This window comes from Cobetia sp. UIB-001 (assembly GCF_044789135.1).
GTDB classification, from domain to species: domain Bacteria; phylum Pseudomonadota; class Gammaproteobacteria; order Pseudomonadales; family Halomonadaceae; genus Cobetia; species Cobetia amphilecti.
On record NZ_CP058244.1, the window covers coordinates 3,337,486 to 3,395,156 of the forward strand.

40 protein-coding genes and 8 tRNA genes (1 of these 48 running past the window's edge) are annotated in these 57,671 nt (G+C 64.5%); 20 read left to right on the plus strand and 28 right to left on the minus strand.

The window, feature by feature from the left end; all coding sequences use genetic code 11:
- Positions 1-234: 234 nt before the first annotated feature.
- The 8 genes from HA399_RS13870 to HA399_RS13905 form a co-directional block, all read right to left on the minus strand.
- A tRNA-Gly gene (locus HA399_RS13870) sits at positions 235-309 on the minus strand.
- 35 nt (positions 310-344) lie between these two features.
- Positions 345-420: transfer RNA gene (locus HA399_RS13875), tRNA-Glu, on the minus strand.
- A 100-nt stretch (positions 421-520) separates the two neighbouring features.
- Positions 521-595, minus strand: a tRNA-Gly gene (locus HA399_RS13880).
- Positions 596-665: 70 nt separating this feature from the next.
- A tRNA-Glu gene (locus HA399_RS13885) sits at positions 666-741 on the minus strand.
- 142 nt (positions 742-883) lie between these two features.
- Positions 884-958: transfer RNA gene (locus HA399_RS13890), tRNA-Gly, on the minus strand.
- A gap of 37 nt (positions 959-995) precedes the next feature.
- Positions 996-1,071 (minus strand) — tRNA-Glu (locus HA399_RS13895).
- Between the two features lie 89 nt (positions 1,072-1,160).
- Positions 1,161-1,235, minus strand: a tRNA-Gly gene (locus HA399_RS13900).
- Positions 1,236-1,261: 26 nt separating this feature from the next.
- Positions 1,262-1,337 (minus strand) — tRNA-Glu (locus HA399_RS13905).
- Between the two features lie 268 nt (positions 1,338-1,605).
- Here HA399_RS13905 and msrB point away from each other — a divergent pair.
- The 4 genes from msrB to htpX all read left to right on the plus strand — a co-directional run bounded on the left by msrB (position 1,606) and on the right by htpX (position 5,812).
- Complete coding sequence (gene msrB, locus HA399_RS13910; protein WP_043334292.1) at positions 1,606-2,028, plus strand: peptide-methionine (R)-S-oxide reductase MsrB; 423 nt, start codon at positions 1,606-1,608, stop codon at positions 2,026-2,028.
- Positions 2,029-2,262: 234 nt separating this feature from the next.
- Positions 2,263-3,240 (plus strand): ribosome biogenesis GTPase YlqF, encoded by a 978-nt coding sequence (gene ylqF / locus HA399_RS13915; RefSeq protein ID WP_043334293.1) that lies wholly within the window; start codon positions 2,263-2,265, stop codon positions 3,238-3,240.
- Positions 3,241-3,478: 238 nt separating this feature from the next.
- Complete coding sequence (locus HA399_RS13920) at positions 3,479-4,717, plus strand: pyridoxal phosphate-dependent aminotransferase (protein ID WP_043334294.1); 1,239 nt, start codon at positions 3,479-3,481, stop codon at positions 4,715-4,717.
- A gap of 195 nt (positions 4,718-4,912) precedes the next feature.
- Complete coding sequence (gene htpX, locus HA399_RS13925; RefSeq protein WP_107336103.1) at positions 4,913-5,812, plus strand: protease HtpX; 900 nt, start codon at positions 4,913-4,915, stop codon at positions 5,810-5,812.
- A gap of 101 nt (positions 5,813-5,913) precedes the next feature.
- Here htpX and nhaC read toward each other — a convergent pair whose 3' ends face one another.
- Positions 5,914-7,470, minus strand: coding sequence for a Na+/H+ antiporter NhaC (nhaC, locus tag HA399_RS13930; protein ID WP_064503312.1), 1,557 nt, complete (start codon positions 7,468-7,470; stop codon positions 5,914-5,916).
- A 303-nt stretch (positions 7,471-7,773) separates the two neighbouring features.
- Complete coding sequence (gene pdxB / locus HA399_RS13935) at positions 7,774-8,952, minus strand: 4-phosphoerythronate dehydrogenase PdxB (RefSeq protein ID WP_043334303.1); 1,179 nt, start codon at positions 8,950-8,952, stop codon at positions 7,774-7,776.
- A 211-nt stretch (positions 8,953-9,163) separates the two neighbouring features.
- Here pdxB and HA399_RS13940 point away from each other — a divergent pair, with 211 nt between their 5' ends.
- Positions 9,164-9,442, plus strand: a complete 279-nt coding sequence (locus HA399_RS13940) for a WGR domain-containing protein (RefSeq protein WP_043334304.1) — start codon at positions 9,164-9,166, stop codon at positions 9,440-9,442.
- A gap of 93 nt (positions 9,443-9,535) precedes the next feature.
- Here the strand turns inward: HA399_RS13940 and HA399_RS13945 are convergent, their stop codons facing one another.
- Together HA399_RS13945 and rlmKL are read right to left on the minus strand one after the other, a co-directional pair.
- Positions 9,536-9,886 carry a glutaredoxin family protein gene (locus HA399_RS13945; RefSeq protein WP_404325304.1) on the minus strand — a complete coding sequence of 117 codons (351 nt, stop codon included), beginning with the start codon at positions 9,884-9,886 and terminating at the stop codon, positions 9,536-9,538.
- Positions 9,887-9,889: 3 nt separating this feature from the next.
- Positions 9,890-12,106, minus strand: a complete 2,217-nt coding sequence (gene rlmKL, locus HA399_RS13950; protein WP_404325305.1) for a bifunctional 23S rRNA (guanine(2069)-N(7))-methyltransferase RlmK/23S rRNA (guanine(2445)-N(2))-methyltransferase RlmL — start codon at positions 12,104-12,106, stop codon at positions 9,890-9,892.
- A 487-nt stretch (positions 12,107-12,593) separates the two neighbouring features.
- On the opposite strand from rlmKL, the gene rmf reads away from it, so the two are divergent.
- Positions 12,594-12,803, plus strand: a complete 210-nt coding sequence (gene rmf / locus HA399_RS13955) for a ribosome modulation factor (protein WP_043334308.1) — start codon at positions 12,594-12,596, stop codon at positions 12,801-12,803.
- Between the two features lie 833 nt (positions 12,804-13,636).
- On the opposite strand, the gene HA399_RS13960 is transcribed toward rmf, so the two are convergent.
- The 9 genes from HA399_RS13960 to doeA form a co-directional block, all read right to left on the minus strand.
- The gene (locus HA399_RS13960; protein WP_404325306.1) at positions 13,637-14,680 is read right to left on the minus strand and encodes a quinone-dependent dihydroorotate dehydrogenase; all 1,044 of its coding nucleotides are present in this window, start codon (positions 14,678-14,680) and stop codon (positions 13,637-13,639) included.
- Between the two features lie 231 nt (positions 14,681-14,911).
- Complete coding sequence (locus tag HA399_RS13965; protein ID WP_404325307.1) at positions 14,912-16,054, minus strand: hypothetical protein; 1,143 nt, start codon at positions 16,052-16,054, stop codon at positions 14,912-14,914.
- 338 nt (positions 16,055-16,392) lie between these two features.
- Positions 16,393-21,231, minus strand: a complete 4,839-nt coding sequence (locus tag HA399_RS13970; RefSeq protein ID WP_404325308.1) for an NAD-glutamate dehydrogenase — start codon at positions 21,229-21,231, stop codon at positions 16,393-16,395.
- Between the two features lie 357 nt (positions 21,232-21,588).
- The gene (gene trmA / locus HA399_RS13975; RefSeq protein WP_347421726.1) at positions 21,589-22,719 is read right to left on the minus strand and encodes a tRNA (uridine(54)-C5)-methyltransferase TrmA; all 1,131 of its coding nucleotides are present in this window, start codon (positions 22,717-22,719) and stop codon (positions 21,589-21,591) included.
- Positions 22,720-22,926: 207 nt separating this feature from the next.
- Entirely contained in the window at positions 22,927-23,856 is a 930-nt protein-coding gene (gene murI / locus HA399_RS13980; RefSeq protein WP_404325309.1) for a glutamate racemase, read from the minus strand.
- A gap of 73 nt (positions 23,857-23,929) precedes the next feature.
- A complete protein-coding gene (locus tag HA399_RS13985; RefSeq protein ID WP_404325310.1) occupies positions 23,930-24,943 on the minus strand; it encodes a LysR family transcriptional regulator in 1,014 nt (337 codons plus the stop codon).
- Positions 24,944-25,050: 107 nt separating this feature from the next.
- Complete coding sequence (locus HA399_RS13990; RefSeq protein WP_192837421.1) at positions 25,051-25,554, minus strand: Lrp/AsnC family transcriptional regulator; 504 nt, start codon at positions 25,552-25,554, stop codon at positions 25,051-25,053.
- Positions 25,551-26,636, minus strand: a complete 1,086-nt coding sequence (doeB, locus tag HA399_RS13995) for a N(2)-acetyl-L-2,4-diaminobutanoate deacetylase DoeB (RefSeq protein ID WP_404325311.1) — start codon at positions 26,634-26,636, stop codon at positions 25,551-25,553. The genes HA399_RS13990 and doeB overlap by 4 nt, the downstream gene beginning before the upstream one ends.
- A gap of 45 nt (positions 26,637-26,681) precedes the next feature.
- The gene (gene doeA / locus HA399_RS14000) at positions 26,682-27,992 is read right to left on the minus strand and encodes an ectoine hydrolase DoeA (RefSeq protein ID WP_084589510.1); all 1,311 of its coding nucleotides are present in this window, start codon (positions 27,990-27,992) and stop codon (positions 26,682-26,684) included.
- 444 nt (positions 27,993-28,436) lie between these two features.
- On the opposite strand from doeA, the gene HA399_RS14005 reads away from it, so the two are divergent.
- The gene (locus HA399_RS14005; protein ID WP_404325312.1) at positions 28,437-29,441 is read left to right on the plus strand and encodes an NAD(P)-dependent oxidoreductase; all 1,005 of its coding nucleotides are present in this window, start codon (positions 28,437-28,439) and stop codon (positions 29,439-29,441) included.
- Between the two features lie 54 nt (positions 29,442-29,495).
- Here the strand turns inward: HA399_RS14005 and HA399_RS14010 are convergent, their stop codons facing one another.
- Positions 29,496-29,963 carry an Lrp/AsnC family transcriptional regulator gene (locus HA399_RS14010; protein ID WP_205700861.1) on the minus strand — a complete coding sequence of 156 codons (468 nt, stop codon included), beginning with the start codon at positions 29,961-29,963 and terminating at the stop codon, positions 29,496-29,498.
- Positions 29,964-30,083: 120 nt separating this feature from the next.
- Here HA399_RS14010 and HA399_RS14015 point away from each other — a divergent pair, with 120 nt between their 5' ends.
- Positions 30,084-31,265: a pyridoxal-phosphate dependent enzyme gene (locus tag HA399_RS14015; protein ID WP_404325313.1), complete on the plus strand. Its 1,182-nt coding sequence runs from the start codon at positions 30,084-30,086 to the stop codon at positions 31,263-31,265.
- A 103-nt stretch (positions 31,266-31,368) separates the two neighbouring features.
- Here HA399_RS14015 and HA399_RS14020 read toward each other — a convergent pair whose 3' ends face one another.
- Positions 31,369-31,929 carry a DJ-1/PfpI family protein gene (locus HA399_RS14020; RefSeq protein WP_043334317.1) on the minus strand — a complete coding sequence of 187 codons (561 nt, stop codon included), beginning with the start codon at positions 31,927-31,929 and terminating at the stop codon, positions 31,369-31,371.
- Between the two features lie 258 nt (positions 31,930-32,187).
- Here HA399_RS14020 and HA399_RS14025 point away from each other — a divergent pair, with 258 nt between their 5' ends.
- The 3 genes from HA399_RS14025 (at position 32,188) to HA399_RS14035 (ending at position 35,287) form a co-directional block, all read left to right on the plus strand.
- The gene (locus HA399_RS14025) at positions 32,188-33,051 is read left to right on the plus strand and encodes a hypothetical protein (RefSeq protein ID WP_404325314.1); all 864 of its coding nucleotides are present in this window, start codon (positions 32,188-32,190) and stop codon (positions 33,049-33,051) included.
- A 195-nt stretch (positions 33,052-33,246) separates the two neighbouring features.
- Positions 33,247-34,173: a lysine exporter LysO family protein gene (locus HA399_RS14030; RefSeq protein ID WP_153636470.1), complete on the plus strand. Its 927-nt coding sequence runs from the start codon at positions 33,247-33,249 to the stop codon at positions 34,171-34,173.
- Positions 34,174-34,249: 76 nt separating this feature from the next.
- On the plus strand, positions 34,250-35,287 hold the full coding sequence (locus HA399_RS14035) for a LacI family DNA-binding transcriptional regulator (protein WP_404325315.1): 1,038 nt from the start codon (positions 34,250-34,252) through the stop codon (positions 35,285-35,287).
- 42 nt (positions 35,288-35,329) lie between these two features.
- Here HA399_RS14035 and HA399_RS14040 read toward each other — a convergent pair whose 3' ends face one another.
- Positions 35,330-35,881: a gluconokinase gene (locus tag HA399_RS14040; RefSeq protein ID WP_404325316.1), complete on the minus strand. Its 552-nt coding sequence runs from the start codon at positions 35,879-35,881 to the stop codon at positions 35,330-35,332.
- A gap of 332 nt (positions 35,882-36,213) precedes the next feature.
- Here HA399_RS14040 and HA399_RS14045 point away from each other — a divergent pair, with 332 nt between their 5' ends.
- From HA399_RS14045 to betT, 8 genes are all read left to right on the plus strand, one after another.
- Positions 36,214-37,572 carry a gluconate:H+ symporter gene (locus tag HA399_RS14045; RefSeq protein ID WP_043334321.1) on the plus strand — a complete coding sequence of 453 codons (1,359 nt, stop codon included), beginning with the start codon at positions 36,214-36,216 and terminating at the stop codon, positions 37,570-37,572.
- Positions 37,573-37,939: 367 nt separating this feature from the next.
- Entirely contained in the window at positions 37,940-39,352 is a 1,413-nt protein-coding gene (locus HA399_RS14050; protein WP_404325317.1) for an efflux RND transporter periplasmic adaptor subunit, read from the plus strand.
- On the plus strand, positions 39,349-42,474 hold the full coding sequence (locus tag HA399_RS14055) for an efflux RND transporter permease subunit (RefSeq protein ID WP_225347219.1): 3,126 nt from the start codon (positions 39,349-39,351) through the stop codon (positions 42,472-42,474). The genes HA399_RS14050 and HA399_RS14055 overlap by 4 nt, the downstream gene beginning before the upstream one ends.
- Positions 42,471-43,889, plus strand: coding sequence for an ATP-binding protein (locus HA399_RS14060; protein WP_404325318.1), 1,419 nt, complete (start codon positions 42,471-42,473; stop codon positions 43,887-43,889). The genes HA399_RS14055 and HA399_RS14060 overlap by 4 nt, the downstream gene beginning before the upstream one ends.
- Positions 43,890-43,922: 33 nt before the next feature.
- A complete protein-coding gene (locus HA399_RS14065; protein WP_052384687.1) occupies positions 43,923-44,666 on the plus strand; it encodes a response regulator in 744 nt (247 codons plus the stop codon).
- Between the two features lie 199 nt (positions 44,667-44,865).
- A complete protein-coding gene (locus tag HA399_RS14070; protein WP_404325319.1) occupies positions 44,866-45,261 on the plus strand; it encodes a hypothetical protein in 396 nt (131 codons plus the stop codon).
- Positions 45,262-45,547: 286 nt separating this feature from the next.
- Complete coding sequence (locus HA399_RS14075) at positions 45,548-46,693, plus strand: Spy/CpxP family protein refolding chaperone (protein ID WP_404325320.1); 1,146 nt, start codon at positions 45,548-45,550, stop codon at positions 46,691-46,693.
- A 962-nt stretch (positions 46,694-47,655) separates the two neighbouring features.
- Positions 47,656-49,695: a choline BCCT transporter BetT gene (gene betT, locus HA399_RS14080; protein ID WP_043334330.1), complete on the plus strand. Its 2,040-nt coding sequence runs from the start codon at positions 47,656-47,658 to the stop codon at positions 49,693-49,695.
- A gap of 175 nt (positions 49,696-49,870) precedes the next feature.
- On the opposite strand, the gene HA399_RS14085 is transcribed toward betT, so the two are convergent.
- From HA399_RS14085 to ptsP, 3 genes are read right to left on the minus strand one after another with little or no spacing between them, the layout of a single operon-like run.
- Positions 49,871-51,658, minus strand: coding sequence for a PTS fructose-like transporter subunit IIB (locus tag HA399_RS14085; protein WP_404325321.1), 1,788 nt, complete (start codon positions 51,656-51,658; stop codon positions 49,871-49,873).
- Positions 51,655-52,698 (minus strand): 1-phosphofructokinase family hexose kinase, encoded by a 1,044-nt coding sequence (locus tag HA399_RS14090; RefSeq protein WP_404325322.1) that lies wholly within the window; start codon positions 52,696-52,698, stop codon positions 51,655-51,657. Before HA399_RS14090 ends, HA399_RS14085 begins: the two co-directional genes overlap by 4 nt.
- Complete coding sequence (gene ptsP / locus HA399_RS14095; protein ID WP_404325323.1) at positions 52,698-55,730, minus strand: phosphoenolpyruvate--protein phosphotransferase; 3,033 nt, start codon at positions 55,728-55,730, stop codon at positions 52,698-52,700. Before ptsP ends, HA399_RS14090 begins: the two co-directional genes overlap by 1 nt.
- A 387-nt stretch (positions 55,731-56,117) precedes the next feature.
- Here ptsP and cra point away from each other — a divergent pair, with 387 nt between their 5' ends.
- Positions 56,118-57,125 (plus strand): catabolite repressor/activator, encoded by a 1,008-nt coding sequence (gene cra / locus HA399_RS14100; protein ID WP_248380891.1) that lies wholly within the window; start codon positions 56,118-56,120, stop codon positions 57,123-57,125.
- 69 nt (positions 57,126-57,194) lie between these two features.
- Here the strand turns inward: cra and HA399_RS14105 are convergent, their stop codons facing one another.
- On the minus strand, positions 57,195-57,671 hold the end of the coding sequence (locus HA399_RS14105) for an ATP-binding protein (protein ID WP_404325324.1). It continues 2,250 nt past the right edge of the window; 477 of the gene's 2,727 nt are visible here — the last part of the coding sequence; the start codon falls outside the window, past its right edge; it ends in the stop codon at positions 57,195-57,197.

A 57,671-nucleotide genomic window follows, 5' to 3' on the forward strand; every position in this document is an offset into this window, starting at 1 on the left:
CACGCGGGGACAGCACCAGAGAGCGGCGCAGAACAGGGTGAAGAGGAATTTCAGGCACAAAAAAATCGCCAGTGACGTAACACGATGATCGTGTCTGTCAGGCGATGGCGTACTGCTATGTCATGCTTCAGCTTGCAACGTCACATTCGACTGGAGCGGGAAACGAGCTTCGATCGTACTGGCGTTCCAGCGGACTGGCGTTCCAGATCGCGACCTATCATTGCGCTTTTCGACTGGAGCGGGAAACGAGATTCGAACTCGCGACCCCAACCTTGGCAAGGTTGTGCTCTACCACTGAGCTATTCCCGCCTGTCGAAACACAAAAACTGCGGCGTAAAACAGAATGGCGTCCCATAGGGGGTTCGAACCCCTGTTACCGCCGTGAAAGGGCGGTGTCCTGGACCACTAGACGAATGGGACACACGTTAGAAAAAGCCATGCTTAATCTAAATGGAGCGGGAAACGAGATTCGATCGGACTGGCGAACCAGCTCGCGACCTTGTCGCATTGCCTTTTCCTTTGGAGCGGGAAACGAGATTCGAACTCGCGACCCCAACCTTGGCAAGGTTGTGCTCTACCACTGAGCTATTCCCGCACCGGGTGTCATGAACCTGTGCTCACGACATCTGTCTTACTGCTGGCTTGCCACACCATCATGCTCTGCATGGCGTCCCATAGGGGGTTCGAACCCCTGTTACCGCCGTGAAAGGGCGGTGTCCTGGACCACTAGACGAATGGGACGTACTGGAGCGGGAAACGAGATTCGATCGTACTGGCGGACCAGCTCGCGACCTTATCGCATTGCCTTTACCTCTGGAGCGAGAGATGAGATTCGACCGGGCTGACGTTCAGCTCGCGACCTTGTCACACCACTTGTTCCTAATGGAGCGGGAAACGAGATTCGAACTCGCGACCCCAACCTTGGCAAGGTTGTGCTCTACCACTGAGCTATTCCCGCAACACAAGCAGATCATGCGACCACACAAGACCGAAGATGGCGTCCCATAGGGGGTTCGAACCCCTGTTACCGCCGTGAAAGGGCGGTGTCCTAGACCACTAGACGAATGGGACACACTGGAGCGGGAAACGAGATTCGATCGGACTGGCGAGCCATTGGACTGGCATTCCAGCTCGCGACCTTGTCGCATTGCCTTTTCCTTTGGAGCGGGAAACGAGATTCGAACTCGCGACCCCAACCTTGGCAAGGTTGTGCTCTACCACTGAGCTATTCCCGCACTCCGGTCTCTACGCTGCAAGAAAGTGGCGTCCCATAGGGGGTTCGAACCCCTGTTACCGCCGTGAAAGGGCGGTGTCCTGGACCACTAGACGAATGGGACGTAACGTTCTTTCCTCGTCGAGGTGGCGCGTATATTACAAAGACCCTCCCCCTTCGTCAACCCCCTGCTTCAACAGGATTTTTCCGGCGTTGGCCAAGTGCATCCACCACATGCTTGTGGTCACGCCCTGACGCCCGCATTCTTGGGGTATGTACCGGGTTTCGCGTGAAGACCGGCAGCCACTCTTTTCGAATTGCCGCGCAGGAGAACTTGCTTGCAGGTTCACACGAGCGCCATTCGAGAAACGCATAGATAGAGAGAAGAGATCATGAGCGAACAAGACCCGCAGACTCAGGACAAGTTGATTCGCAGTGAAGAGGAGTGGCGCAAGCGCCTGACGCCGGAACAATATCGGGTGACGCGCGAGGCAGGGACCGAGCGCCCCTTCACCGGCGATCACGAAGTCAGCCCGACGCCGGGTACCTATCACTGCATCGCCTGTGACGCCAAGCTGTTCGACAACGACACCAAGTTCGATTCCGGCTGTGGCTGGCCGAGCTTCGACCGCCCCTATGCCGATGCCGCCGTCGAGGAGCACTTCGATACCAGCCATGGCATGCGTCGCGTGGAAGTGCGCTGTCGCCGTTGCGAGTCCCACCTGGGGCACGTCTTCCCTGATGGCCCGACTGACACCGGTCAGCGCTACTGCATCAACTCCGTCGCGCTGCGCTTCAAGCCGATACGTGCCTGACGCTCGGGACATCGATAGTCGATAGAGGCGCTGGGGCAGTGATTACCGGATAGCGCGCCTCCATGGCCAGGCCGCCTCTGATAGAATGCGTCGCCATACGCGTCCCCTCCTCTCCCGCATGCCATGTAGCGTCATCCCTGATGGATGAGCGCCTTCCCTGGCATGCGGGAAGAAGGAGGCAGGACAGAGGTGACAGAACAACCGTCATACCCCTGACGGCAGGAGAGAAGCGACATGCTGGGCTGGTATCCGGGACATATGCACAAGGCACGCCGTCAGATAAAGGACGCGCTGCCCGAGATCGACGTGGTCATCGAAGTCCTCGATGCCCGCCTCCCCTACTCCAGCACCAATCCGGTGCTGTCCGAACTGACCCGCCACAAGCCGGTACTCAAGCTGCTGTCTCGCGCCGATCTGGCGGACCCGGCACGCACCCGCGAGTGGGTCGAGTATTTCGATGCCCTGCCCAACACCCGCGCACTGGCGATCACCACGCTTGAGGCGCGTGACCTCAAGCAGATTCCGCGCCTGTGCCGTGAGATGGCCGGCCATATCCGCGTCGATCGTGATGCGCGCGTGATGGTGATGGGCATCCCCAACGTCGGCAAGTCGACGCTGATCAATGGCCTGGCGGGTCGCAAGATCGCCAAGACCGGCAACGAGCCCGCCGTCACCAAGCGCCAGCAGAAGATTCGCATCGACGGTGGCATCGCCCTGATCGATACCCCCGGGGTGATGTGGCCGAAGATCGAGGACCAGGCCAGCGCCTATCGTCTGGCCGGCAGCGGCGCGATCCGCGACACCGCCATCGATTACACCGATGTGGCGGTGATCGTCGCGGCCGAGCTGGCCAAGCGCTACCCCACGGAGCTGACCGCACGCTACAAGCTGAAGTCACTGCCGGCCTACAGCGCCAACCCTGACGCCGAGCGAGTCGAGAGTGATGGCCCGCGCAAGGTCGATCTGATGGCGCTGTCCGGCTTCAATGGGGTCGCGATTCTGGAAGAGATCGCCAGCAAGCGCGGCGGCCTGCGTGCCGGTGGCATCATCGACCTGCACCGTGGTGCCGAGGTGCTGCTGCATGAACTGCGCGACGGCAAGCTTGGGCGCCTGACACTGGAAACACCCGCCGACATTCCTGCCGAGCCGGTGCCGGAAGCCAGTGGCGAGACAGAAGATGGAGCCGAAACGCGTGAGCAAGAGAGCGAATAACGCTACCAGAACAAGGCGCTAACGCGACTCTCGCCTGGCTCCCGCCCGCGGGAGACGCTTGAATTCCAGTTGAAAATCCCGCCAAAAAACCTCTGGCGGGATTTTTTTCTGCCTGAACATCTCAAACCACAAATTTAACCACGCTATTGGCCCTTGGCCGTGGCGCGGCAGGCCAGCGGCGCGATATGCTGGACGCTCGCCCCTACACCTTACGTGACGGAGATCTACGGAAAGCATCATGGATACCGAGCAAAGAAAGCCCCGCGAAATTCGCAAGTCACACAAGCTGGACAACGTCTGCTATGACATTCGCGGGCCGGTTCTCGAACACGCCAAGCGTCTCGAGGACGAGGGCCATCGCATTCTCAAGCTCAATATCGGCAACCCGGCGCCCTTCGGCTTCGAGGCACCGGAAGAGATTCTGCAGGACGTGATGCGCAACCTGCCGACAGCGCAGGGCTATTGTGATTCCAAGGGGCTTTACTCTGCGCGCAAGGCGATCATGCAGGAGTGCCAGCGCAAGGATATCCAGGGTGTCGGGATCGAGGACATCTACGTCGGCAACGGCGTCTCGGAATTGATCGTGCTGGCCATGCAGGCATTGCTCGATGATGGCGACGAGCTGCTGGTGCCGGCGCCGGATTACCCGCTATGGACCGCTGCCGCCAACCTGGCCGGTGGTCGCGCCGTGCACTATCTGTGTGACGAAGCGCAGGACTGGGCGCCCTCCATCGAGGACATCCGCGCCAAGGTGACCAGCCACACCAAGGGCATCGTGCTGATCAACCCGAACAACCCGACCGGCGCGGTCTATCCGCCCGCGGTGGTGAAGGACATCCTGCAGGTCGCGCGCGAATTCGGTCTGGTGGTGTTCTCTGACGAGATCTACGACAAGATCCTCTACGACGGCACCGAGCACGTCTCCACCGGCGCGCTGGCCGATGACCTGCTGGTCGTGACCATGAACGGCCTGTCCAAGAGCTACCGCTGCGCCGGCTTCCGCTCCGGCTGGATGATTCTCTCCGGCGACAAGCGCCCGGCGGCCGACTTCATCTCCGGCCTCGACATGCTGGCCAGCATGCGCCTGTGCGCCAATGTGCCGGCGCAGCACGCCATCCAGACGGCGCTCGGCGGCTATCAGTCGATCAATGATCTGGTACTGCCGGGCGGACGCCTGCTGGCCCAGCGTGACGCGGCCTGGAAGAAGCTCAACGAGATTCCCGGCGTCAGCTGCGTGAAGCCCAAGGGCGCGCTCTACATGTTCCCGCGGCTCGACCCCGAGATGTACCCCTTCGAGGACGACCAGCAGATGGTGCTGGAGCTGTTGCTGGAAGAGAAGATGCTGCTGGTGCAAGGCACCGCCTTCAACTGGCCGAATCCGGATCACCTGCGCATCGTCACCCTGCCCTACGCCGACCAGCTGGAAGAAGCCATCGAACGCCTCGGCCGCTTCCTGGCGCGACGTCGCAAGGCCTGACATCGGCCCAGCCCCCGCGATCAAGGGGCTACGCAGGTCGCCTCCAGTGGTGATACCTTGCTGTCCTTGCAGACCGTCCTTGCAGACTGTCGACGCAAATTCTGCCTGCGCTGCCGCCAGTGATTCATCTCACTGTCAGTATCGCGGGCAGATAATTGCGCCCTACCGATATATTGGCATTGGAGACCTGACCCCATGATGCGGATAGCCCTTTTCCTGATCACCAACCTGGCGGTGGTGCTGCTGGCCAGTGTCACGCTGCGCCTGCTGGGCTTCGATGGCTACATGGAAGCCAACGGCATCAACTACACGGCGCTGCTGATCTTCTGCTTCATCATCGGCATGGCCGGTTCCGTGATCTCGCTGTTCCTGTCCAAGACGATGGCCAAGTCCTCGACCGGCACCGTGATCATCGAACAGCCGCAGAACGACACCGAGCGCTGGCTGCTGGACACCGTCGGAGAACTGGCGCGCGACGCTGGCATCAAGATGCCGGAAGTCGGCATCTTCCCGGCGCAGCAATCCAATGCCTTCGCCACCGGCTGGAACCGCAATGATGCGCTGGTCGCTGTCTCGGCCGGCCTGCTCAATCGCATGCGTCCCGAGGAAGTGCGCGCCGTGCTGGCGCACGAGATCGGCCACGTAGCCAACGGCGACATGGTGACGCTGACGCTGATCCAGGGCGTGGTGAACACCTTCGTGATGTTCTTCGCGCGTATCGCCGCACACGCCATCGACGCCTTCCTCAAGCGCGATGACGAGAACGGCGGCCTGGGCTTCTTCGGCTACATGGCGGTCGTGTTCGTGCTGGAAATGGTGCTGGGCCTGGTGGCCTCGATGATCGTCGCCTGGTTCTCGCGCTGGCGCGAATACCGTGCCGATGCCGCAGGCGCAGGCCTGGCGGGCAGCGGCTCGATGATCAACGCCTTGGCTCGCCTCAAGCAGGAACATGAGCTGCCGGACCAGATGCCCGACACCATGACCGCCTTCGCCATCACCACCGGCAAGAGCCGCAAGCTGATGGAGCAACTGTTCGCCAGCCACCCGCCGCTGGATGACCGTATCGCCGCGCTCAAGGCCGCTGCCTACAAGTAAGCTCCGCCAATCCTGCACGGACTGAACTCCCCCTGCAGACAGCAAAAAGCCCGCCACGTGATACACGTGGCGGGCTTTTCTCTTTATCCCTCAGGGCTGAGTCAGCGTGACTCTGAGGTCTCGTGGGGCGTATCCAGCACCAGCGACTCGGCCAGCGGCGTCGGCTCCACGCCTTCAGCCCCCTCACCCTCTTCAAGGCGCTCCAGCTTGAAGCCGACCATGGCGTAGGCCACCGCCAGCGCCAGATTGATCAGGTTGAACAGCGCAAAGGGCAGGTAGCTCAAGGTCGCGACGCCCAGGGTGGCCGCCATGTAGGCACCGCAGCTGTTCCAGGGGATCAGCGGCGAAGTGATGGTGCCGGAGTCTTCCAGCGCGCGTGACAGGTTGACCGGCGCCAGGCGGCGGCGGCGGAACTCGGCGCGATACATGCGCCCCGGCAGGATGACCGAGATGTACTGATCGCCGGTCACCACATTGGAGGCCAGGCAGGTCCCCAGCGTGGTGATGACCAGCGAACCGGCATTGCGTGTCGCGCCCAGAAGGCTCTGCACCAGACGCTCCAGCAGGCCGAGGCGTTCGATCACGCCACCGAAGGTCATCGCCGACAGGATCAGCCACACGGTGTTGAGCATGCTGCTCATGCCGCCCTTGGAGAGCAGCGAGTCGATCACCTCATCACCGCTGTGGGAGACATAGCCATCGAACATCGACATCCACACGCCCTTGAGCAGCGCCATGGCGGTGGACATGTCAGTGACGCTTGCCAGCCCCACCACCGCCTGCGGCTGGAAGATGACCGCGAAGACGGCGCCCAACGCCGCGCCGATGAAGATGGCCGGGAATGCGGGCATCTGACGCACGGCCATCACCAGCAGCACCAGGAGCGGAATCAGCAGGTGCAGGCCGATGTTGAACTGCTCGCCCAGCTGGGCACGCAGATTGGCGACCTGCTCCGGCGTCTGCAGGCTGGAGACGGAGTCATGGCCGAGCCACAGGAAGCCTGCCAGCGCGAGCAGGATGCTGGGCACGGTCGTCCACAGCATGTGACGAATATGCGCGAACAGCGTGGTGCCGGCCGCTGCCGGCGCCAGATTGGTGGTATCGGACAGCGGCGAGAGCTTGTCACCGAAGTAGGCCCCGGAAATCACCGCGCCGGCGGTGATCGCCTCGGACAGCCCCAGGCCATCGGCGATACCGATCAGGCCGATGCCGATGGTACCGGCGACCGTCCACGAGCTGCCCACCGACAGCGCCACCAGCGCGCACAGCAGACAGGCGGAGGCATAGAAGTATTGCGGCGCGATCACGTCCAGACCGTAATAGATCATCGCCGGCACGGTGCCACCGAGAATCCAGGTGCCGATCATCGCGCCGACCGCGAGCAGGATCAGGATCGCGCCCAGCGAGATCTGGATGCCCTTGTTGATCCCCTCTTCGATATCGCTCCAGCGATAGCCGTTCTTGAGACCGATCAGACCCGCGATCATCGCGCCGGACAGCAGCGCGACCTGATTGGGCCCCCAGGAGGCATCGGCACCGAACAGCACCACCGCCAGCACCAGCATGGCGATGACCAGCACGATGGGAATCAGGGCATCCAGCAGAGAAGGCGGACGATAGCCGCTGTCCTCAGCAGAGTTATCAGGGTGTTGTTGCATTCAAGACACCATCTTCAAGAAATGAGGACGCCGACACGCCGCGTGGTGACGGGCATGGCAGAAGACACGGAGAATGGGGAGCAACGCCGCAGCGTCAGGCGGGGCATGCCGTCAAGGCCAGCCCCTGCGCGTGTCGCCAGGCGATCTGGGGCGCATTATATCGACCAAGGTCGAAGACCGAAACGGTCAAGGATTCAGCCATGCGGCAAGGTCGTCGTCCATCAAGCGACCTCCACAATGCGAACGCCCCCGCCAGCAGAGCTGACAGGGGCGTTCCAGGGGGCCTTGCGAGTCACGCCGTGATCATTTGCTGACCAGCTTGACGCGGGAGAAGCCGAAGCCCTCCAGCACCTCACGCAGTTCGCGGGCATTCTTCTTGAGCTCGACGCGCAGCGTGGAGAACTCGCGACGCAGCGGATATTCCCGTCGATAACGCACGAAGCCCTCGGCATTGCCGAAACGGCGCTGATAGCGACGCAGGCCCAGCGCATCGCGGCGCACGTCATAACAGGCGCGTACGCAGAGCCCCAGCGCCTCTTCCGGCGGCGCCCAACCCGTCAGCACCAGCTTGCGCAGCCACGGGTCCGGCTTGAGCTGACCCAGCTTGCGGCGCGCCGGCAGTCCGAAGTGACGACAGGCCTGCTGATAGATGATCTCGGTGCCCTGCATCTTGCCATCCAGGCTATGCCCGGCGATGTGCGGCGTGGCGATGTCCACCAGTGCGGCCAGCTCGGCATCGATATCCGGCTCGTTTTCCCACACATCCAGCACGGTCAGCAGGTCAGCCTGCTCCTTGAGGCGCTGCTTGAGCGCCGCGGTATCGACACAGCCACCGCGGCCGGCACTCAGCAGCACGCTGCCGGGCTTCATGGCGCGGATGCGCTCGGCATTGATCAGATGATGGGTCGGATGCTCGCCACCGGTGACCATCGGGGTGTGCACGCAGATGACATCACACTCGGCGACCAGCTCATCGAGGTCCACGAAGCGGGACTTCTCGGGGCGCTCATCGCTCTGGCCCTCAAGCGCGGCACGCGGCGGGTCACAGACCAGCACCTCGGCACCCAGCGACTCGAGACGCTTGACCAGCCGTGACCCGACCTGCCCGGCCCCGACCACGCCGAAGCGGCGGTCCAGCTGCAGATCCAGCCCTTCCTGCTCGGCCAGATGCCACAGCGACGACAGCACGTAATCCACCACCGAGTCGGCATTGCAGCCCGGCGCGTTGGTGAAGTGGATATCGTTGGCCGCGAGCCATTCGAGATCGGCATGGTCTGTGCCGATGATCGGCGAGCCGACGAAGCGCACCCGCGTTCCTTCCAACAGCGCCTGATCCACGCGCAAGGTAGAGCGACAGATCAGCATGTCGACGTCCTTGAGGACGGCATTGGTGATCTCGCGAGTCGGCATGCAGGTCACCTCTCCCAGTTCGGAGAAGAATTCCTCTGCCAGAGGGACGTTATCGTCCACGATGATGTGCATCTGTTGCCTTTCCTTGCTGTGGCAATGAGTGTCGCTGCGGGTTCACGGGCCAGCATGAGCGCCTGAGTGACTTCACACCTTGCCGCAAGGCACGTGAAGATTACAATGGTATGCTTGCTTGCCCGCCGCCGTGCCATCTTAGGCGCACGCAACGGGCGTCACAAGCTCATGATTGAGTCCAGCCACCATCGTTTCGCCTCGGGAGTCACGCGTGATCATCCGCTGGGAAAGCCACCACGATTACGTTCTGGTCCATGTGCATCAGGACATGTTCGGCGACTGGATCGTCAGCCGCTCATGGGGCCAGATCGGCACCCAGTTCGGCGGATTGAAGCACGATCTCGCCGAAAGCCACGAGCAGGCCATGACCTGGGTCAGCGACCTCGCCCACATCCAGGCCTCACGCGGCTACACCAAGGTGCTGGAGGCCACGGCCGATAGCCCGGAAGCCGAAGACGCCATGCGCCAGATGTCGCTGCTGGAGAGTTAGTGCGCAGCACGGTGCCGGACACGAAAAGACCGCCGCTACCCTGAGGTAGCGGCGGTCTTTTTGCACCAGCTTATAGCGACACATCTGCGCCTCTCAGCGCAGAAAGCGACGCCCGTTGCGCAGGGTGGGCCCCTGCGGCTCAGTGGCTGAGTCGTGCTCGGCTGGGGGCGTGATTTCGACACCCTGCTCGAGGCGCTGCTCGACGCCCTGCGCACGCAACCACTCCGGCAACACCTCTTCGCCATCGGCCAGCGAATACTCCGCACCCGAGGCGCTCGCCAGCACAGGAATGCGTGTCGCGTAACGCTCGCTCAACTGCGCGTCGAAGGCGATCTCGACACACGTGAGCGTGACATCCGCCCCCAGCGCCTGCAGCGTGGCTTCCAGCCGAGCACACAGATGACAGCCCGCCGTGGTGTAGAGCCACAGCGGGACGCTGGCCATCGCTCAGCCCTTCACATCGCTGGCGCGACGGATGCGGAAGACGTGGTGGATATCCGGACGACGCTTGAAGTCCGGGTCCAGCAGCTTGCGCGACAGGTCTTCCACCACATGGTGCTGGCTGACGCTGTCATCCATCACGAAGCGACGATGGTTGTTGGAGAAGATCAGCGTGCCGCCCGGCGCCAGACTGGCCATCGCCAGGTCGATCAGGCGCGCGTGATCACGCTGGATATCCAGGGTGCCTTCCATCTTCTTGGAGTTGGAGAAGGTCGGCGGGTCGAGGAAGATCAGGTCGAACTCCTCGCGGGAGCGCTCCAGCCACTTCAGACAGTCGGCACGCACCAGCTGATGGCGTTTCTCGCTGATGCCGTTGAGCTTGAAGTTCTCGCGCCCCCAGTCCAGATAGGTATTGGACATGTCGACGCTGACGCTCTCACTCGCGCCGCCCAGCACCGCATGCACAGTGGCCGTCGCGGTATAGCAGAACAGATTGAGCACCCGCTTGCCGTCCGCTTCATTGCCAAACAGCTTGCGCACCGGACGGTGATCCAGGAACAGGCCGGTATCCAGGTAGTCCTTGAGATTCACCCACAGCCTGGCATCGCCTTCCTGCACCTCGATACGCTGACCGGAGCTGTCCTGGCGCGTGTACTGCGCCTTGCCCGCCTGACGCGTGCGTTGCTTGATATGGATATCGTTGGGCGAGCAGCCCAGCACCTGCGGGATCGCCGCCAGTGCATCCATCAGGCGGCGCTGCGCCTGACTGGCATCCACGGACTTGGGCGGCGTGTATTCCTGCACGTGCACGTGACGGCCATAGATATCGATGGCCAGCGCGTACTCCGGCATGTCGGCATCGTAGAGGCGATAACAGGTAGTACCGCTCTGCTTGAGCCAACGCGCCAGGGACTTCTGGTTCTTCTTGAGGCGATTGGCGAACATCTGGCCGCCCTCGCTCAGCGCGGGCTGACTGCGGGCATCTTCGGCCACGCTGTCCTCGTCGACCGCACGCTCACGCGCCGCCACATCGATCATCAACAGCTTGCAGTCGAGCTGGCCGTTGCGGAAGGCGTACTGACGATGCGCACGCAGGCCGAGACGATGGCCGAGGTCCGGATTGCCGGTGAACATGCCCAGCGTCCAGCCGCCGAAGTGACGCTTCATGCGCTCACCGAGGCTTGCGTAGAGCGGCACCAGTGCCGGCAGCTCGCCCAGACGCTCACCGTAGGGCGGGTTGGTCATCACCAGGCCAGTGGTGGCGCCTTCGGGACAGGTCAGCTCGGCGACGGAGGCACCTTCCAGCTCGATCAGCGCCGGAATACCGGCACGCATGGCGTTGGAGCGCGCGGCAGAAATCGCCTGCGGACTGTGATCGCGACCGAACAGACGCGCGGTGACCTTGCGGCGCCCGGCAATGGCACGCTGCTCCATCTCTTCCCACAGGCCCTTCCAGATGCGCTCGTCATGGCGCCCCCAGTGGCGGCAGGCGAACTCCTGGTTCAGCGACTGCGGCGCGATATCCGCCGCCATCAAGGCTGCTTCGATCAGCAACGTGCCGGAGCCGCACATCGGGTCGACCAGACTCTCGCCACGCGCCGCACGCGCCGGCCAGTCGGCCCGCATCAGCAGGGCCGCCGCCAGGTTTTCCTTCAGCGGCGCATGCGCGAGATCAGGACGGTAGCCACGCTGGTGCAGACTGCGACCCACGAGGTCGATGCCCAGGGTGATGTAGCCATTGTGCAGGTGCGCGTAGATGCGCAGATCTGCATTCTTACCATCGACGGTCGGCTTGTTGCGGCCTTCCTCGAACATCGCCTCGACGATGCCGTCCTTGACGGTCTGGGCACCGAAGAAGGTATGACGAATGTCTTTCCATGTTCCGTGGAAATCGACGGCGATGGACGCACGATCCGGCAATTCCATCGCCCAATCGACACCTGCACTCGCCTTGCGCAGTTGCTCACCGGTGTCGACGCCACCCACGCGAGTGAGCAGACGAATGATGCGGTTGGCCAGTCGCGACCACAGAATGGTGCGGTAGGCGGTTTCCTGGCTACCGTTGAAGTGTACGCCAGCGACGGTCGTGCCAGTCACCTCGGCACCCAGAGCCGTCAGCTCATCGGCCAGCAGCGTTTCGATGCCACGCGGGCAGGTCGCAAACCAGGTAGAGAGCGAGTTGCTGGGCGCGCGGGGGGTAGTCGCAGAGGTCGTATCAGTCATGAATCTCTCACCGGCAGGTGCCGGACTTATTCCTGTGAGTTGGCTTCTGGCACTAGCGATATTCCTATACGGCTGTCGACAAGCCAGAGGCAGTGTTCTAAAAACTATAGGTGTAGCTGCAATTCGGAAAGGTGACACGCCATGCGAAATAGAGGATCAAGGGACACGAGCCTCATTCGGGCAGCCTACCTGTGCCGCTCAGGAGATCGGACTTCCGGCACGGCAAGGCAGTCGCTTTTTCACCATCACGCTCGAGCATATACAGGCAAGACCTTCCATCATCTCACACTCGTGACCTTTTCCGACAAGAATGGCCAACGACGCGAGGTGATGATGCACGAGGCCGGCAGTGCCCGACAGGGCATCGGCCAACTCTCTCACTCGGCATGTCCGATGGCAGGACAACCGCGGCCAGACAAGGTCTCGCCGGGTACGTCTCGCCATCACTGACACACAGTGCCGATGGGTTCTCACTTAGAGGTCATCCATGAAGAGACAGAAACGTGATCGCTTTCAGCGTGCCTATGTTCACGGCTACAAGGCTGGTGTCACCGGCCGTTCCCGTGATGATTGTCCCAGTATCGATGTCAATCTACGTGAATTCTGGATGAGCGGCTGGCGTGAAGGCCGCGGGGACCAATGGTCGGGAATGACCGGCGTCTCCGGCATCCACAAGAACCCCATGGTGCTCAGCTGAGCACTGCATGACGCCAAGGTTCATCATCCGCGACCAGGAGGTCATCCCATTTCAGGAAAGCGGCACGTCACGGAATGACACTGGCAATACGGCGCCTGGCGCCTTTCACCCCGCCGACGCAGCCTGATGCGCTGCCCAAGCGGATTCTCCGGCATCACGCCACCGGCTCCTGACATGTTACAGGGTCGACTGGCACGTACAGAGAGGACTCGAGGTGTTCACGGTGAGTCGGTTTAGCGACATCACCCGGAAAATCCCACGGAAGTCGCCCAGCGACACGTCACATCACCAGGGAGGTAACGCCTTATTTCTATCTTGATGACGCGCGGCACTGACAGGCAAGAGACGCAGTAGGCAATGGGGCCGACTCGCTTCACTTCCTGAAAGGCCGAGATGTTGGCGCTCGTGTCGTTTCAATCGTGGTATGGCTCCAGAAGAGGAGGCGCAGCAGGCGACGGCCTGCGAGGACGACGGTCCAGCGCGGAGCACGACACGGGCAAACGTTCACCTTGACTGCATCAGCAGGTTCTTTCCAGGCCTGCTTCAACCATCCACGCACCCGATGAGCTCAAGGGGCCAACCCCCAACCGCCGTTTCTGACGGCAAAAGCGCTTCGCATCGTGCACGCTGGCTGGACATGGCAGCCAACACGACAACGGCAGATCACGCATTACTTCCCTGCCATTGTCATATCATCATTCACGCCGGTACCGAGGCCGCCTTCTGATGTCAGGAGGCGGCTTTTCTGTGTCTGCCCTGCCCCACTCGGCCCTCTCTTGAAGCGCCGTGAGCGAAGGATGCCAGCATCACGCTGCGACGGAGCCCAGGCCGGATCACACCTTGATCAGGGTATCGGCCTTCTCCAGTGCGCGCGCGCACTCACCGACCAATGCCGGGCCACGGTAGATCAGCCCGGAATACAGCTGCACCAGATCCGCCCCCGCGGCGATCTTCTCGCGTGCACTCTCGCCATCGGTGATACCACCCACACCGATGATCGGCATGTTCTGCAGCGCTTCACGCAGGCCACGAATCACCCGCGTCGACGATTCACGCACCGGGGCGCCGGAAAGTCCGCCCGCCTCCTGCGCATGCGGACTACCCGCGACCGCCGTGCGCTCGATGGTGGTGTTGGTGGCGATGACGCCATCGATGCCGTTGTCCGCCAACGCCCGCGCCACGAACAGGATTTCCTCGCTGTCCATGTCAGGCGCGATCTTGATCACCAGCGGCACCTTCCTGCCGCGCTCGGCATCGAGCTGATCGCAACGTTGGCGAAGCCCGGCCAGCAGCTGGCTGAGATGATCACCGAACTGAAGATTGCGCAGCCCCGGGGTATTGGGCGACGAGATATTGGCGGTGATGTAGTCGGCATGCGCATGCACGGCATCGAGGCAGACCAGATAGTCGCTCAGTGCATCATCCACCGCCGTGGTCAGGTTCTTGCCGATGTTGATCCCCAGCACGACACCAAAGGCAGCACGCGCCTGACTGGCCTTGACCTTCGCGACCAGATGCTCGACCCCGGCATTGTTGAAGCCCATGCGGTTGATGATCGCCTGATGCTCCGGCAGCCGGAACAGACGTGGCTTGGGATTGCCGTCCTGCCCTTTCGGCGTCACCGTGCCGACCTCCACGAAGCCGAAGCCCAGAGCCGCAAGCGCATCGAGGTGATCGGCATTCTTGTCGAGACCTGCCGCCAGGCCAACGCGATTGGGGAACTCGAGCCCCATCAGCGAGACCGGATCACGCGGCGCTTCACCGCCCAGACCGCGCGCCATGCCGAGGCGATGTGCCATGTCCAGCGCACTCAGCGTCACACCATGAGCTGTTTCCGGGTCGAGCTTGAAGAGAAGCGAGCGAGCAAACGAGTACATGATGATCTCCAGACAGCGGGCGGCAGGGTCGTGACGACAGCATAGCTGGGCGCGAAGTATACCCGAAGCCCGCGGGGACAGACACTGCGCGCCGGCACGCTCGCGCTGCTGTCGATAAAATCGCTCACGCCAAGACCGGCAGCATTGCTCATGCTCAGGGCAACAAAAAAGGGCGACCCGCTGGGCCGCCCTTGTGTCACACCCGACGGTGTCGGGGTCATGCCATGCAGATCATTTCACGTCGAGCTGCTGCACGCGCACGGTGTAGTTGTTGACGCCCTGCATGGAGGAGCCGAACTTCTGACCGCTGACCCAGACGGTGTAACGCCCCGGTTCCAGCACGGTCTTGAGGTGGAAGTCGCCCTGGAAGCCTTCGCCCTTGTCGCTGGCGACGGTGTTGCCACTCTCGTCCAGCAGGCGCATCTGCAGCTTGTAGGTGCCTTCGCTGCCAGGGAAGGTCTCGCTGTCGATGGTCACGGTGCCGCGGTCCGCGACATCGAAGGTCATGACCTCGCCCTTCTCGAGAATGCGCACATCGGTGACGATCTCGTCGAAACGACGATCCGGCTCCGCTTCGGCCTCGGTTTCCGTCACGGCTGCACTGCCCGTGGCAGCAGCGATCGTGGCAGCAGCGGCAGACGTCTCGGCTGCAGCAGTCGCGGCTGCCGAAGTCGTAGCGGCGGCGCCTGTGGCAGAAGCGCCTTCAGCTGCCGCATTGCCCGTCTCGGCGGCCTTCTTCTCGCGGGCGGCCTGTTCGGCGGCGGCAACGGTGGCCGGCTTGATGGTCGCGACTTCATCGTTGGCATCGACGAAGGCGGTACGACGGCCATCGCCATCGGTGTCGAGGAAGACCAGGCCGTTGCCGGTCTCGATGCCGCTTTCCTCGGCAGACAGCTTCTCGCCACTCTCGCTCAGGCCTGCGACGTTGATTTCATAGGTGTTGCCGCCCGACTTGCCAGCCCCCAGCTTGTCGGCGCGCACACGCAGCTTGTAGACGCCCGGCTCAAGCTCGGTATTCATGTTCAAGCCATCGGAGGCCCTGTCACCTTCTGCGGTGGCCACGACCTCGCCCTGCTCACTCTCGAGCGTGGCTTTCATGGTGTAGGGGTCGGTCACATCGAAACTGGCGACGCCATCGATTTCGTAGCGTCCGGCTTCCTTGATGGTGAACTGGTGCACGCTGGTGCCGCCGAACAGGAAGTTCTGGCTGTGGGCATCACTGCGCGGCTTGAGGAACTTGGAGATGTCCAGCTTGCCTGCCGCTTCTTCTGCACGCTGCTGAGCGGGGCTGCCATCGGCCAGCACGGCCTGGGAGGCCAGAGTGGACAGGCCGAGCGCGAGGGCGCAGGCGAGGGGTAATGCACGATGTGACATGGTGTCTCTGCCTTGTTGTACTGATGCTTTGAAAACAGAAGCCTCCAGCGAGCGCCGCAGCGACTCCGAGACTTGAAATGAGGGTCTGAAAATCAAGGACTGAAAACAGGATCTGCAGAAAAGGATGCAACCATCAGGGCCTGTATCAGTCTCTGCACTGGTCGCCATTCAGCATACCAGACAGCTGACGACAGTTACCTTACCGCAGGCTTCAGCTATCACTTTTTTATTCATTCCCGACATGAAAAAGCCCTCACCAATGGTGAGGGCTTCTATCAGCGGGTCATCAGATGCTCGCCACTTGCGTCAGCCTCTTGCTGCCTCCGAGGCCGAAAGCATCAGGCTTCGCGCTTGGACTCGGCCAGATCGACCAGCTCGCGCAGGGCGACCGCGAACAGCGGGAAGCTCAGCTGAGCACCGCCCTTCATCTCGCCAAGCAGTGAGCACCAGCGGCTGACCAGACTCTCGTGGCTGGCCATCCAGCTGTCGACACGCTCATCGATCTCGCGCGGTGCATTGTCCTGCTTGAGCACGCTGACGGTCAGTGCCAGCTGCTGACGATCGAGATCATCACGGAAGCTTTCACGTGCCTGCGCCTGCCAGCTGTCCTGCACCTCAAGGCCGTTGATCTTGTCACCGACCCACGGCAGCTCCAGACGATGGCCAATGCCGTAGAAGGCTTCTGCCACGCGATTGATCTTCTCGCCGGTCGCCTTGGCCGCCTCGATGATGCCAAGCCCTGCATAGAGGCTTGAGGTCGCGGCGATGGTGCTGGCCAGGGCCTCCGGCACGCCTGCCTCGACATAGCTGTCGCGACGCGCTTCCCAGTTCTCGCGGGCTTCGCCCTTGAGACGCTCACCGATGCTCTCGGAGAGCTGGGCCAGACGCGGTGCGAAGTGGCCGATGCATTCCTTGACGCCCATGGAGCTGCGCTGACGCAGGAACCAGCGAGTGGCACGACGCATAAGACGCATCAGATCGCTCATCATGCGGTACTGCAGTTCTGCCGGCACCTGGTGATCAAGGGCCTCGATCTGGGTCCACAGCGCTTCCAGATTGAAGCTGTCTCGCGCCACGATGTAGGCACGCGCGATTTCCGCCTTGTCGGCACCAGTGGTGTCTTCCAGGCGGCGCACGAAGGCGATGCCCATGTGGTCGACCAGGTCATTGGCGATCTGGGTCGCGGCGATTTCACGCTTCAGACGGTGCTGGTACATCTCTTCCGGGAAGCGCTCCATCAGCACGCGTGGGAAGGCGCGCTCGAGGTGCTGCTGCACGTAGCTGTCGTCCGGCACGTCAGAGGCGATCAAGCTGGTCTTGAGGTCACTCTTGGCGTAGGAGACCAGCACGGACAGTTCCGGCAGGGTCAGGGCTTCACCGGCGTTGGAACGCTCGATCAGCGCTTCATCGGACGGCAGGAACTCGAGTTCACGGTCCAGGGTGCCGGCCGCTTCCAGCTCATTGATGAAGCGACGGAAGACGCCCATGCCTTCCTTGGACTGCTGCTCGGAGAGCGACAGCGCCTGAGTCTGGCGATAGTTGTCCTTGATCACCAGCTCGCCGACTTCGTCGGTCATCTCGGCCAGCTGCTGGTTGCGCTGCTTGTCGGTCAGGTCACCGCGGGCGACGATGTCGTCCAGCAGGATCTTGATGTTGACCTCGTGATCCGAGCAGTTCACGCCACCGGCATTGTCGATGAAGTCGGTGTTGACGCGCACGCCCTGCTGGGCCGCGGCTTCCATGCGGCCACGCTGGGTCAGACCCAGGTTGCCGCCTTCGCCCACCACCTTGCAGCGCAGCTCACGGCCGTCGATACGCAGGCCATCGTTGGCCTTGTCGCCGACATCGGCGTGGGACTCGCTGGACGCCTTGACGTAGGTTCCGATACCGCCGTTCCAGATCAGGTCGACCTGCGCCTTGAGCATCGCGTTGATCAGCTCGTTGGGCGCCAGATGGTCGGCACTGATGTCGAAGACTTCCTTCATCTGCGGGCTGATGGCGATGGTCTTGGCATCACGCGAGAACAGACCGCCGCCTTCGCTGATCAGGCTCTTGTCGTAGTCGTCCCAGCTGGAACGCGGCAGACGGAACAGACGCTCGCGCTCGGCGAAGCTCTTCGCGGTGTCCGGGTTCGGATCGACGAAGATGTTGCGGTGGTTGAAGGCACCGACCAGGCGGATCTTCTCGGACAGCAGCATGCCGTTGCCGAAGACGTCACCGGCCATGTCACCGATACCGACCACGCTGAACTCGTCTTCCTGGATGTTGATGCCCATCTCGCGGAAGTGACGTTGCACGCTGACCCAGGCGCCCTTGGCGGTGATGCCCATGCCCTTGTGGTCGTAACCGTTGGCACCACCGGAGGCGAAGGCATCGCCCAGCCAGAAGCCGTACTCGTTGGAGATGGCGTTGGCGATGTCGGAGAAGGTCGCGGTGCCCTTGTCGGCCGCGACGACCATGTAGGGGTCGTCTTCGTCGTAACGCACGACGGCCGTCGGGGCCACCACGTCACCACCGGACAGGTTGTCGGTGATGTCGAGCAGTGCGCGGATGAAGATCTGGTAGCAGGCGATACCTTCCTTCTGGATCACGTCGCGGTCGGTGGTTTCCGGCATGCGCTTGCAGACGAAACCGCCCTTGGCGCCGACCGGCACGATGACCGCGTTCTTGACCTGCTGTGCCTTGACCAGACCCAGCACCTCGGTGCGGAAATCTTCATGACGGTCGGACCAGCGCAGACCACCACGTGCGACCTTGCCGCCACGCAGGTGAACACCTTCGACGCGCGGCGAGTAGACGAAGATCTCGAACATCGGGCGCGGCTTCGGCACGTCAGGAATGCTGCGCGTGTCGAGCTTGAAGCTGATGTAGTCCTTGGCCTGACCATCTTCTGCCGGCTGGAAGAAGTTGGTACGCAGGGTGGCCATCATCAGGTCGACGTAGCGACGCAGCAGGCGGTCGTCGTTCAGGCTGGAGACCTGGTCGAGCAGGCCATTGATGCGCTCGCGGCAGGCGTTGACGTCATCCTCGCCACCCTGACCCTGCGGGTCGAAGCGCAGGTTGAACAGCTGCACCAGCTCGCGGGTGATATCCGGATGGCTGCCCAGCGCATTGGCGATGTAGGCCTGGGAGAGACCGAAGCGGATCTGCTTCAGGTAACGCGCGTAGGCACGCAGCATCGCCACTTCACGCCAGTCCAGGCCAGAGCCGATGATCAGGCGGTTGAAGGCATCGGATTCGGCTTCGCCGGACCAGATCTTCTTGAAGGCTTCGATGAAGCTCTCGCGCACTTCGGAGAGCTCGACCGCGCCCTTGCCGTGATGCTCGAGATCGAAATCGTGTACCCAGCAGGAGGAATCGGTGCGGGTGATCTCGTAGGGACGCTCACCGATGACACGCAGACCGAGGTTTTCCAGCACCGGCAGCACGTCGGAAAGCGGGATCGGCTGATGCTTGTGGAACAGCTTCAGGTTGACGCCGGAGTTGTCGTCCTCGACCAGACGATAGGTGCTCAGGCCGACCGCCTGTCCTTCGTCCAGCGCACGCAGGTGGCCCACGTCATAGACGGCGGTGCGCGGCGAGAAGTCGTCACGATAGCTGCCCGGGAAGGCATCACGGTAGCGAGTCATCAGCTCGTTGGCCTGCTCTTCACCGAAGCCTTCGACCATGGCAGCGTGCAGCTCGTCACGCCAGCTGCGGGCCAGCTGAGCGATCTTGTTCTCCAGCGCGCGCATGTCGTACTGGCCGGGTTCATCGCCCTTGAAGCGCAGGATGAACTGGATACGCGTCAGCACGGACTCGGACAGATACGGCGTGAAGTCACCGAAGGTGGCATTCAGCTCTTCACACAGCAGATTCTGGATGCGCACACGCAGGTCGGTGGAATAGACGTCGCGCGGCACGAACACCAGTACCGAGAAGAACTTGCCGAAGCGGTCTTCACGCACGATCAGACGCACGCGACGACGCTCACGGATGTTGAGGATGCTAGTGGCGGTACGGGTCAGCTCGTCCGTGGAGATCTGGAAGAGGTCATCACGCGGATAGACTTCCAGAATCTGCAGCAGGTGCTTGCCGTTGTGGCCCTTCGGGTTGACGCCGGCGGCTTCCATGACGTCCTGCACCTTGCGACGCAGAATCGGCACGTTGCGCGGGCTCTGGTTGTACACCGTGGAGGTGTAGAGCCCCAGGAAGCGGCGCTCGCCGATCACGCGGCCTTCTTCATCGAAGCGCTCGACGGTGATGTAGTCCGGGTAGGCCGGACGGTGCACGCGGGCGTGGAAGGCACTCTTGGCGAAGGACAGCAGTTCCGGAATCAGCACGTACTGATCGCTGTTGACGCTCTGCTGGTGACGGGACTGCTCGTGATAGCGCTCGAGGTCCAGCTTGAGCACGCCCAGCTCGGAACCTTCGACCTTGTTCAGCACGCGGGTGCCGTCTTCCTGCTCATCGACGGTGTACTCGTCATAGCCCAGGAAGGTGAAGTGGTCGTTGCCCATCCACTGCATGAAGTCGCAGGCTTCCTGATGGTCAGCCTCGGAGACGGTCGGCGGACGATTGTCACGCAGCTCCTGCAGCGCCTGGGCGCCCTGGCTGCGCATGGCGTCGAAGTCAGCGACGGCAACGCGCACTTCGGCCAGCACTTCACGCAGGCTGGTCTCGAGGTCTTCCAGGGTCTCGGCGTCGTTGTGACGATCGACCTCGATGTAGATCAGCGACTCGCGGTGCTGCGGGGCGTTCTCGGCACGCGGTGCCGTCACGCGCTCCAGCTGACCGGCGTCATCACGTGCAACGGCCAGCACGGCGTTGTGGATGGCGTGAACGGTGATGCCACGACGGTTGAGCTCGATACGCACGGAATCGACCAGGAACGGCATGTCCGGGTGCAGCACTTCGATGATGGTGTGCGTCGACTGCCAGCCATGCTTCTCGAAGTCCGGGTTGTAGGCACGCACCTTGGGAGCCTCGAGGCTCTGCAGGAAGTGCCATACGGCCAGGGTGGAACCGTAGAGGTCATCCAGCTTGCGCTCGGCCATGTCCTCGAAGGAGGCCGTTGCGTGATAGTCGCGCGCAAACGCCGCGATCACGTCCACCTTGTCCTTGGGAAGTCGCTTGTCCAGCTGCTCTTCGAGCTGCGCAAGAAATTCCTGCTTGCCGTCCGTCGCCACGTGTAGCATCAATCACCTCGACTGACCTGATGGATGTATCAGGGAAAATAGTCATAGAGAGTCTGCGCCGGCCAGAAAGGCGTTGCAGCACAGACTCATGCAGTGCATCACAGACTAGCGCAGTCTGCGCCTCTGCCCCATGCCTGTTCCATATTGGTCATGCAGCATTACATCTGTGCATCGGGTATTGACTTGGCGGTCCGCGCATGAAACGAAAGTCTAATTCGAGTGACTTTCATGTGCGCAAAAAAGCCCCGTCGTCCCCTACCTCACAGGTAGATGACGACGGGGCTCTGTTTTTTCAAACGATTGGCGCGATGCCTCGCTCATGCGGGCGTGACATCGGCTGTCGGTTTGAAGACGCGTTTATTTTCGAACCAGATAGACACCGCACTCGAGGTGGTCGGTATACGGGAACTGATCGAACAGCGCGAAGCGTTCGATACGGTGCGTGCGACACAGCACTTCAAGATTGTCGATCAGCGTCTGCGGGTTGCAGGAGATATAGACGATGCGCTCGTAGCGCGCGGTCTGCTCGCAGCTGTCGGCATCGAGGCCGGCACGCGGCGGATCGACCAGCACGGTGCGGAAGTCGTGGTTGTCGAGGTCCATCTCCGCGACACGACGGCCCGCCTTCTCGCCCGCCAGCGCCAGCGAGAAGTCCTCGGCCGACATGCGCGCCACCTGGGCATTGTCGATGGCGTTGGCCGCCAGGTTAACCTGCGCCGAGGCCACGGAAGTGCGCGAGATCTCGGTGGCCAGCACGCGGCGGAAGTTCTCGGCCAGCGCGATGGTGAAGTTGCCGTTGCCGCAGTAGAGCTCGACCAGATCGCCCTGCTCACGGCCTTCCGCCTGCGCCTTGTCAGGATGGGTCACGTCACGCGCCCAGCTGAGCATCGAGCGGCAGATCTCGGCATTGGGCTGGGTGAAGCTGTTCTCGACCTGCTGATAGACGTACTCGCGGCCATCGACCTCGAGACGCTCGAAGACGTGATCGCGCGTCAGCACGATATGCTGCTTGCGCGAACGCCCGATGATCATGATGTCGAGCTCTTCTTCCAGCGCACGCGCCTCGGCTTCCCAGTCTTCGCCGAGCTTGCGATGGTAGATCAGCGTGACCAGCGCCTCACCGCTCAGGGTAGTGAGGAACTCGCACTGGAACAGACGCTCGCGCAGCACCGGGCTTGCCTTGAGGCGCTCACGCAGCAGCGGCATCAATTCATTGATGCGCTGGCTGGCGACCGGGAAGTCGTCCATGCGCACGACCGTCTTCTTCTTGTTGCCCTCGTCGTCGAACTCGACCTCGAACATCGCGTAATAGAGGTCATCATCCTCGTGCCAGATACGGAACTCGCACCGCATGCGGTAATGGCTGGGCGGCGAGGGAAATACCTCGAGTTCCGGCGCATCGAAGGCAGCGAAACGTGCGCGGGTCTGCTCGGCCTTCTCGGCGAGCTGCTGTTCATACTGACTGGGATCGACGACGGCGATGGCCACACTGACTCCTGCCTGCGGGCATACCGCAGCACTGAAACGATGAGCAAAAAGACGCGGGGACGTCATGGTGAACCATGCCGATCACGTCCATTCAAAGGTTGGGCGCGCTAGCCTACCATCGGCAGCGCGAAGCTCAAGCGCCAAATGGCGGGTCAAGGCGGGAGCAGGCAGGTGCAAGGGGGCCGCGAGAGTCAACGCCCCTGCCCCTCAGTCGTCGAACGACAGCGCCTGCGGCGCGGCAAAACCCTGACTGGCCAGCGCCGTGGCCAGTCCCGGCTGCCGGGCATCCGTCGCCAGCGCCAGGTGCTCATGCGGTGCTGACTGAACCGCTTGAGCGACTTGCTGATCAGCCTGAGCGACTTGCTGTTCAGCCGCTTGCGCCGCAGCACCAAGCGCCAGCACTTCCGCCACGCGGCGGGCGATTGCCGCGCCGGAATCCACCAGCGCCACCCGAGACTCGCCCAGCACCTGCGAGATGTCGGCGCCGAGCAGCGGGAAATGCGTGCAGCCGAGAATCACCACTTCCAGCGCCTCGACCGCCGCCAGATCAGCCAGACTGGCCGCCACCACCTCGGGGCGCGCCGGCTCACCGCGCAGACGCCGCTCGGCCTCCGCGACCAGCGGATCGGCCGCGACGCGAATCACGCGACAGTCGGCGGCGAAGTCACGGATCAGCTGCTCGGTGTAGGCGCGACGCACCGTGGCGGACGTCGCCAGCAACGCGAAGACCGGCGGCTCGCACTTCTCACGACGTGCTGCGCTCTGACGCGCACGTGCCGACGCCGCCGCCGGCTTGATGGCGGGCACGGTGCCGATCACCGGAATCGACAGCGCTTCGCGCAGCGCCGTCAGCGCCAGAGTGCTGGCGGTATTGCAGGCGACCACCAACGCCCGTGCCCCGCTTGCCTCGACGGCCGCCACGCACACCTGAACGATGCGCGGTATCAACCAGTCATCCGGCTTGGTGCCATAGGGTAGCGCGGCGTTGTCACAGACATAGGCCAGCGACAGCTGCGGCCACTGACGGCGGATCTCGGCGGCGACGGACAACCCGCCGACACCGGAATCGAAGACCAGCACCGGGGCGGAAGAACAGGAATCAGAGGCAGGCGTGTCGCCTGGGCAGGCAGGACTCATCGGCAGATACCGCTGGCGACAATCATCATGGAGACGGGCGACTCGAACAGACGGGACAAGGGCGCGGAGTCTATCACGGCCGCAGACCCGGCTTCACAGCCTCGAGCGGTGACAGATCGCGCTGCCCGGCATCATTCACGGCCGTGGTGTCGCGGACGGCTGTCGGTGACGTGGCGAGCACGTCGGGCATCATCGTGTGGCCAATCCGTGCGAAGTGCTCACACAGCACCTCGATCAATGCCCGCAGGCGTGCCGGCTGCATGTCGCGCTCGGCATAGACCAGATGGATATCCACCGGCGCGCACCAGTAGTCGACAAGCAGCGGCACCAGGCGGCCATTGGTGACGTCATTGGCCACCAGGAAATCCGGCTTGTAGGTAATGCCGATGCCCTGGGCAGCGGCCTCGACCAGCCCGCGCCCGCTGTCGCAGCTGAAGGTCGGCGACAGGCGGATCTTGCGTGGCCGTCCGTCGACCATGAAGCTCCACACCGGCCCTTCGCGCTGCTGGGTATAATTCAGGCAGCGGTGATGGGCGAGGTCTTCCGGCACCTCGGGCGCGCCATTCTCGGCCAGGTAACCCGGGCTGGCATAGACCCCGACCTGGGTACCCGCCAACCGGCGCGCGATCAGACTGGAATCAGACAGCGCACCGGCGCGAATCACCAGATCATAATCCTCGGCCATAAGATCGACATGGCGATCCTCCAGGCGCAGGTCAAGCTCGACATAGGGGTAGGTCTGGCGAAAATGCGCCAGAGCCGGCATCAGACACTGGATGCTGAAATCCATCGGTGCCGACATCTTCAAGCGCCCCCGAACCTCGCCCTGACGCTCGCCAAGACTGTCTTCCAGCGCCTGAAGGTCATTGAGCACACGACAGGCCCCCGCCAGGTAATGCTCGCCCTCGGCGGTCAGCTGCAGACTGCGCGTGGTGCGCATCAGCAGGCGAACGCCCAGCTCGGCTTCCAGGCGCGAGATCTGCTTGCTGACCATGCCGTTGGATAGCCCCAGCTGACGAGCACCGCCCGCAAAACTGCCCTCCTCTACCACGGCGCGAAACACCTGCATGGCAGTGAGTCTATCCATCGTGCGATCCCCTTTGCGATCAAGGAAAATGAGCCAGGAAAGTGAGTCAAGAAAGTGAGCCTGAAAAGCGGGACGGCAAGATGACGACGAGTCCGCGCCCGGCGCGCCTATTTTACCTGCTTGGTGACGATGTAGGTGAAATAGCGATCGATGCCCAGCTCTGACACCAGCCAGTGATCGACCAGGCGCTGATAGGCATCAATGCTGGCGGTCTCCAGCCGCAACAGGTAGTCCACCCCGCCGCCGACGGCGACGCACTCGATCACCTCATCCGCCTCTCGCATGGCACGCTCGAAGCGCTGGAAACTGCCGGCATCATGATGCTTGAGGTGGATCTCGACCCACACCGGCGTGCGCGGGGCAGCCCCCGAAGCAGCGCCACCCTGCTGATCACTCAGGCGCTGCTGATTGATGATGGCGGCATAGCCCTCGATGATGCCCGCCTGCTCGAGGCGCTTGACGCGCTCCCAGCACGGGCTGACCGACAGATTGATCTCCTCGGCCAGCCGCGACTTGGTGATGCGGCCATCGCGCTCAAGTATCGCCAGAATCTTGAGATCGAAGGCATCCAGCTTCGGCGCTGGCTGCGAGCGGGAGGGACTCGCGCTCATGAGGCCTCTCGCGCCAGGTCGTCCACGACTTCCGCGATCACCGCCAGGGTGTCGCCCAGACTAATCTGGGCCGGGAAGCGCCGCGCCACCAGCACGCCATCACGGGCGGCGCGATATTCCACCGCCGCCTGACCGGCACGCCCCAGCGGATAGACCCGCGCCACGCATTGCCCCGCCGTGACCTGCTCGCCGAGTGCCATGCACAGCTCCAGCAGCCCTTCATGCTCACTCTGCACGTAACAGCTGGCATCCGGCATGTCGATCAACAGCGGCGCGTTCGCCTGGCTGGCACTCTGGCGCTCGATGTCCTGCTCCAGATCCGCGCGACTGCGCTCGCGCAGCACACCACTGAAGGCGAGGAAGTTGTCGACGCCACGGTCGGCGATCGCCTGACGCTCCGGCGTGGTGGAACCGCCACCGCCCAGCTCCGTGGTGACGAAGACCTTGCCCTGGCGTTCCACCGCCGTGTCGTAGAGTGCCTCGGCGTCCAGCTCGAACATCATCATCGCCGAGGGTGCCCCGAAGGCCAGCGCCCCGGCCAGACTCTCGGCTTCCTGCAGGCGACACTGCTCGACGCCCAGCGACTCCTCGAGATAGTCGAGACGGTGCGCGGCCGCGAACGGCAGGATATCCAGGGTGCGGCCACCGGAATGCAGGTCCAGCGCATAGTCGCACTGCGGCACCAGTACCCGGGTGAAGTAGTCGGCGATCTGCTCGGTCGGGCCGCCGGTGGGGCTGCCGGGGAAGCTGCGATTGAGGTTGCCGCCATCGAGAGGCGAACAACGCCGCCCAGCCTTGGCCGCCAGCGCATTCATGGTCGGCACGATGATGACGCGGCCCTGCACGTCCTCGGCAGTCAGACGCGCCGCCAGCTTGTAGAGCGCGGTGATGCCTTCGTACTCGTCGCCATGATTGCCGCCGGTCAGCAATACCGTCGGCCCCTCACCATTGGCGATCACGCTGATCGGGGTCATCACCGCGCCCCACGCCGACTCGTCAGTCGAGATCGGCAGCTTGAAGAAACCGTGCTGAACGCCATCGGCGAACAGATCGATGGTCAGACTGACGGGGGACTCTCGCATGACACCACTCCTTGTTATGGCGGGCTGCTGACACTTGTCGGCAGGCTATTTGACGAACAGCTGGCGCGGCACATCACACAGCGGCTCGGCACCGTTTTCCGTGATCAGGATCGACTCGGTGATCTCGAGCCCCCAGTCGTCCATCCACATGCCGGGCATGAAGTGGAAGGTCATACCCGGTTCCAGCACGGTCTCGTCACTGGGGCGCAGACTCATGGTGCGCTCGCCCCAGTCCGGCGGATAGCTGATGCCGATGGGATAGCCGCAGCGCGCGCCGCCACGGTCGAAGCCGTACTTGTCCATCGCCGCGCCCAGCGCCAGCGCGATGTCACAGCAGCGATTGCCCGGTTTGGCGATGGCCAGTCCACTCTCGATGCCTTCCAGCAAGGCGGACTCACCGCGCACGAAATCGCGCGGCGGGCGGCCGAGAAACACGGTACGCGACAGCGGCGCGTGATAGCGCTTGTAGCAGCCGGCCAGCTCGAAGAAAGTGCCCTCGCCCTGACGAAATGGCGTGTCATCCCAGGTCAGGTGCGGCGCGGCGGCATCACTGCCGGTGGGCAGCAGCGGCACGATGGCCGGATAATCGCCACCGAGAATCTCACCCTCGGGGCCGATCACGCCCTCGACGCCGACCCGGTAGATCTCCGCGACCAGCGCACTCTTGGGCAGGCCCGGCTCGATCATCTCCAGAATGCGTGAATGCATGCGCTCGACGATGCGTCCGGCCACGCGCATGTAGGCGATTTCCTGCTCGGACTTGATCGCGCGACACCAGTTGACCAGCGAGTTGGCATCCACCAGCCGCGCGTGAGGCAGCTCCTTGACCAGCGACAGATGCGCCCGCGCCGAATAGTAATAGTTGTCGAGCTCGACCCCGACGACCCCATCGTGCCAGCCACGCTGCGGCAGGATGGACTGGGCGAGAAACTCCATCGGATGCATGTCCGGATTCTGCACGTAGTAATCCGGATACCACAGGATGTTGTCCTCGCCCATCCAGCAGGTACGCAGCGCGCCGTTGCCGTCCTGACGGCGCCCATACCAGACCGGCTCGCCGGAGAGCCCCAGCAGCACGCACTGGTGCACATAGAAGGACCAGCCGTCGTAGCCGGTCAGCCACGCCATGTTGGAGGGGTCGGAAATCACCATCACATCGATGCCGGCGCGCGCCATGGCCTCACGCACCCGCTGGATACGCGCGCGATACTCGCCGATGGTGAAGGCCTGACGGCCAGCGGACAGCGCGCGTGGCGTCCAGTCACTCTCGGTGGCCGGTGCCTCGCTGCTGGGCAAGGTGGCCAGGCCAGCGAAGGCTGGCTGGGGCGCACCAGTATGGGGCGGGAATTGACTCATGCAGCGCTCCTTTTCGATCAGGCCTTGAGGCAAGCAGCACGTTGGGGCGGAGCCAGTGGCCATACGCAGGGCCAGGCGGCGGGTGACCGACCTGTCAGCCACTCCGGGCTGACACTGCCTGCCTGCGCCGCGAGCGAACGATGCGCCCTGCGGGTCGGCAGGGTCGGCGTACATGCGTACATCCGAATTCCCCTCTGGATTCGAGTCTGTCACTCTGCCAACAACGGGTCAAAGGACGACTCTGGCACTGTCGCCCTTCGCTTGAGCCCTTGCAAGGCCTGCGCCATTGCCGCCCGCGAGCAGGCCATGCCCGCAAGGCAATGGCGCATAACAAGGCGACAACTCTAGACCCTTTGCACAGAGCCACGAGCAGAGCCTACGAACAGGCCGGGACAGTTCAAAAATCCCGACCCGCCACCCAGCGTCCCTGAAGAGGAGAACAGCATGCGAATACTGGTACATCATGAACGCGCCGAACGTTGGTGCGATGCTCTGCGTCAGCGCTTGTGCGATGCCGCCGGCGCCAGGGGGTCGCGGCAAGGCGAGTCGTCGGAACCGTCATCAAAACAAGCGCCGCTGGAAATCGTTGCCGATGACGGCGAGATGCTGGGCGATGTGCTGGTGGTATGGGCACCGCCCGCGGCGCTGTTCGAGCGCCACCGCGATCACGACGTCAAGGCGATCCTCAATCTGGGTGCGGGCGTCGACAGCCTGCTCGACAACCCGGCATTGCCTGACGATGTGCCGGTGCTCAAACTGAGCGATGCCGGCATGGCCAGCCACATGCTGGATTATGTGCGCTACGGCCTGCTGCACTTTCGACGTGACTTCGACCGCTACGCCAGACAGCAGGCGGACACCCAGTGGGCCCCGCACCGCGTGGTGCGCGCCCACCAGTACCCGGTGGCAGTGCTCGGACTCGGCGCCATCGGCAGCCAGATCGCTGAATCACTGGCGGCAGACGGCTATCCGGTACATGGCTTCAGCCGCAGCGCCCACACGTTGCAGGGCGTGACCTGCCACCATGAGACCGGCGCAGGCGGCCGTTCCCTCCAGCAAGTACTGGGTGACGAGTCGCTCGGCCTCAAGGCGGTGATCAACCTGTTGCCCAATACGCCGGCCACGAGAGACGTGCTGAACGCCGAGGTCTTCCAGGCCCTGCCCGACGACACCGTGCTGATCAACCCGGGGCGTGGCAGCAGCGTGGTCGAGGAGGATCTGGTCGCGGCGCTCGAGGAAAGCAAGCTCAGGGGCGCCCTGCTCGATGTCTTCCAGCACGAGCCACTGGCCGAGGACTGCCCGCTGTGGCACCAGCCGCGCGTGATCATCACGCCGCATGCCGCCGCGCCGACCCCGGTGGCCGAGGCCGCCGATCAGCTGGCCGACAACATTCGCCGCATTCAGCAGGGTGAAGTGCTGACCGGCATCAGCCGCGAGCACGGTTATTGAGCGCGCTGGCGCGCGGTGCTCAACCGGCGATCAGACGTCACCGCCTGACAGCCATTACAGCGGCAGCGCGGTGGTCGTCTTGATGCGCTCCATCGCGAAGCGGGCCGACACGTCGCTCAGCTCGTCGATGGTGTTGACCAGCCGCTTGTAGACGCGGTCGTAGGCGTTCATGTCCTCGACCTGCACCTTGAGGAGATAGTCGTAGTCACCGGCCATGCGATAGAACTCGGTGACTTCCTCGATCTCCTCGACGATGGCCACGAAACGCTCGAACCAGGCCCGCGAGTGATCGCGGGTCTTGAGCTGCACGAAGGCCGTCAGCCCCATCCCGATCAGCTCGGCATTCAGCAATGCCACCCGTGCGGTGATCACGCCACACTCTTCCAGGCGCTTGAGGCGCTTCCAGCAGGGAGACGTGGTCAGATGCACGGCTTCCGCCAGCGCCGCCAACGACAGGCTGGCATCGCGCTGCAGCAGCCGCAGCAGGGCGCGGTCCGTGGCATCGAGCACTATTTTCTCCATTACCCTCACCTCGCAATGAATTCTTGCCATGAAACATGGCTCACGCCATGACAACTGGCAAGTTTTGCTTGGCGGCTGGTCGTACCATGAAAGCTCCTTCCTGCGACCGGAAATGCCGCCATGCCGACCACTGCCTCGCCCTCGACTGCGCCTTTCAGCACGACCGCAGCACAGCACGCCCCGCACACGACTCAGCGCGAGTCATGGCGCCAACGCAGCCTCATGAAGCTTGCGGCATTGAAGGCCGCCACCCCGGTAACCCCGCTGCTGGAACTCAGCCTGCGCGGACTGGGCGAGGCGCGCATCCTGATCAAGGACGAGCGAGCGCATGCCAGCGGCTCGCTCAAGCATCGCCTGGCGATGTCGCTGTTCGAGCAGGCCCTGCAAAAGGATTGGCTCACGCCCGGCGGCCCGGTGATCGAAGCCTCCTCGGGCTCCACGGCGGTCTCTGAAGCGTGGCTGGCACGCCGGCTGGGGCTGGAATTCATTGCCGTGGTGCCCAGGGGCACCGCCTTTTACAAGCAGCAAGCGATTCGTGGCGAGGGCGGGCGCGTGGTGGAAATCGAGGACTCCGCTCGGCTCTGTCAGCATGCGCAGGCGCTTGCCGATGACAGCGGCGGTCACTTCATCAATCAATTCCGCCATGCCGCCACTGCCGGCGACTGGGCAAGCGATACGAGCCTGCCCGGGGAGTGCCTGGCACAGATCGCCGCGCGTGAGCTGCCCGAGCTGCAGGCGGTATTTCTCGGCGCCGGCACCGGCGGCAGTGCCGCCAGATTCGCGAGCCATTTGCGCCACAAGCGCCATCTGCATCACGGGAGTCATCTGCATCACGGGAGTCATCGTGCCCGCGTGATCGGCGTGGACCCCGAGCACTCCGTCTATCACGCCTGCTGGCAGCACCATCGTGCCCACGGCACCCGAACGACTGCCCTGCCCGCCCCGCAGGCGGCCAACCCCATCGAAGGCATCGGCCGCCCCTGCGTGCTGGAGGCATTCGACCCCGCCCATTTCGATGACTACCGGCGCATCGCGGATGCGCGCAGTCAGGCGGCCGCGCTGTGGCTGGCCGAGCATGCCGGGCTTGAGGTCGGCCCCTCCACCGGCACCGCCTTCGCGGGGCTGCTCGAGAGTCTGGCGCTCAGGCGCGCACGCGGTGAGTCACTGGCCGGCAGCTGGTTGCTGCTGGCCTGTGATCACGCCGAACGTTATGCCACCACGCTGGGCGATCCCGCATGGCGAGCCGCACAGCAATCGCGACTCGCCCCGCAGCGGGCCTGGATCGAGGCGTTTGCCGACTGAAACGACGCCTGTTTTACGCCCCCGCCTTAAACGACGACACCCCGCCGGGTGGCAGGGTGTCGTAAGGCACATGCGATGTGATGGCGTGGCTAGCGGGGGTGCATCACACCAGCAGCGCCTGGAACTGACGCAGCCATTCCGGATGCGCCGGCCAGGCCGGTGCGGTCACCAGTTTGCCGGAGGTCACGGCGTCGGTCACTTCCAGCGATACGAACTCACCGCCCGCCAGCTTCACCTCCGGCGCACAGGCCGGATAGGCGCTGACGCGATGGCCTTCCAGCGACATGGCGGCGGCCAAGAGCTGCGGACCATGACAGACGGCGGCGATGGGCTTGTCGGCCTCGACGAAGTGACGCACCATCGCCAGCACACGCTCATCCAGACGCAGATACTCGGGGGCGCGGCCACCGGGGATCAGCAGCGCGTCGTAACTCTCGACGGCGATCTCGGCGAAGCTGGCGTTGAGCGCGAAGTTGTGGCCCGGCTTCTCGGTGTAGGTCTGATCACCCTCGAAGTCATGGATGGCGGTCTTGACGATATCGCCTTCCGTCTTGTCCGGGCAGACGACATCCACGCGATGCCCCATCGCCTGCAGCGCCTGAAACGGCACCATCAGCTCATAATCTTCTACAAAATCCCCGGCAATGATGACAATGCTGGCCATGATGATCTCCTGATTGGACCCAACGTCTAGGTACGCGCCGCGCGCGGCGGGAAGGACAAGGCAGTTACAGAGTACCTATCCATTGCACATGAGCAAGCGCTGAAATATCGTCGTGGCCGCCTGACGGGCGTTGGCTTGATTGTGGGTCGCCTCAACATCATTACATCATCACGTGCAGTCGCCCTGCCCCGTCGCTGCCTGACCGCTCGACACCCCCATTCACAGGCCACGGCTCCAGTGCCGGTCTCGGGAGTCACCATGACCCTGCCATCTTCCGCCTTGTCTCACTTCTCTCAAGCCCCCATGCGGCGCGGCGCTTGCACCGCCACACGCGCCGATCGGCCCTCGGCATGGCAGCGCCTGTGGCGCGCAGGCCTGGGGGCGCTCCTGCTGTTGGCGGGCAGTGCCCAGGCGGCCAGCGATGAGGCCGCTGTCAGCCCTGACGCGCCCCTGGCGCCAGTCGCCAGCATCGCGCCGGTGCCCTTCACCGCCCACTACACCCTGGTGCTGGATGGCTGGCCGGACGTGCCCATCACCCAGCGCGTCAGCCAGAGCGGCGAGCTGTACATCGCCAGCATGGAGGCCTCCATCAAGGTCGCCAGCGGCTATGAGCAGGGCCGCTTCACGCTCGCGGAGGGTCGCTTGCTGCCCGAGGGCTATCGCTCCGGCTATCGGCTGGCCGGCATCGGCAAGGACTACAACCGGGAAGCGCCGGAGGCAGGCGACACCCGCCTGCCTGACCGTCAGAGCCTGCTGGTACTGCTGAGCCAGCAGGTCGACAGCCAATGGAGCGAGCAGGCCTGTCTGGCCGCGACGCCCTGCTCACTGGATTATCTCGACCACAAGGGCCGCCAGCGCACCCTGATGTACGAGATCCAGGGCCAGGAAACGCGCCAGGCGGCACAGCGCACCTTCCGCACCCTGCGTATCGAGGCGTGGCGCAAGCATCGTGAGCACAAGCACTACCGTATCTGGCTGGCGCCGCGCTGGCCGGGACTGATGGTCGGCCTCGATTACCTCGACTACGAAGACGTCATGGACAAGGACGGCAACCGCAACGGCGAGGTGCCGCCGCGCTCGGCCCATCTGACCCTGAACCAGCTGAGCAGCGCCCGCCAGTGAGGAAAGCTCCCGCCTCTAGCGCGGCTGATCATAAGCCCCGCTGATACGCCATCAGCAAGTCTCTCGCGCAATGGTGATGGCGGGGTTATCCAGACTCCACGCCAACCGATATAGTAAGGCCCTTCGGCGGTATTCACCGCCAATCAATCACTTGCGCCGCCCCTGCTGTCCGGGTGGCAACGCCAAGGAAGGGTCATGCTGTCGGGTCTCATCTTCATTCTGCTGCCGCTGATACTCGGCTATCTGGTACGTCTCACCGATCCTGGCCGCCTGGCGGTGGTCAATCGGCTGGTCAATGCCTCCATCTATCTCATCCTGTTCCTGATGGGCATGGGGCTGGCGGCGCTGGAGCAGTTGAGTGTCGGCATGGCCGCCATGAGCGGTCAGGCGCTGACGCTGTTCGCCATCATTACGCCGCTGAATCTGCTGGCGCTGTGGTGGCTGTCGCGCCGCAGCCCGCTGCGCGCCAATCCCGCCCAGGCGGTGGATGGCGCGCCGATGACCCGCTGGCAGGCGCTGTCCGGCTCGCTGACCCTTGCCGCCGTGGTCGCGCTCGGCGTCGGCGCCGGCGTGCTGCTCAAGACCTTCGGCACCCAGCTTGATACCGACACCCTCGCCGAATGGGCGCTCTATGTGCTGCTGGCGCTGATCGGCTGCCAGCTCAGAAGCTCCGGCATGAGCCTGCGCCAGATCCTGCTCAATCGGCATGGCCTGATCATCGCGCTGACGGTGATGGCCAGTTCACTGCTCGGTGGCCTGCTGGCGGCCCCCCTGCTGGCGCTGGAGTGGAATCAGGGCATGGCGATCTCGGCCGGCTTCGGCTGGTACTCGCTGTCGGGGATCCTGATCGGTGATCAGCTCGGGCCGATTCTCGGCGGCGCCGCCTTCTTCAATGATCTGGCGCGCGAGCTGCTGGCCTTCGTGTTGATCCCCCTGACCATCCAGCGCTACACGCCGCTGGCCATCGGCATCGGCGGGGCCACCTCGATGGACTTCACGCTACCGGTGATCCAGCAGACCGGCGGCGTGGCCTGCGTCCCGGTCGCCGTGGTCTCGGGCTTCCTGCTGTCACTGGCAGCGCCGCCGATGATCCTGTTCCTGCTCTCGCTGAGTCACGTCTGATCCGCCGGGCAAGGCTTGCTCCCGGGCTGCCTTAACAGGGACACTCTTGTCCTCCTTCGCAGCCGCTTGAATGTCCATGTCCTCTCAGCCTCACAAAGCTTCCCGCCTCAAGCGCGTCACCCTGGCCGATATCGCCGCCCAACTGGGCGTCACCAAGGTCACGGTGTCGCGCGCGCTCAATCAGCCCGAGAAGGTGTCCGCCGCGATGCGCGAGCGGGTAACCGAATGCGCCCGCGAGCTGGGCTACATGCCCAATCGTCAGGCCGGCAGCCTCGCCAGCGGCCACTCGCGGCTGATCGCGCTGCTGATTCCGTCGCTCTCCAACGCCGTGTTCTCGGAGCTGCATCGCGGCCTGGAAGCCCCGCTGGCCGCCGCGGGCTATCAGCTGCTGATCGGCCATACCGGCTATTCCATGCAGGAAGAGGAGCGCCTGATCGAGACCTGGCTCTCCTTCGGCATCGACGGGCTGGTGCTGTGCGGCAGTCGCCATAGCCCTCGTACCCGCGAGATGATCGCGCGCTCGGGCTGTGCGGTGGTGGAGTGCATGGAGAAGCGCGAGACGCCGCTCGACATGGCGGTGGGACTGGACCAGCACGCCGCTGGCCGCGCGATGACCGAGGCCATGATCGCGCTGGGGCATCGCCATATCGGCTTTCTCGGTGCGCGCATGGACCGCCGCGTCGAACAGCGCCTGGGCGGCTGGCGCGCGGCGATGGAGGCCGCCGGCCTGTCGCAGCAGGCGCTGTTGACCACCGATGCCCCCTCCAGCGTGCGCATGGGCGGCGAGCTGCTCGACGAGATGTTGACCCGCTGGCCCGAGACCCAGGCCGTGTTCTGCTGCAATGACGACCTGGCGGCCGGCGGTCTGTTCGAGTGTCAGCGCCGCGGTCTGTCGGTGCCCGACCAGCTGGCGCTGGCCGGCTTCAACGGCCTGGAGATGACCCGCGGCACCTGGCCGCCGCTGGCCAGCGTGGTCACGCCACGCCGCGAGATCGGCGAGCGCGCCGCCGCCCTGCTGCTGGCGCGCTTGAGCGGTGATCTCGACGCCACGCCCCACGGCCTGTGGGAAGATCTGGGCTTCAGCCTGCAGACTGGCGGTAGCCTGTCCTCGTAATAAGTGGCGGCAGCCTGGCGCCGTGAGACGTCTGGCGAGCGACTAGCGCTCCGGCGCGTCGAGGATCTGCTGACAGACACTCTCGACCAGCGCCTGCGGGGTGGCGCTGATGTCGAGGGTGTGGATGCGCCCTTCATCGTCGCCGGGTACCTCGAGCGTCGCCAGCTGGTTGTCGAGCATGTCAGCGCCCTTGAAGAAATGATCGGCTCGCGCCTCGAGGCGCTCCAGCAGCAGCTCGCGCGTGCCTTCGAGGAACACGAAGCCCAGCGCGGGGTCCCCGCCACGCAGTTGATCCCGATAGCGGCGTTTCAAGGACGAGCAGGCCAGTACCAGACTGCGCCCGTCGCGACGCGCCGCCTCGATCAGCTCGGCCAGACGGGCCAGCCAGCCGTGGCGATCGTCGTCATCCAGCGGGATGCCGCGCGCCATCTTGGCCACGTTGGCCTCACCGTGATAATCGTCGCCATCAATGAACTGCGCGCCAAGGCACGCCGCCAGCTGCTGCCCGACGTGTGACTTGCCACAGCCCGACACCCCCATGACCACCAGACGCACGCCACCGTGCGCGGCCAGAGCCTCTGACCTGGTCGGCATCGACGCGACCGCTGATGCTCCTTCTGCCTGCTGCTGCATGAAAACCCTCTCCCCCTGAATGAAAACGATGGCCCACCAGCGTACCCGATGTTGCCGATCAATCCCTTGTCCGGCGCCTCGGGACGGCAGTCGCGCACTGAGCGACTGCCCGTTGGCGGACAGTCAGCTGCCAGACGCGACAGACTTTTGTCCCTCATGCACCTTTCGGATCATTGCGTAAGCGTTAATGTTACCGGTAACTTTCATCCTGCACGACCCACGACGCCTCACACAATACGCCTTTGGGCAATGGCCGATGATCACGCCGTTGCCAGCCGCAAGAGTTCGCCATCATGTCCCCAGATAGCACCCTCGTCCTTGCCGCCCTCGGCGGCATTCTGCTGCTGCTTTACCTCGTCATGCGCCTGCGCCTGCATGCCTTCGTTGCCCTGCTGGTGGTGAGTCTGGGGGTCGGACTGGCCACCGGCATGCAGCCCGACGCCATCATCGACTCCGTCACCAACGGCATGGGCAACACCCTGGGCTTCGTTGCCACCGTGGTCGGTCTCGGCGCGATGTTCGGCAAGATGCTGGAAGTGTCCGGCGGTGTCGATCGCATGGCCAACACCCTGCTGGGGCGCTTCGGCACCTCACGCTCGCAATGGGCGCTGGCGCTGACCGGCTTTCTGGTCGCGATTCCGGTGTTCCTGGATGTCGCCTTCATCATCCTGGTGCCGCTGGTCTATGCGCTGGCACGCCGCAGCGGCCGCTCGCTGCTCTATTACGGCATCCCGCTGCTCGCCGGTCTTGCCGTGACCCACTCCTTCATTCCGCCGACCCCGGGGCCGATCGCGGTCGCCAAGCTGATCGGTGCCGATCTCGGCTACGTCATCCTGTTCGGCGCGCTGTGCGGCCTGCCGGCGATGATCGTCGCGGGGCCGATCTTCGGTCGCTTCATCGCGGCGCGCATCGACGCCAGGATTCCGGATTACATGGAAAATACCGGCAGCGTGATGAGCGATGAAGAGGTCAATCAGCGCGCCCCGGGCTTCGGTCTGATCCTGTCCATCGTGCTGCTGCCGCTGGCGCTGATCGTGCTCAACACCGTCTCGGGCTTCCTGTTCGGTGACGACAGCCCGCTGGTCGGCTGGCTGGGCTTCCTCGGTCACCCGTTCGTGGCACTGAGTCTGGCCACCCTGATGGCCTTCACCCTGCTGGGTACACGCCGTGGCATGACGCGCGAACAGGTGATGGAAGTCGCCACCAAGGCACTCGAACCCGCCGGCATCATCATCCTGGTCACCGGTGCGGGCGGCGTCTTCAAGCAGATGCTGATCGATTCCGGGGTCGGTGACGTGCTCGGCAACCTGATGGCCGACAGCAACCTGCCGCCTATCCTGCTTGCCTTCCTGATCGCCACCGCCGTGCGTGTCATCCAGGGCTCGGCTACCGTGGCGATGATCACCGCCGCTGGCCTGATGGCCCCGGTGATCGATACGCTGGCGCTGTCCGGCCCGGTGCTGGGGCTGGTGGTGATCGCCATCGCCAGTGGCGCCACCGTGCTCAGTCACGTCAATGACTCCGGCTTCTGGCTGGTCAGCCGCTACTTCGGCCTCACCGAGAAGGAAACACTGAAGAGCTGGACGGTGATGGAGACCCTGATCGGCGTGATCGGCGTCTGCATGGCGCTGCTGATCGGCCTGTTCATCTAGTTTATCCCGTTCATCCAGTTCAACTATTTCAACTATTTCAACTACTGAAATCTGGCCTGCCCGCGCGGTTCGGCCAAGCTGATAGAGCGGGTCATCCGTCAGCAGGCGCCGCTGGCCAGGCGCACGCGTGAAAAGCTGTCACTTCGTGTGGCAGCTTTTTTTGTGGGGCGCCAATCATGCAATGGCAGATTGCGTCTGTTGCACGCTATTTCCCATTTTGGCATTGCGCCTGAATGGCATCATGCGATCATCCACCCATTCGTCTGCCTTTCATGGCCATGATCCACCGCCCGCTCTGACCGACGCCAAAGCGACTGGCCAGAAGACGGCTGCGCATCAGGCCAGTCACTTTTCGTTCGGAGTCCGCATGGACCATAGCCCTGAGACGCCAGCGTCGTCTTCCGCGTCGCCCGCCCCTGCCGGCCGCCCCGCACCCTCCTCGCGGCGCCTGATCTGGATGCGCCTGCTGGCGCTGATCATTCTCGCGCTGGCGATCGCGCTGGCCGCCTGGTGGATGAATCATCGCCCCGGGGCGCCGAAGCGTGCCCCCAGCGAGGCGCCTGCGCCCATGGTCGAGGTAGTGACGGTCAGCCATGCCGCCAACGCCCCGACGCTTGAGGGCTTCGGTCGCGTGATCGCCGATCGTCAGACCACGGTCTCCACGCGCGTCAGCGGTCAGCTGGCGCCCTTCCCCGAAGGCATCGAGGCCGGCCGCGAGGTTCGCGAGAATCAGCTGCTGGCCAGTCTCGATCAACTGGATTATCAGCTGGCACTGCGTCAGGCCGAGGCGGATCTTGCCACGGCAGAGGCCAGCCTCGCCTCTGAAAAGGGCGAGCAGATCCGCGCCGCTTCGGAATACAAGACCTTCGGTCGCAACCTGCCGGCGGCCCAGAAAGCACTGGTCCTGCGCGAGCCTCAGCTCAAGTCGGCCCAGGCCGCCGTGGAAAGCGCCCGCGCCAGCCGCGATCAAGCCAAGCTCAATCTGGCCCGCACCGAGATTCGCGCCCCCTACGACGGCCTGATCAGCGAGCGGCTGGTCGGCGAAGGCAGTGATCTCAATGCCTTCACCGACCTGTTGACGCTGGTGGCCACCGACCGCTTCTGGGTACGCCTCAATCTGCCGCAGGCCGACATGGAATGGCTCTCGACCCACGCCCGTAATGGCCAGGGCACGCCGGTACTGCTCTCGAGCAAGGCCTGGCCGGATGGCCAGCATCGCCGTGGCGAAGTGTGGAGCGTGCTGCCGTCGCTGGAAGACAACGGCCTGCTGACCCAGGTGATGGTGGCGGTGGAAGACCCGCTGGCGCTCAATGTCTCCGAGGAGGCGCGCGCCAGCACCCCGGCACTGCGCATCGGCGATGTGGTCGAGGCGACCCTGACGCCCCAGCGCACCGCCTCGCTGATCGAACTGCCGATCAGTGCGCTGCGCAGCGGCCAGCAGGTCTGGGTGCTGACGGAGGACGGGCATCTCGAGAAGCGCTCGGTAGGCGTGCGCCATCTGGGCAATGACACCCTGCTGGTCGCCGACGGTCTGGTGGACGGCGAGCGCGTCATCACAAGCTCCCTGAGCAGCGTCGAAGCCGGCATGGCCCTGCGCGCACGTGGCGATGCGCCGACGCCGACGCCGACCGCCAAGGCGGCTGACGACAAGACGACGGCTGGCGACAAGAACGCGACAGTTGAGAAGGACACGGCGACTGTCGACAAGAGCGCCACGGTTGCCGATCAAAACACCGCCGCTGCCGACAAGAACGCCACGACCACCGGAAGTGACTCATGACGGCACAGTCGCGCCTCAAGGGCCCCATCCGCTGGATGCACGATCACGGCGTCGCCGCCAACCTGCTGATGCTGTGTCTGATTCTCGGCGGCCTGCTGATGTCCAGTCAGATCAAGAAGGAGGTCTTCCCCTCTTTCGAGCTCGAGATCATCAACGTCAGCGTCAGCTATTCCGGTGCCACGCCGGATGAGGTCTCCGAGAGCCTGTTGCAGGCGATGGAGTCCGCGGTGCAGGACGTGGAGGGCATCGAGGAGATCACCGCCACCGCCGAGGAAGGCCTTGGCTCGCTGTCCATCGAGCTGCAGGACGGCGTCGAGACCATGCGCGCCTATCAGGACATCCAGCAGGCCATCGACAGCATCACCACCCTGCCCGATGAATCCGACCCGCCCGTCTACTCGCTGGCGGGCCGCTCGCGCAGCGTGATGGAGCTCAAGCTGCATGGCCAGACCGATGACCAGACCCTGCGCAATGTCGCCGAGCGTCTGCGCCTGAGCCTGCTCGACAGCGACGACATCACCAAGGTGGAGCTGACCGGCATCCGTGACCGCGAGGTGCATGTCGCGCTGGAAGAAGGCGCGCTGCGTCGCTACGGCCTCTCGCATCAGGATATCGCCGGCCTGATCGGCAATCAGGCGCTCAACCTGGCCGGGGGCAGCCTCGATACCCAGCAGGGCGAATATCTGGTGCGCTATGAGGCGCGTCGCGACGGCGCCGCCGAGTTCGCGCAGCTGCCGGTGATCTCCAGCCAGGAAGGCAATGTCGTGCGTCTGGGCGATATCGCCACCGTCACCGACGGCTTCGCTGACAGCGACAAGGAAGTGCTCTACGACGGCGAACCGGCGATTGGTCTCGACATCTATCAGGTCGGCTCCCAGACACCCAACGAGCTGTCCGCCGCGACCATGGCGATGCTGCCGCAATTGACCGCCAGCCTGCCGCGCGGACTGACGCTGAGCGTCGAGGACGATGACTCGCTGGTCTATCAGGACCGTCTGGAGCTGCTGCTCAAGAATGCCTGGATGGGGCTGGTACTGGTGCTGGTGCTGCTGGGGCTGTTCCTCGAGGCGCGTCTCGCCTTCTGGGTCACGCTGGGCATTCCCACCGCCTTCCTCGGCGCGATGCTGTTCCTGCCGCTGGTCGGCGTGTCCATCAACATGATCTCGATGTTCGCCTTCATCATCGCGCTGGGCATCGTGGTCGATGACGCCATCATCGTCGGCGAGAACATCCACTCGCACCGCGAGCGCGGCGCCAGCATGCGCGAAGCCGCCATTCTCGGCGCGCGCGAGATCGCGGTGCCGCTGGCGTTCTCGATCCTGTCCAACATCGTGGCCTTCATTCCGCTGCTGTTCCTGCCCGGCTTCCTCGGGCTGGTATTCGGCATCATCCCGCTGGTGGTGATCAGCATCTTCGCGCTGAGCTGGATCGAGGCGATCTTCATCCTGCCCGCGCACCTGGGTCACACCAGCGAGAAGCCGATCCGCTGGCTGGCACCGCTGGACCGCGTGCGCCATGGCGTCCAGCACGGTCTCGAGCGCTTCACGCGTCGCCGCTTCCAGCCCTTCCTCGAAGGGTGCCTGAACTATCGTGGCCTGACCGCCATCTGCGGCCTGGCGCTGCTGGTGCTGGCAATGGCCTGGATGGCCAGCGGCCGCCTCGGCTTCTCGCTGATGCCGCGTGTCGAGTCCAACCGTGCCGGCGTCACCGCCAACCTGCCGGTGGGCAGCCCGATCAGTCAGGACCGCGAAGTGCGCACCCTGCTGCTGGACGCGCTGGAGCGGGTCCGCGAGCGCGACGACGCCCCCGCGATCTACTCCACCAGCGCCGAGATCGAAGGCAACTCGCTGAGCATCATCGCCAACCTGGACACCACGGTGGAGGACAACTGGTCGCCCTCGCAGCTGATCACGGCCTGGCGTGAGGAAGCCGGCACCATCGCCAATACCGAGTCGCTGCTGTTCGAATCCGACATCGGCGGACCGGGCCGCGGCGCGGGCCTCACCATCCGCCTCTCCTCGTCTGACAGTGGCGCGCTGATGGCCGCTGCCGAGTCGCTGGCGACGTCGCTTGAGGATTACAGCTCGCTGTCGGACATCGACAGCGGCCTGGATGACGGCAAGCGCGAGCTCTATCTGCAGCTCAATGCCTACGGACGCTCACTGGGGCTGGATGGCGCCACCCTGGCCAACCAGCTGCGTGGCCCGCTGTCCGGCGCGACCGCCCTCAAGCAGCAGCAGGGTCGCAATGAGGTCGAGGTCAAGGTGCTGCTGCCCGAAGACCAGCGCGCAAGCCTCGCCCAGCTGGAGAACTTCGGCGTGCAGACCGGCAACGGCGTCAGCGTACCTCTGGGGCTGGTGGCCGACATCGAGCAGGGACGCGCAGCGTCCAGCATCCTGCGCATCGATGGCCGCCGTGTGATCGAGGTCACCGCCAACGTCACCCCGTCCGATGCGGTCAGTCAGGTGATCACCAGCCTGGAAAGCGACGTCTACCCCCAGCTGAAGAGCCAGTATCCGAGCCTGAGCATCGGCTATGGCGGGCGTCAGGAAGAGACCGCCGACAACCTGGGGTCACTGCAGGTGTCGTTGCTGCTGACGCTGGCGGCACTCTATCTGCTGCTGGCGTTGCCGTTCAGGAGCTATCTGCAGCCGCTGCTGGTGATGACGGCGATTCCCTTCGGGCTGATCGGCGCGGTCATCGGCCATCAGCTGATGGGCTATGGCCTGTCGGTGATCAGCCTGATGGGCATGCTGGCGCTGTCGGGCATCGTCATCAACGACGCCCTGGTGCTGATCGACTACGCCAACCGCCAGCGTCTGGCCGGCGCCACCGCGCGTGAGGCGATCATCATGGCGGCCACGCGGCGTCTGCGCCCCATCCTGTTGACGACGCTGACCACCTTCTTCGGCCTGGCGCCGATGATCTTCGAGACCTCGCGCCAGGCGCGCTTCATGATCCCGATGGCGGTCTCCATCGGCTTCGGCATCCTGTTCGCGACGGTGATCCTGCTGATCCTGGTGCCCTCGCTCTACCTGTTGCTGGAAGATCTGCAGCACAACCTGCGACGCCTGCTGGGGCTGCCGCCCCGCACCCCGCGTCATGAGGAGCAGCCATCATGATGCCCGCCGTCACCGCCTGGCGCTCACGGCTGTCCGTGCGGCTGTTCGTGATCCTGCTGCTGACCAATGTCGTGATCGGCGGCAGCATCTACATGTTCATCTCCCACAGCATGGACAGAGGGTTCGCGGAGTATCTGGAGCAGACCCAGCAGGAGCGCATCGAGCTGATCTCGTCCGATCTGGTCAGCGCCTACGCCGCGGAAGGCAACTGGGACTGGATGAAGAGCCGGCGCAACTGGGGGCGCATCGTGCATTCCCAGGCACCGCCGGACAGGTTCGAGATGCCGCCGGGCGCCAACATAAATCGCCCGCAGGACTACATGCTGCGCGATACCCGCGGTCAGCGCCTCAATGGGCCGCCGCGCCCCATCCCCGGCATGCGGTTCAAGGACCTCAAGCTGGACGGCGAGAAGATCGGCGAGCTGGGCTACCTGCCGGTGAGTGAATTCCTGCGCCGCGGCAAGGACCAGTATCTGGAGCGTCAATCGCGCAATCTGGCGACCATCATCCTGTCCTCCACCTTCGCCTCGCTGCTGGCGGCGGCCGGTATCGCCTGGTGGCTGGGCCATCGGGTGCGTGACCTCGCCAGTGGCGCCAGCCGTCTGTCGAGCGGCGACTATGCCACCCGCCTGCCGGTGCGCGGGCGGGATGAGCTGTCGCGGCTGGCCGGCGACTTCAATGCGCTGGCGCAGACGCTGGAGACCAACCGCGATTCGCGCCAGCGCTGGGTGAGTGATATCTCCCATGAGCTGCGCACGCCGCTGGCGGTGCTCAAGGGCGAGATCGAGGCCATGCAGGACGGTATCCGCCCGATGAGCCAGGACAGCCTCGGCTCGCTGGAGCAGGAGGTGGATGCCCTCAACCGCCTGGTGTCGGATCTGCGCCTGCTGGCCCAGAGCGATGCCGGCACCCTGGAAGCCTGGCGCGAGCCGCTGGAGCTGGATGCCCAGCTCAGCGATAGCCTGGACGACCTGCGCGGCTGGCTGGAAGACAGCGGCATCCAGCTGGAGACCGACATCCAGCTGCCGCTGCGCGTGCAGGGCGACGTGCAGCGCCTGCATCAGCTGTGGAGCAACCTGGCCAGCAACACCCGCGCCTACACCGACTCGCCCGGCAAGTTGAAGGTCAGCCTGCTGCGTGAGGCCGCCTCACCCGGGGATGGCGCTGGCCACCCCGGCTGGGCGGTCGTGCGCTGGGAAGACTCGAGCCCCGGCGTGCCAGAGGCCGAGCTTGCCCACCTCACCGAGCGCCTCTACCGGGTCGAGAACTCGCGCAATCGCTCCAGCGGGGGGTCAGGCCTGGGCCTGTCGATCGCCAGCGCGCTGGTCAGTGCGCATGATGGCCAGCTGGTACCGGGCCAGTCATCGCTGGGCGGACTGCGATGGGACATTCGCCTGCCGCTGTTGTCTACTTGAAACAGACATTTTCATCTGCAAGGACTCTTGACCATGAGCGACGTTCACGCCGACACCACTGACGCCCGGGCCGAGACCCAGAAACCGCTGATTCTGGTGGTGGAAGACGAGCCCAAGATCGCCAGCCTGCTGTGCGATTATCTGGACGGCAGCGGGTATCGCACCCGGCATGTCGACGACGGCAACGCCGTCATCGCGGCGGTCAATGACGAGACACCCGCCCTGGTATTGCTGGACCTCATGCTGCCGGGCACCGACGGCCTGACCCTGTGCCGTCAGCTGCGGGCCGAGGACAACCTGCTGCCCATCGTGATGCTGACCGCGCGGGTCGAGGAAGTGGACCGCCTGCTGGGGCTGGAGCTGGGCGCCGATGACTACATCTGCAAACCCTTCAGCCCGCGTGAGGTGGTGGCGCGCATCAAGGCCGTGCTGCGTCGCAGCCAGGCGCTTGATCAGACCCTCTCGCAGACCTCCGACAAGGGCCAGCTGGTGCTCAATGAGGAAGGTTGGCAGGCACTGGCCGATGGCAGTGACCTGGGCCTGACCGCGGTCGAGTTCCAGCTGCTCAAGGTGATGATGCAGTCGCCGGGGCGCATCTTCTCCCGCGATCAGCTGATGGACCACATGTACCGCGACCACCGCATCGTCTCCGAGCGCACGGTGGACTCCCACGTCAAGAAGCTGCGCCGCAAGATCGCCAATGTCTGGCCGGAGCGCGACGTGATTCGCTCCATCTATGGGGTCGGCTACAAGTTCGAGCCTGACGTGCTGGACTGACATCCCGCTTCGCGCAGGTCCTGAAACCTTTCAGAAACATGACAACCGCCGTCTGTGACCACAGACGGCGGTTGCGTTTTTGTTGCACCCACGGTGCGAACTTGCTGTCCAACTGCGACGGATACTGTCATCACTGCCTAAGCAAGAGCCATTTACTGCTGCTCAAGCGCGGGTCTACGCCACAAGTGAGGTATTCGTCATGTCCCACAGTCCTGCCAATCGTGCTCTTTCCCGCACTCGCCTGATCGGTGCCGGCGTACTGAGCGTCATGCTGATGGCATCACCGCTGAGCGTGACCAGTGCCAGCGCCGCCGATGTCTCGCTGAACGTGCTGCTGGATGGCATCAGCCTGAACGTCAGCCAGCGTGCCACCCTCGACAAGCAATATCGCCACTATCGCCAGCAACGTCAGGCCGCAGAGAGCCATCACGACGCCAAGGCGCTTGCCAAGGCGCGCAAGGCCTACCTGGCCGATGTCGATCGCGTCCTGAACCGCCATCAGACCCAGCGCTTCCACCAGCAGTTCGACCGCCACTATCCGGCGAATGCCCAGGCGAACGCCAAGGCGGCGAAGAAGAGCCACCACGGTGGCTGATGGCAACCGCGGCTGAGCGCCCCGGGTTGAAACCTGGCGTCATCACCTTGATCAAGGACTCAGTCCCTACAGGATTCAGTCTCTACAGGATTCGGGCCACAAGCTCACGCTGCAGAACGACGACATAGAAAAGACGACGCAGAAAAGACACAGCAAGCCGTTGCATGTTCCGCCCAGGCGCGTTGCACGCAACCCCATGAAACGTTGCACAATGCCGGCACATTCACTGCTGATAATGCTCTTATCGCTTGATTCCGGCCCTTTATCTAGACACTCGGAGTACGCCATGAACCGCATTTCTCGCAAGCTCATCGTTTCCGGTCTGCTGACCGCCCTGGCACTGCCGATGACCGCCGTGGCCTCAAGCAACGACAAGCACCATGACGGCGCCGACCGCAAGGAAGGCCTCGACAAGATTCTCGCCAGCTGGCATCTCAGCGATGAACAGCAGCAACAGCTCGACGCACTCAAGCAACAGCAGATGGAAAGCCGCAAGCAGCTCAAGGAGCAGAAGTTCGACTCCCGCGAAGCGCGCCGCGACGCCATCCAGGCACAGCGTGAAGAACACAAGGCCGCCCTGGCAGAGATTCTCGACGAGAATCAGGTCAAGGTGCTCGAAGCCTACTGGGCTGCCGGCAAGCCGATGCACGGCAAGCACATGGGCAAGCATGACGGCAAACGTCACGGCGAAGGCAAGCATGCCGACGAACGTGGTGGCGAGCGCGGCGGCAAGCACATGGCCGAGAACGGCAAGCAGCGCATGCAGCTGATGGGCGCCCTGTTCGACAGCTGGGACCTGGATGACGACCAGCGCAGCGCCCTCAAGGACTCCTTCAAGTCCATGCGTGACGACATGGAGTCACTCAAAAAGACCGACTTCGACTCGCGTGAAGCGCGCAAGGCTGCCTTCGAGGAACTGCGCAAGACCCAGCACGATCGTCTGGCCAAGGTGCTGGATGACGACCAGATCAAGGTGCTGGACCTGATGCACCAGCGTGACAAGCGCGGTCCGAAGATGGCCGACCGTCAGCAGCAGGAAGGCATGAAGGCGCTGCTGGCCAGCTGGAACCTGAGCGATGACCAGATGCAGGCGCTCAAGGAAGTCCGCAAGGAAATGCGTGACGAGATGCATGACAGCATGAAAGAGATGCACGACGACATGCGCGATGCCATGCAGGACGCCGACACCAAGCAGGAGCGTGTCGCCGCTCGCCAGGAAATGCGCAAGGAAATGAAGGAGCAGCGCCTGGAGCTGCGTGAGGAAGGCCGCGAGAAACTCGCCGATGTGCTGTCCGCCGAGCAGCTCGATGCGCTGGAAGCCTTCATGGCCAACGGCATGCGCCATCACGCTGGAAAGCATCATGGCGGCATGAAGGGCGGCGACATGAAGCGCGGCCCGATGCATGACGCCGACCAGTCTGAAGATGCCTGAGTCAGGCCATCACCCGGGCAGCTGAAAGCCGGCTGATCGACGGCCCGGCGAGGTAAGAATCGGGCGACCCGCGCCCCGAACACAGCCATTCAACTGCCCTGCTGACGTCACTTTCGCCGCCCCGGCCACGATTCTGTGGTCGGGGCGGCGTCGTTGTGTCCTTTTACCGACAGCGATTTTCCCAGGCACGACACCGCGCCTGCGAGGCTCTGCCATCGGGCCTCGCGGCGACGTGATCGCGACACGAGGATAAGCGAAAGCGACAGTTGCACTGCCTTTTTCCCCAAAGGGGGGTTATATTTTTATTGAACAATCAATTAAAATAATTCTGCAAGGCTTTGAGCATTACACGGCGTGATGATGTGAGTCGCGTTTTCCTGACTGCTGAGCTCCCCTCCGCTGCCGATCTCGACCGGCGGCAGCAAGACGGGATGCCTGCAACCGTCACAGGAAAGCGGACCCGGCAGATGCCGACGAGACTGACGCCTGCCATCCCGGCAACTTCAAGGGAGCAAGCGACGGCGACGGCCACGGACTCGCGAGCAGACACCGGAGTGACCCGCCCCTTCGCGAGAAGGCGGGTGACGTCCAGGGACGCCGAGTAGACGTTCGAAGTGATGAGAGCAGCGCGATGAAGGCCAGGCGTTCCCCAGCGCTCGACCCGCCATCGTTCTTCTGCGGCCAATCTGGCCTGCAGGAAAGGGGCCGCACCACGGTGCGCGCCTGGCGTCTCTCATGAATTGCCCACCGGCATTTCTTGCTTGCTGCCCAGCGATGCCCCTGCAATCGCGTCGCCACGGCAGTCGACACTGCCGCTGCTGCAAGTTCCGCCCCGCGCGTGAGCTGAGCACGGCCCGTGCCGTTCGTGTCCGTCTTTTCCTGCACGCCACCCGCACTTTCTGCGGCTGACGGGCAGCTAAGCACCACGCACGAGTGAAACTTCCCCTGATAAGGAGTTGCTCATGCAGAAACCTGCTTCCGCCGAGAACGCCACGCCGTCCTCGAGTCGTATCAACCCGACGGTCTTCTACGGATCGATCATCGGTATCCTCGCCTTCCTGGCCTTCGCGATGCTGTTCACCGAACAGGCCGACGCCTGGATCGGCAGCGCCCTGGGCTGGACCATCGACACCTTCGGCTGGTTCTACATGCTGGCCATCGTCGCCTATCTGGTCTTCGGGGTGCTGATCGCCTGCTCGCGCTTCGGGCGCATTCGCCTCGGGCCGGATGATTCACGCCCGGAATTCTCGCTGCTGTCCTGGTCGGCGATGCTGTTCGCGGCCGGTATCGGCATCGACATCCTGTTCTACTGCATCGCCGAACCGCTGTCCCACTACGTGGCGCCGGTGACCGGTGACCCGCAGACCCAGGCGGCGATCCGCAACGCCATGGTGGAAACCTTCTTCCACTGGGGCCTCTCCGGCTGGGGCATCTATGTGCTTGCCGGCATGTCGCTAGCCTACTTCAGCTACCGCCACCGCCTGCCGCTGGCGATCCGCTCGGCCTTCTACCCGCTGCTCGGCAACCGCATCAATGGCCCGATCGGCAACGCCGTGGACATCTTCGCGATCATCTCCACCGTGTTCGGTATCGCCACCTCGCTGGGCATCGGCGTCATCCAGCTCAACTACGGCCTCAAGTTCATGCTCGGCGTGCCCGAGAACCTCGCCGTCCAGGCCGCGCTGATCATCGGCGTGATGGTACTGGCGACCATTTCCGTGATCACCGGTGTCGAGAAAGGCATCCGCATGCTGTCCGAGTTCAACATGCTGCTGGCCACGGCGCTGCTGATCTTCGTGCTCGCCGTCAGCGACACCTCGCAGCTGCTCAACGCCCTGGTACTCAACGTCGGTGACTACATCACCCAGTTCACCGCCAAGAGCTTCGATACCTACGCCTACACCCCGGGTACCGATGAGTGGATGAGCGGCTGGACGCTGTTCTTCTGGGGCTGGTGGATCGCCTGGACCCCGTTCGTCGGCCTGTTCCTGGCGCGTATCTCGCGTGGCCGTACCATCCGTCAGTTCGTGTTCGGCGCGCTGCTGATTCCGCTGAGCTTCATGATGGTGTGGATGAGCGTGTTCGGTAATTCCGCCATCGACATGGTCGCCAATCAGGACGTCGCGGCACTGGCCACCGAAGCCCTGAACGCACCGCAGAACACCATCTACACCTTCCTGGAGCAGCTGCCCTACTCCACCATCACCACCGCCGTGGTGGCGATTCTGGGTATCGTGTTCTTCGTGACCTCCGCCGACTCCGGCGCCCTGGTACTGGCCAACTTCACCTCCATCCTCAAGGACGTGAACCACGATGCGCCGATCTGGCTGCGCATCTTCTGGTCCGCCATCATCGGCCTGCTGACGCTGGCACTGTTGATGGTCGGGGGACTGAGCGCACTGCAGAGCGCCGTGGTGATCACCGCCGTGCCCTTCTCCATCGTGCTGATCTTCATGATGATCGGCATGTACAAGGCGCTGATGATCGAGGACCGCAAGGAGAACGTGCGTCAGGACAACAGCTGCGTCTACGAAGGCGTCGACTGGCATGAGCGTCTGGACCACGTGCTCGACTTCGCCCAGAGCGGCAGTTCCGAGGCGACCCTCAAGCGCTCCATCCGCCCGGCCCTCAACCAGCTGGCCGAGGAGCTCAATCGTCGCGGTCAGGTCTCGAGCGTCACCGAAGAGACGCTGGAAGATGAGCCGCTGCCCCGCGTGACGCTGGAAGTCGAGTTCGAGGACGCCTCCAACTTCGTCTACCAGGTGCGTGCGGTGCGCCAGCAGACGCCGAGCTTCATCGACGCCAATGATGACTTCTACCTGCGTCTGGAAGTGCACCTCTCCGAGGGTGGCAGCGGTCAGGAGCTCAACGGCCTGTCGCGGGCCCAGGTGCTCGACGAAGTCGTCACCGCCTATCAGCAGCATCTGGCCTTCGTGCGCCACGATACGGTCAACGAAGCGCCGGCGATGCCGGGCGTGATCGGCAAGTCCGAACTGGACTGATCGGTGTTGGACTGATCAAAGTTGGGCTGATCAGAACTGAACTGATCGAAGCTGGACTGAGCCGTCGCTGAGCGCCTGCGCTCGGCCTGCAATGCAAAAGCCCCCGCCGGGAAACCGGCGGGGGCTTTTTGCGTCTTGCCTTGTGCGTTTGCGTCTTTACCTGCCTGCCAGCGGCTCAGGTCGCGGCAGCGGTCTCGACCTGCTGTGCGCCCTTCTTGATCAGCGCATAGCCGATACCCGTCACCAGGGTGCCGGCGACGATGGCGCCCAGGTACATCAGTGGCACGTTGATGGCGTTGGGAATCAGCAGCACGAACAGCCCGCCGTGCGGCGCCAGAAGCTTGGCGCCTATCAGCATCGACAGTGCGCCGGTGACGGCACCGCCGACCATGCAGGCCGGAATCACGCGCAGCGGGTCCTTGGCGGCGAACGGAATCGCACCCTCGGAGATGAAGCACAGGCCGAGAATGAAGCTGGCCTTGCCCGCCTCACGCTCCGGCTCGGCGAACTTGGTGCGCGCGATGAAGCTGGCCAGCCCCATGCCCAGCGCCGGCACCATGCCAGCCGCCATGATGGCCGCCATCGGCGCATAGGTCTCGCTTGCCAGCAGGCCGACACCGAAGGCATAGGCGGCCTTGTTGACCGGGCCACCGAGGTCGAAGCACATCATCGCGCCGAGCAGAATGCCCAGCAGCACGGCATTGGCCGAGCCCATCGATTCGAGGAATTCGGTCAGCGTCGCCATCAGCCCCGCCACCGGCGTGCCGACCACGTAGATCATCACCAGACCGGTGACCATGCTCGCCACCAGCGGGATGATCAGGATCGGCTTGAGCGATTCGATCGACTGCGGCAGCTTGACGAAACGGCTCAGCCCCAGCGCGCTGTAGCCCGCCAGGAAGCCGGCGATGATGCCGCCGAGGAAGCCGGCGTCCAGGGTGGCGGCCAGCCAGCCACCGATCATGCCCGGCGTGATGCCCGGGCGGTCGGCGATGGAGTAGGCGATATAGCCCGCCAGCACCGGAATCATCAGCTTGAAGGCCGAGCCACCGCCGATCTGCATCAGCGCCGCCGCCAGGGTGCCTTCTTCCTCGAAGGCCTTGATGCCGAACACGAAGGACAGCGCGATCATCAGGCCGCCCGCCACCACCATCGGCAGCATGAAGGACACGCCGGTCAGCAGGTGCTTGTAGGGGCCGCGCTTCTCGCCCTTCTGCTGGCTGCCCTGACCGCCCGCGGCGGTGGCGGATTCCACCTCGGCGCCTTCCAGCGCCTGCTCGATGGTATCGCGCGGCTTCTTTAGCGCGGTGCCGGTGGAAGTCCGCCAGACCCGCTTGCCGGCGAAGCGCGTCGGGTCGACCTCGATATCACAGGCCAGAATCACCACCTCGGCCGCGGCGATCTCCTGCTCGGTCAGCGCATCCTGCGCGCCCACCGAGCCCTGGGTCTCGACCCGCGTCGGGTAGCCCAGCGCTCGCCCCGCCTCGCTCAAGGCCTCGGCGGCCATGAAGGTATGCGCCACGCCGGTCGGGCAGGCGGTGACCGCGACGATGGACGGCTTGTGCGCCACGTCTCCACCAGCTGCGCTTGCTGCGCCGCTGGCCGTCGTGCTGACAGTCGCAGCCACGTCGGCGATGTCCTTGGCTTCCAGCACACGGGCACGGGCCTCGGCATTGGCCAGGAAGGCGGCGGGGTCCGGCAGCGCCTCCTCGATGGGCGCGACATGCACGCGCTTGCCGACGAAACGCTCGAGTCCGGCGCTGGTCATCGGCGACGCCGCGACGATCACCAGTTCGGCGGCGGCGAGCTGGGCATCGCTCAACACGAGTTCACGCTCGAATTGCGAGCGCATGTCGATGAGGGGCTCCCAGTCGCGACGACGGGCGGCCTGCTCCAGACGGCGCGCCGCCAGGAAGCTGGTCGCCATGCCGCTCGGGCAGGCGGTAACGATGATGACATTCATGGGCGTGGCTCTCCGGCTGTCGCGACCTCGGCACTGGCCAATGTCTCGATGCTGGTGTGTTGTTGGAGGGTTTCAAGCTCCGGGGCGGCGGGATTGCCCGGCCCCGGGTGGGTCACGGCCTCGGCGGAAAGCGCCGTGGCATGACGCAGAATTTGTTCACGCATGGCCGCCGTGGGTGTCGGATGGCAGAGCACCCCATGCAGCATGGCGGCCAGCAGGGTATCACCGGCACACACGGTACTGACCACTCGCATGCGCGGCGGGCGTGCCCGCAGTGTCTCGGCGCCGGGGCTTGCCCACAGCACGCCTTCCGGGCCGGCAGAGATCAGCGCCTGCTCGATGCCGTGCTCGACCAGACTCGCCAGCGCACGCTGACGGGCGGCGTCGCTCTCCAGCGGCTCGCCCGCCCACAGCGCCAGTTCCTGTTCGTTGGGCTTCACGCCGCTGGGCGGCACCGCCAGACCGGCTTCGAGTGCCGTGCCGCTGGTATCCAGCCAGCAGGCAATGTGGCGGGCACGCACCCGCTGCACCAGGCTCGCCAGCTGCTCGCTGCTGACGCCCGGCGGCAGGCTGCCGGCGATGACGACGGCACAGCGCTCCGGGCCGCCCTCGGCCTGCTGACGATCGATCCAGTCATCGATGCGCACCTCAAGCCGCGTGAAGGCAGCCTCATCGACCTGCATGCCCGCGCCGTTGATATCGGTGACACGGCCACTGGCCTCCCCGAGCTTGACGTTGATGCGGGTCGCGCCCGCGACGCGCTCGAAGGCGTCACTCAGCCCCCACTCGGCGAAGGCGGCCTCGAAATCGGCCTGGTTGTCGGCGCCCAGAAAGCCGCTCAGCGTCACCGGATGGCCCAGTGTCGCCAGCACACGGGCGACGTTGATGCCCTTGCCCGCCGCCTCGAGATGGTGGCTGCGCGCCCGGTTGACCTTGCCCGGCACCAGACTGTCGAGGCCGATGGTCATGTCCAGCGCCGGGTTGAGCGTCACGCACAATACCGGGCAGTCGGCGGCCTGACGCGTCGTGTTGTCACTCATCACACTGACTCCCGCGGGCTGTTTCCATTACTGTCCGCATGACTGACCGCAGCGCCTGAGGTGACCTCGGCAACCGAAGGCTCGCCCTGCTCGAGCAGCGCTTCCAGAGCACTGCGCACGTCTTCCGAGGTCGGCTGGGCCAACGCGACCCGCGCCTGCTCACGCGCCGTGGCCAGGTCCAGCTCGCGCACCCGCGCCTTGACCAGCGGAATCTGGCGGCTGGACACCGACAGCTCATCCACGCCCAGCCCGACCAGCACGCCGACGGCCTGGTCATCACTGGCCAGCTCACCGCAGACGCCGACCCAGGCACCGTGGGCGTGGGCGGCACTGACGGTCATCTCGATCAGGCGCAATACCGCCGGATGCAGGCCATCGGCCTGCGCCGAGAGCGTCGCATGGCCGCGGTCGATCGCCAGGGTGTACTGGGTCAGGTCATTGGTGCCCACCGAGAAGAAGTCGACTTCCGGCGCGATGCTGGCAGCAGTCAGCGCCGCCGAGGGGATCTCGATCATCACGCCGACCTGCACGTCGCGCACCGGCGGCTGGCCATGTTCGGCCACGTAGGCGGCGTCCAGCTCGGCACGGACACGATCGACGATGGCACGCGCGCCACGCAGTTCGGCCAGGTCCTTGACCATCGGGAACATCAGGCGAATCGGCCGCGCCCCGGCGGCCGTCAGCAGCGCCCGCACCTGGGTCTCGAGCACTTCCGGGCGCGTCAGGGCGAGGCGAATGCCGCGCAGGCCGAGGAAGGGGTTGTCCTCACGCGGCAGCGGCCAGTACGGCAGCGGCTTGTCGCCGCCGACATCCAGCGTGCGTGCCACCAGCGGCCGCCCCTCGAGCGCATCCAGCGCCTCACCGTACTGGGCGGTCTGGGTGGCGAGATCCGGCGCCTGCGGGTGCGCCATGAACACGAATTCGGTACGCAGCAGGCCGACACCCTCGGCACCGCGCTCGACGGCGTCACCGGCATGGGCGGTGTTGCCCAGATTGGCGACCACCTCGACATGATGGCCATCCAGGGTCGTGGCGGGTGCCATGCGCGACTCCCAGGCGGCGGCCTGGCGCTGCTCATGCCCGGCGATCGCCTCTTCGGCACGCGCGCGGCGACTGGCCGAAGGCATCACACTGACGCGGCCTCGTTCACCATCGACGATCAGCTCGCTGCCATCGGCGATCGCCAGCACGCTCGGGCCAGCCCCGACCACCGCCGGAATGCCCAGCGAGCGCGCCAGAATCGCGCTGTGCGAGGTCGCCCCGCCCAACGCCGTGACCAGCCCCCGCACGCGAGTGGTATCCAGGCGCGCCACATCCGACGGGCCGATGTCCTCGGTCACCAGCACATGCGGTGTCTCGGGGGCGCTGGGTAGCGGCGTATCGGTCAGCACGCCGAGCACCCGCCGACCGACATCGCGCAGGTCGGCGGCGCGTTCGGCCAGCAGGCGATCGGCGAGGTTCTCCTGGGCACTGGCGGCACTGTCGATGGCCGACCACCACGCCGCTTCGGCGCTGTGGCCTTCATCGAGGCTTTCGCGCGCCGCGGCAAACAGCTCCGGATCGCCGAGCATCTCCTCGTGCATCGAGAGAATCTCGGCCATCTCGGCGCCTTCGGCGCGATTGACCAGCGCCAGCAACTGCTCGCGCGCGGTCTGGATACTGGCCACCAGGCGCTCGGCCTCACGATCGGCGCCGGCATCGCTGCGCGTCTCGTAGACGAAGCGCGGCAGGCGCATCACCCAGCACGGCGCGATGGCCATGCCCGGCGAGGCGGCCACTGCGGGTACCACGCTGTCGGCGGCGGGAGCAGCCTGCCGGGTGTCGCCGGTGGCTTGCTGCTCGCTGGCCTCCAGCGGCGTGGCGGCGTCGGCGCGCCAATCGGCCAGCGGCTCCACCGCCTCGCCGAGACCGGCCTGCACCGCGCTCACCATCATGCTCAGCGCCGCCTGATTGGCCGCCGAGTCATCGCCGGAGGCGCTGAAGATCAGCGTCTGGCCGCGGCGTGCGCCCAGCCCCAATACCTTGGTCAGGCTGGCGGCACTGACCACACCGCTGTCATCGCCTTCCAGCCGCAGCGCCGGAATGACGCCATGCTGCTCGCCGGCTTCGCGCGCCGCCTGTACCAGCTGCTTGGCCGGACGCGCATGCAGGCCGTGGGCGTTGAGCAACACGACCTGAGCCAGCTGCGCCGTGGCGGACTCCCCCGACAGCCGCGCCAGCAGGGCGCTGGCCGACAGGCCCGGCAGGCTTTCGCCCGCGCCCTCTTCCAACAGCGTCAGCAGGCGCTCCAGCAACGGCTGATGCTGGCCCTGCTGGGCATCGACTGCCAGGCAGGCCAGCGCCGTGATGCGTCCGTGGCGCGTCTCCAGTGCCTTCTCCGGCGTGACGATGGCCAGCGCCGAGCGGGTGACATCCTGCTGCGACTGCGCCAGCCACACGCCCTGCCCCAGCGCCACCGGCTGGGCGGCGAGCATGGCCGAGATGAAACCATCGCTGACACAGCCGGCCTGACGCAGGCGCGCGGCCCCCGCCAGCACCAGCTCGTCACGATCGCGCGCGGGGAAGCCGCACAGCAGCGTCTCGGCATCCAGGCGCGGCGGCACCACCTCGCGGCCCAGCTCGCTCAGCACTTCCTCGGCGGTGGTCGCCGAGGCCAGGCGCTCACTGACACCGTCGCGATCGAGCACACGCGTCAGCGCGCGCAGGATATCGAGATGCTCATCGGACTGTGCCGCGATGGTCACCAGCAGGAAGACGCGATTGCCGTCGTGCCACTCCACGCCCTGCGGAAACTGCAGGACACGCACCCCGGTGGCCAGCACGGCCTCGCGGCTGTCCGGCGTGCCGTGGGGAATCGCGATCCCCTGCCCCAGGTAGGTGGAAGACTGGGCTTCGCGCGCCAGCAGGCCCTCACGGTAGTCGGGCGTGGCGCGTCCACCGGCGACCAGGGCATCGGCGGCCTGTTGCAAGGCATCGCGCCAGTCGCTGGCATGGGCGGCGAGAAGGATGTCCTCGCGATCAAGACTGAGCATGGCTGGCTCCTTGAGGCTCCCTTCTGGTGAGGAGCCTGGATGTTGGCGGTGCGCTGCAAGCGTGTCTTTCAGCTGCCGCGACACGTCACTTGGCGAGTTCCGACAGGGTAGCGGCGTCATGGCGTGATGACGAGCATGCTGAATCGTGTCACCTCAATAGGGCTCATGCTGGCCGTTTTCTTGCGCCCGATCAAGCGAACACAAACCGAAAACGTGCTTCTGGTGACTAGACATTGGGCGTAGAGCCGCCTGTGGCGCGGGCTCGAGAGGCGTCGAGCGAGGCGTGCCCGGCGCAGAGAGGATTTGCACCCGAGCCCACAAGTGCGCATCATTCCTCGCACATGGAGCACGCAGATCCCGTTCCCCCTTTCCAGCAAGGACAGTGGCATGACCCTGGCAGAAATCGCGCGTCTTGCAGGCGTTTCACGCACCACCGCCAGTTATGTGGTCAATGGGCAGGCACAGGCACGACGTATCAGCCCCCAGACGGTCGAGCGCGTCATGGCGGTGGTACAACGTCATCACTATCGGATCGATGCCCAGGCAGCCGCGCTGCGGCGTGGCGAAAGCCGCACGCTGGGCTTCATGCTGCCGGACCTGGAGAACGCCAGTTATGCCCGCCTGGCCAAGTTGCTGGAGCGCGGGGCACGTGAGCGCGACTATCAGCTGTTCATCGTCTGCTCCGACGATGAGCCGGAAACCGAGCGCGAGCTGGCGCGCATGCTCAAGGCGCGGCGGGTCGATGCGCTGATCACCGCCAGCTGCCTGTCCCCCGATGACCCCTTCTACCGCGAACTGGCGCTGGATGGCTTCCCGGTCATCGGTGTCGATCGCGCGCTGGATACGCGCCACTTCGCCAGCGTGGTCAGCAACAACGAAGATGCCGCCCGCCAGCTGACCGAAGCCGTGCTCGAACACGCGCCACAGCGACTGCTGTGGCTGGATGCCTTGCCGGAGATCGATATCACGCGGGCGCGCGCCAGCGGCATGCAGGCGGCGCTGACGCACTATCAGCAGCGCACCGGCAGCAGCGAGCTTGAGGCCACCACCCTGCATGCCGCGCGTTACGAGCGCGAGGCCGGCGCGGCGGCGCTGACCGAGCATCTCCGCCATTCACCGCTGCCGGACGCCATCGTCACCGCCTCCTACACCCTGATGGATGGCGTGCTCGATGTGCTGTTCGCCGAGGGGCCGCCGGCCAATCCGCCCAAGGCGATGGCCAGCTTCGGCGACGACCGCCTGCTCGACTTCCTGCCGCTGCCGATCCATTCACTGCCCCAGCGTCACCAGCAGATCGCCGATGCGACGCTGACGCTGGCGCTGCAGGGCATTCAGGGCCAGACCACGCCCGGCGTGACGCTGGTGGAACGCGAACTGCGCCGCCGCCAGCACTGAGCTGATGTCTGAGGTGATGTCTGAGGTGATGTGCCTGACCGAGGGCGGCTTTGCTGGCGCCCACCATCACTAGCGCCAGGCTTGACCGGCATCGTGGGCGATGCGGTGATCACGAATCTCGGCCAGCAGCGCCGCCACCGCGGCCTCGATGCGGGTGCGCGGCGTGTCGGATGCCAGCAGCAGCTCCAGCTGCAGGGCGGCGTCACGCAGCAGGTCATGATCCAGGGTGGCGGCGCTGCCCTTGAGCAGATGGGCTTCATGCTGCAACTGCTTCAGATCCATATGATCCACCGCCCGTGACAGGCGCTGGGACTGCTGCTCTAGCTGCTCCTCGAAGGCCGCCTCGAGGGCCGCGATGCTGTCGGCATCCAGTTCATCCCGCAGCGCAGGCGTCGCGGCCTGCGCAAGCTCCGCCGCTGAGCCGCCAGATGTCCACGACTCCCTAGTGTTCATGCTCGTGTGTCCCCCTTTTTCCCGTTCGCCCTCGCCTTCGCTCTCGCCTTTGCCCTCAGGCTCACGCCGCTCGATTGGGCCAGTCGCCGACGG

Bases quoted from the DNA above. Each gene is read 5' to 3' on its own strand.
- msrB (WP_043334292.1), top strand. From the start codon at position 1,606: ATGAGCGAACAAGACCCGCAGACTCAGGACAAGTTGATTCGCAGTGAA.
- ylqF (WP_043334293.1), top strand. From the start codon at position 2,263: ATGCTGGGCTGGTATCCGGGACATATGCACAAGGCACGCCGTCAGATA.
- HA399_RS13920 (WP_043334294.1), top strand. From the start codon at position 3,479: ATGGATACCGAGCAAAGAAAGCCCCGCGAAATTCGCAAGTCACACAAG.
- htpX (WP_107336103.1), top strand. From the start codon at position 4,913: ATGATGCGGATAGCCCTTTTCCTGATCACCAACCTGGCGGTGGTGCTG.
- nhaC (WP_064503312.1), bottom strand. From the start codon at position 7,470: ATGCAACAACACCCTGATAACTCTGCTGAGGACAGCGGCTATCGTCCG.
- pdxB (WP_043334303.1), bottom strand. From the start codon at position 8,952: ATGCACATCATCGTGGACGATAACGTCCCTCTGGCAGAGGAATTCTTC.
- HA399_RS13945 (WP_404325304.1), bottom strand. From the start codon at position 9,886: ATGGCCAGCGTCCCGCTGTGGCTCTACACCACGGCGGGCTGTCATCTG.
- rlmKL (WP_404325305.1), bottom strand. From the start codon at position 12,106: ATGACTGATACGACCTCTGCGACTACCCCCCGCGCGCCCAGCAACTCG.
- rmf (WP_043334308.1), top strand. From the start codon at position 12,594: ATGAAGAGACAGAAACGTGATCGCTTTCAGCGTGCCTATGTTCACGGC.
- HA399_RS13960 (WP_404325306.1), bottom strand. From the start codon at position 14,680: ATGTACTCGTTTGCTCGCTCGCTTCTCTTCAAGCTCGACCCGGAAACA.
- HA399_RS13965 (WP_404325307.1), bottom strand. From the start codon at position 16,054: ATGTCACATCGTGCATTACCCCTCGCCTGCGCCCTCGCGCTCGGCCTG.
- HA399_RS13970 (WP_404325308.1), bottom strand. From the start codon at position 21,231: ATGCTACACGTGGCGACGGACGGCAAGCAGGAATTTCTTGCGCAGCTC.
- murI (WP_404325309.1), bottom strand. From the start codon at position 23,856: ATGAGTCCTGCCTGCCCAGGCGACACGCCTGCCTCTGATTCCTGTTCT.
- HA399_RS13985 (WP_404325310.1), bottom strand. From the start codon at position 24,943: ATGGATAGACTCACTGCCATGCAGGTGTTTCGCGCCGTGGTAGAGGAG.
- HA399_RS13990 (WP_192837421.1), bottom strand. From the start codon at position 25,554: ATGAGCGCGAGTCCCTCCCGCTCGCAGCCAGCGCCGAAGCTGGATGCC.
- doeB (WP_404325311.1), bottom strand. From the start codon at position 26,636: ATGCGAGAGTCCCCCGTCAGTCTGACCATCGATCTGTTCGCCGATGGC.
- doeA (WP_084589510.1), bottom strand. From the start codon at position 27,992: ATGAGTCAATTCCCGCCCCATACTGGTGCGCCCCAGCCAGCCTTCGCT.
- HA399_RS14005 (WP_404325312.1), top strand. From the start codon at position 28,437: ATGCGAATACTGGTACATCATGAACGCGCCGAACGTTGGTGCGATGCT.
- HA399_RS14010 (WP_205700861.1), bottom strand. From the start codon at position 29,963: ATGGAGAAAATAGTGCTCGATGCCACGGACCGCGCCCTGCTGCGGCTG.
- HA399_RS14015 (WP_404325313.1), top strand. From the start codon at position 30,084: ATGCCGACCACTGCCTCGCCCTCGACTGCGCCTTTCAGCACGACCGCA.
- HA399_RS14020 (WP_043334317.1), bottom strand. From the start codon at position 31,929: ATGGCCAGCATTGTCATCATTGCCGGGGATTTTGTAGAAGATTATGAG.
- HA399_RS14025 (WP_404325314.1), top strand. From the start codon at position 32,188: ATGACCCTGCCATCTTCCGCCTTGTCTCACTTCTCTCAAGCCCCCATG.
- HA399_RS14030 (WP_153636470.1), top strand. From the start codon at position 33,247: ATGCTGTCGGGTCTCATCTTCATTCTGCTGCCGCTGATACTCGGCTAT.
- HA399_RS14035 (WP_404325315.1), top strand. From the start codon at position 34,250: ATGTCCTCTCAGCCTCACAAAGCTTCCCGCCTCAAGCGCGTCACCCTG.
- HA399_RS14040 (WP_404325316.1), bottom strand. From the start codon at position 35,881: ATGCCGACCAGGTCAGAGGCTCTGGCCGCGCACGGTGGCGTGCGTCTG.
- HA399_RS14045 (WP_043334321.1), top strand. From the start codon at position 36,214: ATGTCCCCAGATAGCACCCTCGTCCTTGCCGCCCTCGGCGGCATTCTG.
- HA399_RS14050 (WP_404325317.1), top strand. From the start codon at position 37,940: ATGGACCATAGCCCTGAGACGCCAGCGTCGTCTTCCGCGTCGCCCGCC.
- HA399_RS14055 (WP_225347219.1), top strand. From the start codon at position 39,349: ATGACGGCACAGTCGCGCCTCAAGGGCCCCATCCGCTGGATGCACGAT.
- HA399_RS14060 (WP_404325318.1), top strand. From the start codon at position 42,471: ATGATGCCCGCCGTCACCGCCTGGCGCTCACGGCTGTCCGTGCGGCTG.
- HA399_RS14065 (WP_052384687.1), top strand. From the start codon at position 43,923: ATGAGCGACGTTCACGCCGACACCACTGACGCCCGGGCCGAGACCCAG.
- HA399_RS14070 (WP_404325319.1), top strand. From the start codon at position 44,866: ATGTCCCACAGTCCTGCCAATCGTGCTCTTTCCCGCACTCGCCTGATC.
- HA399_RS14075 (WP_404325320.1), top strand. From the start codon at position 45,548: ATGAACCGCATTTCTCGCAAGCTCATCGTTTCCGGTCTGCTGACCGCC.
- betT (WP_043334330.1), top strand. From the start codon at position 47,656: ATGCAGAAACCTGCTTCCGCCGAGAACGCCACGCCGTCCTCGAGTCGT.
- HA399_RS14085 (WP_404325321.1), bottom strand. From the start codon at position 51,658: ATGAATGTCATCATCGTTACCGCCTGCCCGAGCGGCATGGCGACCAGC.
- HA399_RS14090 (WP_404325322.1), bottom strand. From the start codon at position 52,698: ATGAGTGACAACACGACGCGTCAGGCCGCCGACTGCCCGGTATTGTGC.
- ptsP (WP_404325323.1), bottom strand. From the start codon at position 55,730: ATGCTCAGTCTTGATCGCGAGGACATCCTTCTCGCCGCCCATGCCAGC.
- cra (WP_248380891.1), top strand. From the start codon at position 56,118: ATGACCCTGGCAGAAATCGCGCGTCTTGCAGGCGTTTCACGCACCACC.